Annotated in this window: 54 protein-coding genes and 1 pseudogene (1 of these 55 running past the window's edge); 25 read left to right on the forward strand and 30 right to left on the reverse strand. The window is 62.9% G+C overall.

What is annotated here, in order from left to right; all coding sequences use genetic code 11:
- Positions 1-344: 344 nt before the first annotated feature.
- Positions 345-1,061, forward strand: coding sequence for a DNA-3-methyladenine glycosylase I (locus GWE18_RS18740; protein WP_275187189.1), 717 nt, complete (start codon positions 345-347; stop codon positions 1,059-1,061).
- Positions 1,062-1,104: 43 nt separating this feature from the next.
- Here the strand turns inward: GWE18_RS18740 and GWE18_RS18745 are convergent, their stop codons facing one another.
- Complete coding sequence (locus tag GWE18_RS18745; protein ID WP_275187190.1) at positions 1,105-2,337, reverse strand: rhodanese-like domain-containing protein; 1,233 nt, start codon at positions 2,335-2,337, stop codon at positions 1,105-1,107.
- A gap of 165 nt (positions 2,338-2,502) precedes the next feature.
- Here GWE18_RS18745 and GWE18_RS18750 point away from each other — a divergent pair, with 165 nt between their 5' ends.
- Positions 2,503-3,426 carry a LysR substrate-binding domain-containing protein gene (locus GWE18_RS18750; protein WP_275187191.1) on the forward strand — a complete coding sequence of 308 codons (924 nt, stop codon included), beginning with the start codon at positions 2,503-2,505 and terminating at the stop codon, positions 3,424-3,426.
- Positions 3,427-3,580: 154 nt separating this feature from the next.
- Here GWE18_RS18750 and GWE18_RS18755 read toward each other — a convergent pair whose 3' ends face one another.
- Both GWE18_RS18755 and GWE18_RS18760 read right to left on the reverse strand, forming a co-directional pair.
- Positions 3,581-4,180, reverse strand: a complete 600-nt coding sequence (locus tag GWE18_RS18755) for a thiamine pyrophosphate-dependent enzyme (protein WP_275187192.1) — start codon at positions 4,178-4,180, stop codon at positions 3,581-3,583.
- The gene (locus GWE18_RS18760) at positions 4,177-4,743 is read right to left on the reverse strand and encodes a thiamine pyrophosphate-binding protein (protein ID WP_275187193.1); all 567 of its coding nucleotides are present in this window, start codon (positions 4,741-4,743) and stop codon (positions 4,177-4,179) included. Before GWE18_RS18760 ends, GWE18_RS18755 begins: the two co-directional genes overlap by 4 nt.
- 84 nt (positions 4,744-4,827) lie before the next feature.
- Between GWE18_RS18760 and GWE18_RS18765 the strand changes: the two genes are divergently transcribed.
- Together GWE18_RS18765 and GWE18_RS18770 are read left to right on the forward strand one after the other, a co-directional pair.
- Entirely contained in the window at positions 4,828-5,454 is a 627-nt protein-coding gene (locus tag GWE18_RS18765; RefSeq protein WP_275187194.1) for a hypothetical protein, read from the forward strand.
- Positions 5,451-6,413 (forward strand): VOC family protein, encoded by a 963-nt coding sequence (locus tag GWE18_RS18770; protein WP_275187195.1) that lies wholly within the window; start codon positions 5,451-5,453, stop codon positions 6,411-6,413. Before GWE18_RS18765 ends, GWE18_RS18770 begins: the two co-directional genes overlap by 4 nt.
- Before the next feature lie 102 nt (positions 6,414-6,515).
- Here GWE18_RS18770 and GWE18_RS18775 read toward each other — a convergent pair whose 3' ends face one another.
- Together GWE18_RS18775 and GWE18_RS18780 are read right to left on the reverse strand one after the other, a co-directional pair.
- Positions 6,516-6,650: a hypothetical protein gene (locus tag GWE18_RS18775; RefSeq protein ID WP_275187196.1), complete on the reverse strand. Its 135-nt coding sequence runs from the start codon at positions 6,648-6,650 to the stop codon at positions 6,516-6,518.
- Between the two features lie 66 nt (positions 6,651-6,716).
- Positions 6,717-6,956 (reverse strand): hypothetical protein, encoded by a 240-nt coding sequence (locus tag GWE18_RS18780; protein ID WP_275187197.1) that lies wholly within the window; start codon positions 6,954-6,956, stop codon positions 6,717-6,719.
- A gap of 540 nt (positions 6,957-7,496) precedes the next feature.
- Between GWE18_RS18780 and GWE18_RS18785 the strand changes: the two genes are divergently transcribed.
- Positions 7,497-7,724: a hypothetical protein gene (locus GWE18_RS18785; protein ID WP_057849041.1), complete on the forward strand. Its 228-nt coding sequence runs from the start codon at positions 7,497-7,499 to the stop codon at positions 7,722-7,724.
- A 114-nt stretch (positions 7,725-7,838) separates the two neighbouring features.
- Here the strand turns inward: GWE18_RS18785 and GWE18_RS18790 are convergent, their stop codons facing one another.
- Entirely contained in the window at positions 7,839-8,645 is an 807-nt protein-coding gene (locus GWE18_RS18790; RefSeq protein ID WP_275187198.1) for a transglutaminase family protein, read from the reverse strand.
- Positions 8,646-8,838: 193 nt separating this feature from the next.
- Here GWE18_RS18790 and GWE18_RS18795 point away from each other — a divergent pair, with 193 nt between their 5' ends.
- From GWE18_RS18795 to GWE18_RS18825, 7 genes are all read left to right on the forward strand, one after another.
- Positions 8,839-9,108, forward strand: a complete 270-nt coding sequence (locus GWE18_RS18795) for a hypothetical protein (protein WP_275187199.1) — start codon at positions 8,839-8,841, stop codon at positions 9,106-9,108.
- Positions 9,101-9,400, forward strand: coding sequence for a hypothetical protein (locus tag GWE18_RS18800; protein WP_275187200.1), 300 nt, complete (start codon positions 9,101-9,103; stop codon positions 9,398-9,400). The genes GWE18_RS18795 and GWE18_RS18800 overlap by 8 nt, the downstream gene beginning before the upstream one ends.
- Positions 9,401-9,484: 84 nt before the next feature.
- Positions 9,485-9,667 (forward strand): hypothetical protein, encoded by a 183-nt coding sequence (locus tag GWE18_RS18805; protein ID WP_275187201.1) that lies wholly within the window; start codon positions 9,485-9,487, stop codon positions 9,665-9,667.
- A 47-nt stretch (positions 9,668-9,714) separates the two neighbouring features.
- Positions 9,715-9,993 carry a DUF1488 domain-containing protein gene (locus GWE18_RS18810; RefSeq protein WP_275187202.1) on the forward strand — a complete coding sequence of 93 codons (279 nt, stop codon included), beginning with the start codon at positions 9,715-9,717 and terminating at the stop codon, positions 9,991-9,993.
- 122 nt (positions 9,994-10,115) lie between these two features.
- The gene (locus tag GWE18_RS18815; protein WP_275187203.1) at positions 10,116-11,591 is read left to right on the forward strand and encodes an amidase; all 1,476 of its coding nucleotides are present in this window, start codon (positions 10,116-10,118) and stop codon (positions 11,589-11,591) included.
- A gap of 219 nt (positions 11,592-11,810) precedes the next feature.
- Positions 11,811-12,866 carry a hypothetical protein gene (locus GWE18_RS18820; RefSeq protein ID WP_275187204.1) on the forward strand — a complete coding sequence of 352 codons (1,056 nt, stop codon included), beginning with the start codon at positions 11,811-11,813 and terminating at the stop codon, positions 12,864-12,866.
- Positions 12,867-12,880: 14 nt separating this feature from the next.
- Complete coding sequence (locus tag GWE18_RS18825; protein ID WP_275187205.1) at positions 12,881-13,186, forward strand: hypothetical protein; 306 nt, start codon at positions 12,881-12,883, stop codon at positions 13,184-13,186.
- A 183-nt stretch (positions 13,187-13,369) separates the two neighbouring features.
- On the opposite strand, the gene GWE18_RS18830 is transcribed toward GWE18_RS18825, so the two are convergent.
- The 7 genes from GWE18_RS18830 to GWE18_RS18860 all read right to left on the reverse strand — a co-directional run bounded on the left by GWE18_RS18830 (position 13,370) and on the right by GWE18_RS18860 (position 20,810).
- A complete protein-coding gene (locus tag GWE18_RS18830) occupies positions 13,370-14,899 on the reverse strand; it encodes an ABC transporter substrate-binding protein (RefSeq protein WP_275187206.1) in 1,530 nt (509 codons plus the stop codon).
- Positions 14,900-14,945: 46 nt separating this feature from the next.
- Positions 14,946-15,896: an oligopeptide/dipeptide ABC transporter ATP-binding protein gene (locus tag GWE18_RS18835; protein ID WP_057848971.1), complete on the reverse strand. Its 951-nt coding sequence runs from the start codon at positions 15,894-15,896 to the stop codon at positions 14,946-14,948.
- Complete coding sequence (locus GWE18_RS18840) at positions 15,893-16,873, reverse strand: ABC transporter ATP-binding protein (protein ID WP_275187207.1); 981 nt, start codon at positions 16,871-16,873, stop codon at positions 15,893-15,895. The genes GWE18_RS18835 and GWE18_RS18840 overlap by 4 nt, the downstream gene beginning before the upstream one ends.
- Positions 16,870-17,751, reverse strand: a complete 882-nt coding sequence (locus tag GWE18_RS18845; protein ID WP_275187208.1) for an ABC transporter permease — start codon at positions 17,749-17,751, stop codon at positions 16,870-16,872. Before GWE18_RS18845 ends, GWE18_RS18840 begins: the two co-directional genes overlap by 4 nt.
- On the reverse strand, positions 17,748-18,665 hold the full coding sequence (locus tag GWE18_RS18850; protein WP_275187209.1) for an ABC transporter permease: 918 nt from the start codon (positions 18,663-18,665) through the stop codon (positions 17,748-17,750). The genes GWE18_RS18845 and GWE18_RS18850 overlap by 4 nt, the downstream gene beginning before the upstream one ends.
- Before the next feature lie 328 nt (positions 18,666-18,993).
- The gene (locus GWE18_RS18855) at positions 18,994-19,662 is read right to left on the reverse strand and encodes a phosphoribosyltransferase (protein WP_342804272.1); all 669 of its coding nucleotides are present in this window, start codon (positions 19,660-19,662) and stop codon (positions 18,994-18,996) included.
- 29 nt (positions 19,663-19,691) lie between these two features.
- A complete protein-coding gene (locus tag GWE18_RS18860) occupies positions 19,692-20,810 on the reverse strand; it encodes an erythromycin esterase family protein (RefSeq protein ID WP_275187210.1) in 1,119 nt (372 codons plus the stop codon).
- Here GWE18_RS18860 and GWE18_RS18865 point away from each other — a divergent pair.
- A complete protein-coding gene (locus tag GWE18_RS18865; RefSeq protein ID WP_275187211.1) occupies positions 20,802-21,158 on the forward strand; it encodes a hypothetical protein in 357 nt (118 codons plus the stop codon). The genes GWE18_RS18860 and GWE18_RS18865 overlap by 9 nt on opposite strands.
- Positions 21,159-21,443: 285 nt before the next feature.
- Here GWE18_RS18865 and GWE18_RS18870 read toward each other — a convergent pair whose 3' ends face one another.
- From GWE18_RS18870 to GWE18_RS18880, 3 genes are all read right to left on the reverse strand, one after another.
- Positions 21,444-22,322: an SDR family oxidoreductase gene (locus GWE18_RS18870; protein WP_275187212.1), complete on the reverse strand. Its 879-nt coding sequence runs from the start codon at positions 22,320-22,322 to the stop codon at positions 21,444-21,446.
- A gap of 188 nt (positions 22,323-22,510) precedes the next feature.
- Positions 22,511-22,939, reverse strand: coding sequence for a CBS domain-containing protein (locus GWE18_RS18875; RefSeq protein ID WP_275187213.1), 429 nt, complete (start codon positions 22,937-22,939; stop codon positions 22,511-22,513).
- Between the two features lie 153 nt (positions 22,940-23,092).
- On the reverse strand, positions 23,093-24,337 hold the full coding sequence (locus GWE18_RS18880; protein ID WP_275187214.1) for an FAD-dependent oxidoreductase: 1,245 nt from the start codon (positions 24,335-24,337) through the stop codon (positions 23,093-23,095).
- A 195-nt stretch (positions 24,338-24,532) separates the two neighbouring features.
- On the opposite strand from GWE18_RS18880, the gene GWE18_RS18885 reads away from it, so the two are divergent.
- The 4 genes from GWE18_RS18885 to GWE18_RS18900 all read left to right on the forward strand — a co-directional run bounded on the left by GWE18_RS18885 (position 24,533) and on the right by GWE18_RS18900 (position 28,930).
- Positions 24,533-24,817, forward strand: a complete 285-nt coding sequence (locus GWE18_RS18885) for a hypothetical protein (protein WP_275187215.1) — start codon at positions 24,533-24,535, stop codon at positions 24,815-24,817.
- A 132-nt stretch (positions 24,818-24,949) separates the two neighbouring features.
- The gene (locus GWE18_RS18890) at positions 24,950-26,683 is read left to right on the forward strand and encodes a type I secretion system permease/ATPase (RefSeq protein ID WP_275187216.1); all 1,734 of its coding nucleotides are present in this window, start codon (positions 24,950-24,952) and stop codon (positions 26,681-26,683) included.
- Positions 26,680-28,008 (forward strand): HlyD family type I secretion periplasmic adaptor subunit, encoded by a 1,329-nt coding sequence (locus tag GWE18_RS18895; protein ID WP_275187217.1) that lies wholly within the window; start codon positions 26,680-26,682, stop codon positions 28,006-28,008. Before GWE18_RS18890 ends, GWE18_RS18895 begins: the two co-directional genes overlap by 4 nt.
- A 13-nt stretch (positions 28,009-28,021) precedes the next feature.
- Positions 28,022-28,930: a hypothetical protein gene (locus tag GWE18_RS18900; RefSeq protein WP_275187218.1), complete on the forward strand. Its 909-nt coding sequence runs from the start codon at positions 28,022-28,024 to the stop codon at positions 28,928-28,930.
- On the opposite strand, the gene GWE18_RS18905 is transcribed toward GWE18_RS18900, so the two are convergent.
- A complete protein-coding gene (locus tag GWE18_RS18905) occupies positions 28,921-29,277 on the reverse strand; it encodes a helix-turn-helix domain-containing protein (protein ID WP_275187219.1) in 357 nt (118 codons plus the stop codon). The two genes, GWE18_RS18900 and GWE18_RS18905, sit on opposite strands and share 10 nt — an antisense overlap.
- Before the next feature lie 109 nt (positions 29,278-29,386).
- On the opposite strand from GWE18_RS18905, the gene GWE18_RS18910 reads away from it, so the two are divergent.
- Together GWE18_RS18910 and GWE18_RS18915 are read left to right on the forward strand one after the other, a co-directional pair.
- A complete protein-coding gene (locus GWE18_RS18910) occupies positions 29,387-30,091 on the forward strand; it encodes a glutathione S-transferase family protein (protein ID WP_275187220.1) in 705 nt (234 codons plus the stop codon).
- A gap of 186 nt (positions 30,092-30,277) precedes the next feature.
- Positions 30,278-31,297: an alpha/beta fold hydrolase gene (locus tag GWE18_RS18915; RefSeq protein ID WP_275187221.1), complete on the forward strand. Its 1,020-nt coding sequence runs from the start codon at positions 30,278-30,280 to the stop codon at positions 31,295-31,297.
- 353 nt (positions 31,298-31,650) lie between these two features.
- Here the strand turns inward: GWE18_RS18915 and fabA are convergent.
- A pseudogene (fabA, locus tag GWE18_RS18920) lies at positions 31,651-32,167 on the reverse strand (bifunctional 3-hydroxydecanoyl-ACP dehydratase/trans-2-decenoyl-ACP isomerase).
- Between the two features lie 549 nt (positions 32,168-32,716).
- On the opposite strand from fabA, the gene GWE18_RS18925 reads away from it, so the two are divergent.
- The 3 genes from GWE18_RS18925 to GWE18_RS18935 all read left to right on the forward strand — a co-directional run bounded on the left by GWE18_RS18925 (position 32,717) and on the right by GWE18_RS18935 (position 34,334).
- On the forward strand, positions 32,717-33,430 hold the full coding sequence (locus GWE18_RS18925) for an SDR family oxidoreductase (RefSeq protein WP_275187223.1): 714 nt from the start codon (positions 32,717-32,719) through the stop codon (positions 33,428-33,430).
- A 175-nt stretch (positions 33,431-33,605) separates the two neighbouring features.
- On the forward strand, positions 33,606-33,941 hold the full coding sequence (locus GWE18_RS18930) for a type II toxin-antitoxin system HigB family toxin (RefSeq protein ID WP_275187224.1): 336 nt from the start codon (positions 33,606-33,608) through the stop codon (positions 33,939-33,941).
- Between the two features lie 9 nt (positions 33,942-33,950).
- Positions 33,951-34,334, forward strand: coding sequence for a transcriptional regulator (locus GWE18_RS18935; protein ID WP_275187225.1), 384 nt, complete (start codon positions 33,951-33,953; stop codon positions 34,332-34,334).
- Positions 34,335-34,725: 391 nt separating this feature from the next.
- Here GWE18_RS18935 and GWE18_RS18940 read toward each other — a convergent pair whose 3' ends face one another.
- Positions 34,726-38,340, reverse strand: a complete 3,615-nt coding sequence (locus GWE18_RS18940; protein WP_275187226.1) for an autotransporter domain-containing protein — start codon at positions 38,338-38,340, stop codon at positions 34,726-34,728.
- 283 nt (positions 38,341-38,623) lie between these two features.
- Here GWE18_RS18940 and GWE18_RS18945 point away from each other — a divergent pair, with 283 nt between their 5' ends.
- Entirely contained in the window at positions 38,624-40,312 is a 1,689-nt protein-coding gene (locus GWE18_RS18945) for a winged helix-turn-helix domain-containing protein (RefSeq protein ID WP_275187227.1), read from the forward strand.
- A 348-nt stretch (positions 40,313-40,660) separates the two neighbouring features.
- Here GWE18_RS18945 and GWE18_RS18950 read toward each other — a convergent pair whose 3' ends face one another.
- Positions 40,661-41,191: a hypothetical protein gene (locus GWE18_RS18950; RefSeq protein ID WP_275187228.1), complete on the reverse strand. Its 531-nt coding sequence runs from the start codon at positions 41,189-41,191 to the stop codon at positions 40,661-40,663.
- Positions 41,192-41,901: 710 nt separating this feature from the next.
- Between GWE18_RS18950 and GWE18_RS18955 the strand changes: the two genes are divergently transcribed.
- Positions 41,902-42,408, forward strand: a complete 507-nt coding sequence (locus GWE18_RS18955; protein WP_275187229.1) for a hypothetical protein — start codon at positions 41,902-41,904, stop codon at positions 42,406-42,408.
- 262 nt (positions 42,409-42,670) lie between these two features.
- Positions 42,671-43,972, forward strand: coding sequence for an integrase family protein (locus GWE18_RS18960; protein WP_275187230.1), 1,302 nt, complete (start codon positions 42,671-42,673; stop codon positions 43,970-43,972).
- Positions 43,973-44,628: 656 nt separating this feature from the next.
- Here GWE18_RS18960 and GWE18_RS18965 read toward each other — a convergent pair.
- From GWE18_RS18965 to GWE18_RS19010, 10 genes are all read right to left on the reverse strand, one after another.
- A complete protein-coding gene (locus GWE18_RS18965; RefSeq protein WP_275187231.1) occupies positions 44,629-45,651 on the reverse strand; it encodes an alcohol dehydrogenase catalytic domain-containing protein in 1,023 nt (340 codons plus the stop codon).
- Positions 45,652-45,897: 246 nt separating this feature from the next.
- The gene (locus GWE18_RS18970; RefSeq protein WP_275187232.1) at positions 45,898-46,260 is read right to left on the reverse strand and encodes a hypothetical protein; all 363 of its coding nucleotides are present in this window, start codon (positions 46,258-46,260) and stop codon (positions 45,898-45,900) included.
- 118 nt (positions 46,261-46,378) lie between these two features.
- Entirely contained in the window at positions 46,379-47,167 is a 789-nt protein-coding gene (locus tag GWE18_RS18975) for a 3-hydroxybutyrate dehydrogenase (RefSeq protein WP_275187233.1), read from the reverse strand.
- 85 nt (positions 47,168-47,252) lie between these two features.
- Positions 47,253-48,044, reverse strand: coding sequence for an acetoacetate decarboxylase (locus tag GWE18_RS18980; protein WP_275187234.1), 792 nt, complete (start codon positions 48,042-48,044; stop codon positions 47,253-47,255).
- Between the two features lie 30 nt (positions 48,045-48,074).
- Entirely contained in the window at positions 48,075-49,247 is a 1,173-nt protein-coding gene (locus GWE18_RS18985; protein ID WP_275187235.1) for a DUF3734 domain-containing protein, read from the reverse strand.
- Between the two features lie 444 nt (positions 49,248-49,691).
- Positions 49,692-49,976: a DUF3551 domain-containing protein gene (locus GWE18_RS18990; protein WP_275187236.1), complete on the reverse strand. Its 285-nt coding sequence runs from the start codon at positions 49,974-49,976 to the stop codon at positions 49,692-49,694.
- A gap of 676 nt (positions 49,977-50,652) precedes the next feature.
- Positions 50,653-51,153, reverse strand: coding sequence for a hypothetical protein (locus GWE18_RS18995; RefSeq protein ID WP_275187237.1), 501 nt, complete (start codon positions 51,151-51,153; stop codon positions 50,653-50,655).
- A 16-nt stretch (positions 51,154-51,169) separates the two neighbouring features.
- On the reverse strand, positions 51,170-54,322 hold the full coding sequence (locus GWE18_RS19000; RefSeq protein ID WP_275187238.1) for an efflux RND transporter permease subunit: 3,153 nt from the start codon (positions 54,320-54,322) through the stop codon (positions 51,170-51,172).
- A complete protein-coding gene (locus GWE18_RS19005) occupies positions 54,319-55,395 on the reverse strand; it encodes an efflux RND transporter periplasmic adaptor subunit (RefSeq protein WP_275187239.1) in 1,077 nt (358 codons plus the stop codon). Before GWE18_RS19005 ends, GWE18_RS19000 begins: the two co-directional genes overlap by 4 nt.
- Positions 55,392-56,054: the 3' portion of an efflux RND transporter periplasmic adaptor subunit gene (locus GWE18_RS19010; protein ID WP_275187240.1), read on the reverse strand. The gene runs 465 nt beyond the window's last position; only the last 663 of its 1,128 coding nucleotides appear in the window; its start codon lies off the right edge, out of view; the stop codon is at positions 55,392-55,394. Before GWE18_RS19010 ends, GWE18_RS19005 begins: the two co-directional genes overlap by 4 nt.

Here is a 56,054-nt window from a genome sequence, read left to right on the forward strand (position 1 = left end):
GCGGGTGGGTGGGCAATAATGTCACGAGATGTCAGACCCTGGTTGGCTCTATCAGCCGGAAAATGTTGAATACCGCCCCGAACCGAAATGGCTCGAAGCTGCGCGTTTCACGAAGCGCAGCCGTACGGCCTGACCGATTTTATTGAGGTGGGGATGCTTTAGGCGAAAACCAGCCAGTACGCCATCCATTCTTTGCAGATCAGCCGATCACTTCTGCGGCGGTTAACCTTTCACGCAGCATGCACCGCGACGCTGGGAATCCCGGAACGATCGGCTACACTGCGGTTTTGAGGCGTTTCGCGCCTGTTTTTCACATCAGCCGTCTTTCAAGGGGGCCGTGCACCGTGACCGCGTTCAAGACCATTCGCGCCCGCGCCGAGAAGCGCAAGGGCGGCCCCAAGGCGCTCGCCAAGCTGCTGCCAGCAAAGCCTGACCCGAAGGCGCTCGCCAAGCTCAGTGACGACCGGATCCTGGCCGAAATGACCAAGCGGGTGTTCTCGGCAGGCTTTGCCTGGAGCGTGATCGAGAACAAATGGGCAGGATTCGAGAAGGCGTTTCTCGGCTTCAAGCCGGGTCCGCTCACGCTGAAGCCGGACGAGTTCTGGGATGATCTGATGAAGGACACGCGGATCGTCCGCAACGGCGCCAAAATCATGTCGGTGCGCGCCAATGCAAGCTTCGTCCGGGAGATCGCCAAGGAGCATGGCAGTTTCGGCAAGTTCCTCGCCAATTGGCCGTCCTCGGACGAAGCCGGCCTGCTCGAATTGCTGGCCAAGCGCGGCAGCCGGCTCGGCGGCAATACGGGACAGATGATGCTGCGCTTCCTCGGCTGGGACGGGTTCGTCACCTCAGGGGACGTGGTGCTGTGCCTGCGCGATGCCGGGCTCGACATCGCTGAGACCGTCACCTCCAAGCGCGACCTCGCCAAGGTGCAGGCGCAGTTCAACGAGTGGGCCGAGGAGACCGGGCTTGCTTACGTGCAGCTCTCGCGGATTTGCGCGCTGTCGATCGGCGAGAATTACACTGCCGAGAAGCTGGCGAGCATGGGCGCAGACGATTGATGGGTATCGCTCCGCTCCACCCATCCTACGCGATCTTCCTCCATTATATGACGACGAATCCATGCGTGGCGTCGCGGCGGAGCTGTTCGACGAGGCCGTATTCCCAGTCGAGATAGGCCTGCATCGCGCTTTCCTTGACGTCGGTGCCCTCGTAGGGACGGCGATAGCGGTGTGACGGATCGGGCTTTGGAATCACCTGCGGCGGCCCGATCTCGAGTGCGCGATCATAGCCGCCTTCGAGCACATAGGTCTCCCATCCCATCTGCGCGAGCCAGGACGCGGTCATGTCGGCTCGGACGCTTCTATTGTCCGTCAGCACGATGCGTGCGCCGCGCACCGGGGCGGCCATGTCGATCTCCTGCACCAGTTGACCGCCCGCATAATGGCGGAAGCCCGCGAGATGGCCCGCGGCGTATTCCTCCTCCGAGCGCACGTCGAAACGATACAGCGTCCGATCGGCCTGCGCCTGCAGCGCCGCCATCTCCGCAAGGCCGATGTGCCGAACGCCGGCGCGATAGGAGACGTCGCGCGCATTGGCTACACCGTGTGCGATCGCGCCGATCTCGCCGCGCCTGTTCGAACCATGTTCGAGATTCTGCTTGGCCAGCGTCCAGCCGATCGTTCCGTTGCGCAGCGCCCGCACCTTGTTGGTGACGCCGGCATTGATCAGCGACTGGGTGCCGATGATCGAGCGGGTGCGGCCGGCGCAATTGACGATGATGGTGGTTTCGGGTTCCGGCGCGGCGCGGCCGGCGCGCAGCACCAGTTCTGCGCCGGGCACGCTGATCGAGCCCGGGATATTCATGGTCGCGTATTCGTCGAACCGGCGGACGTCGAGGATTTGAATGTTGGCGCCGCTCGCGATCAGGGCGCTGACTTCCTCGGCGGCCAGCGAAGGCGTGTGGCGGCGATGCTCCACCAGTTCGCCGAACGCCTTGGCATAGGAATTGACGTCCTGGAACAGTTCATAGCCGGCCTTCTTCCAGCCCTGCAGCCCGCCGTCGAGTTGGCGGACATTGCCGTAGCCCAAATCCTTCAGGTGCTCCGCCGCCACGGCAACGAGGCCCGCGCCGTCATCATAGAGAACGATCAGAACGTCCTTGCGCGGCAGACGCGCTTCGGCCTCCAGCGTAATCCGGTCGGCCGCCATGTTGGCGGCAAACAGGGGATGGCCGGCGGCGAAGACGGCCTCGTGTCTGACATCGAGCAGCGCGATTTCTTCGCGCAGCAGCAGCGCGGTGCGGACTTGTGAGGGGCTGACAGAGGGGACGGTCATGGATCGTGGATTCCGGGTGAGGATCGTTGCTCCATTAATAGCATCGAGAGCGGCGCGTCACGCCGGCCGAGGCCATTAACTCTCATGTCATCGAACATTGAACTGATTGCACCGACGTCCCGGAAACGGCGTATGATATCAGACAGATGAACAGCTAGGCACCCGATGGACCTCAAACAATTGCGCACATTCCGCGCCGTCGCCGAGCTCGGCAGCCTGAGCAAGGCAGCCGACCGGCTGCGCGCCGCGCAGCCAGCGCTCAGCCGGCATATCAAGCTGCTGGAGCACGAGCTTCGCGTCGAGCTGTTCGTCCGCAACGGGCGCGGCATGCTGTTGACCAGCGCCGGCCGGATGCTGCTCGACCGCACTACCGGCCTGATCCGTCAGGTCGAGCAGGTCAGCGACGACCTCAAATCGGCGAACGGCAATCCGTCGGGCCGCGTCATCCTCGGGCTGGTGCCGACGGTAAGCGCGGTGCTGTCCGGGCGGTTCGCCCGTCGTGTCCTCAATGAGTATCCCGACGTCTCGCTGCGCATCGTGGAGAGCTATGGCGGCCATCTGGTCGAGTGGCTGCATCGCGGCGAAATGGATCTCGCGATCATCTATGGGCCGGCGGTCGATCTGCATCTTCAGGTCCAGTCCATCGGCCGCGAGGATATCGTCGCCGTTGGGCCGCCGGGCTCGGGCTTGAACAAGCGGAAGCAGGTCGATCTCAAATGGCTGGTGAAGCAGAAGCTGATCCTGCCCAGCATCTCGCACGGTTTGCGGGCGCTCTTGGAGAAGGCGCTGGCGCGCGAGAAGCTGAAGCTCGACGCCACGATCGAGGTCGATTCCTACCGCGCCCAGATCAGCCTGATGGAGGAGGGGCTCGGCTATACGCTGCTGCCGCCCTCGGCCATCCGCACCGAAGTGGCGGCGAAGCGACTGGAGATGGCGGCCGTGAGCCCTTCTGTGTCGCGTGAACTGATCCTGGCCTCGCCGATCGCCCATCCGCCCTCGATCGCAACGACGACGATTGCGACGCTGATCGTGTCGGAGATCCAGCAGCTCTCCCGGGAGGGGCGCTGGAAGATCAACATGACGGCGTAATGCTGCCGGGCACTCCTGCCTCGTCATGGCCGGGCTAAAGCGCGAAGCGCGTCTTCGCGCAGATGTCCCGGCCATCCACGTCTTTGCAAGGTCCACCAAAGACGTGGATGCCCGGCACTAGGCCGGGCATGACGAGTTTGGTCGTAGCGCCCCCTCAATTAAACAGCGCCTCGTCTCCCAACACCGATTGCCGGAAGCGCGTCGTCAGGATGACACCGTCGGCCGGCGGCATCACGAACACCAGCGCCTCGGGATTGATCTTGATCTGCGCAAATGCCGTTCCCCTTCCCGCATGCGCGAGGCCGCGCAGCTCGGTGACTTCGGCCATCGTGCGCACGATGCGCGAGGTGCGGATGCCGCAGGCGGTTGCGATGGCGGCGAGGTCGACGCCGGAAGCCGTCGGGGTTTTCTGCATGCCGGTCTCGCCGAAGCGCTCATTGTCGAGCACGGCGATCGTGAGATTGTTCGGCGCCTCCACGCCGATTGACGCGAGCGAGCCGATGTTCATCAGCATTTCGCCGTCGCCGGTGATCACGAGCACCTTGCGTTTGTGCTGCGCCAGCGCCAGCCCAAGCCCGATCATGGCAGCGGCGCCCATGGCGCCCCAGAGCGGGAAGTTGTTGGGATGATCGCCGGCGGCGGAGACATCCCAATTCGGCGCGCCGAGGCCGGCGATGACGAGGAGATCGGCGCGGTCACGCAACAATTCGTTGACGACGTCGCGGCGATGCAGAAGCGCGTTCGGATTGGTCATTTGCGGGCAAGCTCCTTGAAATTCTTGGCGCCGAGCACGCGCTGTCCGATCAGGACCGCCACCGGTTTCCAGGTGTTGAAGGCGAGGTTCGCCGCGCCCTGCACGGTGGAGGCCACGAGATCAGGCTCATCCACCTTGTTCACGATCACGCCGATGGCCTCGAGCGAAGGGCGTGTCCCCTGCCCCATCGGGATCTGCCACGGATTGAACTCGCCCCAGTCGCCGCGCATGGTGACGATCATCAATAGCGGCATGTGGCAGATGACGGGCAGCGACAGCATGTTGATACAGTTGCCGACGCCGCTCGATTGCAACAGCAGAACACCGCGCTCGCCGCCGAGCCACGCACCGGCCAGCATTGCCACGCCTTCCTCTTCCGTCGTCAACGTCACGACGCGGGTTTCGGGATCGGCCTCGAACGAGCGGATCAGACGGCTGTGGCCGGCATCCGGCACCATGGCGACCTGGCGAATGCCGGCGTCCTTGAGCACGCGGTAGATCTCATCCGACCATGTCGGCAGCGCGGCCGGCGCCTCGCTCCGTGATTTTGCTGCTTCCGCCATCGGGCTCCATTTCCTCTGCGATTCCTGACTTGAGTTGCACGGAGAATAGATCGCGGCGGGGATTCAAGGAATTTGAATGTGGACATGGCTTCTATCGCAAAATTGAAAGGCTGGGGTGGGTGGACGCCCTGGCTGCCCACAGGGCATCCCGTGAGGCACTCGCTCGACGCCGTCATTGCGAGCGAAGCGAAGCAATCCATCGCGCCACACGCCGAGACATGGATTGCTTCGCGGAGCCTGTCATCGGGCGCGCATTCGCGCGACCGGTTGGCTCGCAATGACGTGGAGGTCGCGCGGCAAAAGACCGTCATCCCCCGCGAAGGCGGGGGATCCAGTACGCCGCGGCCTATCGGTTCAAGCATTGACGTCTCTGGAATACTGGATCACCCGCATTCGCGGGTGACGACAAGTGAGTATGGCCTCGCGATCTCGCGGCATGAACTGCCCGGCAAGTTAAGCGGAATATTTTTGCAAAGGGGACTGGACAGGTTTTTGGTGATTTGCCCGACAAGTGGTTTTGTCGCCGTCATTCCGGGGCGATGCACAGCATCGAGCCCGGAATCCATTTCACCGCAGAACGTGCTGCCCAATGGATTCCGGGCTCGCGACTTCGTCGCGCCCCGGAATGACGACGGGAGCGGCATTACTTCGGCTTGGAATCCGGCGCAAGATTTGCTTCGCTGTGGCGATTGCCAGAAGGAGCCTTCATGACCATCGACCTGACCCGCCGCACGTTGCTTCACCTCGCCGGCGCCTCCACGCTGAGCGCGGCGGCCACCGCTGCAGCGCGGGCCGAGGGCACGTCAGGCGGCGGCCCGACCTTCGCCAACCGGACGCCGATGCGGGTTGGCATGGTGACCTTGCGCGTACGCAACCTCGATCTCGTCGCCGATTACTATCGCGACGCGATCGGGCTTACCGTCATGCAGCGCACGGCAACCGGCGCCCGTCTCGGCGCGGGCGGCGTGCCGCTGCTCGATCTCTCCTTACGCGCGGGCGCCTCCGCCGAGGCGCGGAACGCGGCAGGCCTCTATCACACCGCGTTCCTGATGCCGACGCGCAAGGATCTCGCGCGCTGGCTGGTGCACGCAGCGAAGAACAAGGTTCCGCTGTCCGGCTTCGCCGATCACCTCGTCAGCGAGTCCGTCTATCTCGACGATCCCGAAGGCAACGGCATCGAAGTCTACGCCGATCGCGCGCCCGAGACCTGGAAATGGGATGGCAGCTCGGTCGCGATGGCAACCGACCAGCTCGACATCGACGACCTCCTGGCGCTGACGGATACGCGAACGACCAGCTATGCCAAGGCCCCCGATGACTTGCGCATCGGCCATATGCACCTGCGGGTCGGCGATCTCGAACAGGCGGACCGCTTCTACAGTGGCGTCATCGGTTTCGATCCGACGCGTAAGCGCAGCGGCGCGGCGTTCCTGTCCTCGGGGCGCTATCATCATCACCTCGGCCTCAACGTCTGGCAGAGTTCCGGCGCGAGCCAGCGCGACGATACGGCCACGGGGCTTGCGTGGTTTTCGCTGGAGATCGCATCGCCGGAAATCCTGCAAGCGCAGGAGCAACGTTTGCGGCAAACCGGTGCGCCGGCTGCGGCGATCGAGAACGGCATCGAGACTGCCGATCCCTGGGGCACCAAGGTGCGGCTGATCAAAGTCTGACGCGGGCAGCGATCGTCGATGGCCCCTGCCCGGCATGGTCCGATAGGCCATGCGACTGCGGGGCGGAAAATGAGATCCGTCCCCGCCAGGGGGCATCGAGCATTATTTCTTCTTGCCGGACCCCAAGGTCGGCTGCCAGCCGCCGGTCTTCTGGCTTGGCGCCGCGGCAATCACCTTGATCTTCTCCTTCTTGGGTTTCTTGACTTCCCGATTGCCCCTTTGTTCGCCTTTAGCCATGTCGATCTCCTGGGTTGAAGGTGACGCCGGAACTAATGCAGATCCGGCTTTTGGTGTCGTCGTCGACTACAGGCGAGGCGCGTCCAGGTCATATCTGACCTTCAACGTCCTGATCAGATCGAGCGTGCAGGTGCGATAGAAATTATCGCCCTCCGACGTTGGCCGACTGATGCTCGCGCTCCATCCGTAAGCATCGTCGAATACAAACATCGTCATCCCCGAAGGCCAGGGACCATGAAGCGCCCTTGCCTGCTCGACAATCATATCCTGGAGTTCGGCGGCGGTCTTGAAGGGTCTGACGCTCATGGCTTGCCTCCGGACCTATCCATTCAGGATCGCCGCTGCCACCACCAACAGAAAAAGGAAGAGCGGGACGATGACCGGCGGCACGATCCAGTCGGCCAAGCGAAATCGAGACAACGGAAGCTCCCTTCTCGGCGGGAGCGCTCGTTACTCTCAGTCACCGATGGACGCCATGGAAAACGCGGTGATGGGTGAACTCTAGGCTTAGGTGCCGCGGATAGCGAGCGCCAAAGCGCCACAGGACGCACATTTGGCCACGTGCCGCTTGCTGTGATCGATGCTGGAGCCGCGTCATAAGCGCCGACCCTTTGCCTTCGCTGGCCGCGGGATTTCCCTCGACATCGCGGCGGAAAGAGCGTCTGCTACACTGATCACCGCCCATCCAAGCCGCACGGCGAGGGGCGTCTGGGTCGATTCTGACGCGGCCCAGCTAATCTCCGGCAAGATCGGACAACATCTCTCCATCTTATGCCGCCGCCGATTCAGACCAGCCCCTCAGCCGGATCCAACGGGATCATCGCGGTGAACGCGAAAGGAATGACGATGAAAAAACCCCTACTTTCCATTGAAGAACCTGAGCCGAAGAAGGCGGTGCGGGCCGACAGGCCTCCGACCGAAGGGTTCGCGACGATTGTCGACGGCCATTTCAAGTCGCAATTTGACACGGTCGAGGCTGCGGAAGCCTCCGGCCGCAAGCTGAAGACCGCCTATCCGATGCTTCAGGTCCAGATCTACGATGCCGCCATGAAGGTGCGTACCTTGGTGAGCTAGCAAAGCTGGCTGTCGCGCCGCTATCGTCCGGGCGGAGCAAGCCCCCTACCAGCCGGCCTCCTCCATCTCAGCAACTGCGGCAGATCAAGCGGGTCGACGCGGCACGATCCCTCGTCACGCAACCTCGTCGGTCCAGACCTTGAAGCCGACCAATGTATTTGGCCCGAAGGTCTGGGTGATCGGCACATCGGAGGCGTCGCGGCCCTGTGCGATCAGGATGCGACCAATCCTCGGCACGTTGTTGCGCGGATCGAAAGTGCGCCAGTGTCCGCCGATATAGGCTTCGAACCAGCCGGCGAAATCGCCAGCGGGCCAGGGTTTCGGCGTGCCGATGTCGCTGAGATAGCCCGTGCAATAGCGCGCGGGAATGTTCATGCAGCGGCAGAACGTAACGGCGAGATGGGCGTAATCGCGGCAAACGCCCTTGCCTTCCTCGTAAGCCTCCCACGCCGTCCTGGTGGCGCGGGCGTGCTCGTATCCGAAGGCGATGTGACGGTGGACGAAATCGCAGATCGCCTGGACCCGCGCCCAGCCCGGCGCCGTCTTCTCGAATAATTGCCAGGCGATTTCCGAAAGCCGGTCGGTCTCGCAATAGCGGCTGCCAAGCAGATAGACCAGGGTATCCGCGGGCAGATCCTCGACCGCGTGCTGAAGCGCGGACGTAAACACCGGATCGGGCAGACCGCTGTCGCGAACGACACCATCGGCCGCAAGACGCACGCGGCCGGCAGGCGCAACCATGCGGCTGCACCAATTGCCGAACATGTCGCGATAGGGCGTGATCTCGACGACCGGGTCGGTGGTGAGGAAGTCCGGCACGATGACATCGGACGCACGGGTGAAGTGTGTGCCCAGCACCATGATCATCGGCGTCGGCTGCGGAAAATCGTATAGCATTTCGAATCCGACGCGAATCTTCACTCGAAAGCCCTTTCCGGCTGCTGACTGCTCGAAATGGCTACGAAATCATCCAATACAAGGCGCTGGCTGCCTTGTTCAGCCGAATGCGGCCAGTGCCGAAGAAAACGATAGCTAATTGCTGCAAAAGCGCGCACGGTGCGACGATGTCCGCAAAACATGATGTCTTCGTGCGCAGATACGCGAGGCTGCCGGCATGACCACGCGCACGCGACGGGAAACGGTTCATTTCAGGCACCCGTTCCGCATCAAGGGTGTCGACCGAGAGCTCGCGCCGGGAGCTTACGAAATCATTACCGACGAGGAGATGATCGAGGGCCTTTCGTTCCCGTGCTTTCGGCGTGTCGCTACCATGATCATGATTCCCGGCGAGCCGCCGCAACGTTCCGCGATGGAAATGATCTCGATCAGTTCGGTTGATCTGTCCGACGCGCAACGCATCGATGCGAGCGCGCCGCGTGACTGAGACCCCGATCGAGCTCGACAAACATCGCGGCATGGCAGCGCAGAAGGCAACCGATATCCGCCGCATCCTTGCCGAAGTCGAGGCCAACGCGAAGCTGCTGCGTGACAGACAGGGCGTTGTCGAAATCGAGATCCTCGCCGCGCCGGCCGCGTCGTGGCCCGAGGCGGTAGCCAAGGCGCGTTACGTGCTCAATCTGTACTCGGCCGGTCTGGCGCCGACCGACACGCATCACCGCGACCTCGTGGCCGCGGTGCTCGCGGATCTTACCCGCCTCTCGGGAGAAGAGACCTGAACAAAGCAATGTCCGGCCGCAACGACCAGCTCCTTTATCCCGCCCGTTCCGACCAGAATCGGACGGCCCAACTGAAAGCACCTGATGCAAAATCTCTCGCCTCGTCACGTCATGACGGAAGAATCGCTTCGCCTCGGGGTCGAGTCCGGCTGGTACTCGACCAAGGTCAGTGGAACCTTCGTCTCGGGCCCGCATTCTTCCGAAGCGGACTGCCTGCGCAGGATCGCAGAAATCAATCCGCCGCCGGTAACAAAAAGGAAGGGCTAGCCGGATAAGTCGATGGTAAGATCGTTCCGTTTCGGGAGGAGAGCCTGATGACGTTCGCGCGCGGCAACATCCGAGGCTATGACGACGACCGGATGGTCCTGCTGTTCTCCATGATGGACGGCGCCAGGGAAGTGCCCTGCGCCGTCAGCGCTTCGGCGATGGATGCTCTGGAACACGTGCCGCGGACGCCGGCAGACCAGCGCGAGCAACAGTTCGCGCGCCTGCGGGACCGGATCGAGGCGTGCGCCTCCCGCAAATTCCAGGCGCGGGAGTTCGAAGGCACTCCCCCCGGCATCATCGTGCGCAGCATAGATTTCCGTTCCTGAAAACGGCTCAACGGCCTTCGGGAAGGTCGCGATGAACCGATCTGCGGACCGTTGAAAAACAGTTCCGCCTTTCCCCGATCATGTTCTAAGGTCCCAGCTATTTTCGAGGGGGGACCGATTGCATGAACTTGCCGATGAGCTGGGATGAATGGGCCGTGCATGACGGCGTTGCGCTGGCGGCACGCATCGCGAAGGGCGAACTGACGGCTGCCGAACTGGCGGCGCAGGCGGCTGCGGCGATCGCCAAGGTCGATCCCCCGCTTTCAGCCGTCGTCGAAGTGTTCGAGGATGCGGTCACGGATCCCGGCACCGACGGCACCAATCTCGACGGGCCGTTTGCCGGCCTGCCCTTCCTGATGAAGGACCTCGGCCCGACATTGAAGGGCCGCCTGCAGGAAATGGGCTCGCTCTATATGCGCGGCAACCGCGCCGCGGCCGACACATTCCTGACGACGAAAATGCGCGCGGCCGGGCTCAATTTGATCGGGCGCACCACCACGCCGGAATTCGGGGTCTGCAGTTCCGCGGAGAATCCCGCCGTCTATGTCACGCGCAACCCCTGGAATACCGACTACACCACCTGCGGATCGTCGGCCGGCAGCGCCGCGATGGTCGCCGCCGGCGCAGTCCCGATCGCGCATGCGACCGACGGCGGCGGCTCGATCCGGATTCCCGCCGGCGTCAACGGCAATATCGGGCTGAAAGTGTCGCGCGGCGTGTTCTCGCTATCGCCGCATCTGTCCGATCTCAGCGGCCTGGTCTCCATCCAGGGCTGCCAGTCGCGCACGGTGCGCGACACCGCGGCCTTCATCGATGCCTGCCGCGGTCCCGCGCCGGGCGAATTCATGCCGTTCTGGAGTTCGCCGGAGCCCTATACGAGGATGATCTCGCGCGATCCCGCGCGGCTGAAAGTCGCGCTCTCGCACCAGTGGGGCGACTATCAGGCGACGCCGCATATCGCCGCCGAGCTGGAAAAGGCGGGACGTTTTCTGGAGGGCCTCGGCCATCATGTCGATTACGCGTTGCCTGACGTGAATTATCGCGACGCCTTCGCTGCGCAGACCACCTGCTACATCAGCAATTTTGCGGTCGTGATCGGCAACATGCTCGCGCCGCGGGGACTGGAGCGGCCGCCGGCCGATCTCATCGAGCCCGTCAATATCCGGATCTGGGAGGCCGGCCGGCATATCAGCTTTGCCGACCGGGCCCGCATGCAGGCGGTGTTCAACACGACCTCGCGCGGCTTCGGCGCCTTCTTCGAGGACTGGGACATCATCCTGACCCCGATTACGGCGTTGCCGACGCCGAAAGTAGGCACCACGGAATATCTCACCATCAGCGACAATCCGTCGGTGCTGGACTGGTTCGGCAACCTCTGGCGTAATTTTGCCTTCACGCCGCTCGCTAATCTCTGCGGCATCCCCGCGATCTCGCTGCCGCTCGCAGCCCACGACAACGGCCTGCCGCTCGGCATTCAGGCAATCGCCAAGCAGGCCAATGACGGGCTATTGTTGCAACTGGCCGCGCAGATCGAACGGGCGATCGGTGGCAAGTGGAATGCCGGGCAGAAGCCCGGCGTGCATGTGACGACGGGGTGAGCGGCGGTTGATCTCAACCGTCATTGCGAGCGCAAGCGAAGCAATCCATTCCGTCGCAGCAAGAAAGACCCCAAAGGCATTCCGGCATTGACGAACTCCTGTTGATTTCTCCGCCAGTGATTGCAGACTTCCGTCGCAAAGATAGAGTGATGGCGCGGACCGCGACCGATGGTGGAGCAGAACTATGGCACGCAAGCATTTGCTCGGCGGGCTGATGAAATGGGCAAGCGCGAAGAATGGCGCGACCAGTTTGAAGCAGTCCTTGAAGAGCATGTGCTGCCCACCTGCGAGGAGACCGACCTCGAGCCCGGCGACATCCTGTCGATCGTCGGCAAGGATCTCTTCATGAGCACGGTCTGGGCCTGCGCCTTCGAGGACATGCTGACGCGGGAATTCGACGACGGGAGCAATATCGTCGACGACTATCTGAAGCACCGCGGATGGAAGGAAACCGCAACTGTTCGCGCCTATATCACCGCATTGCGAAATTCCGTGGTCAGTCTCTATGAAGTAAGCGATGTCGTCCTCGACAAATCGTTCCGCGCGCGCGACCTCGTGCGCGGAGGCGACCCAGTCCTGATCAGCGAGCGATCGGCAACCCGCTCCCTCAAACAATGGGACCGCTTCGCCGGGCGTGTCATTCAAGTGGGGCAGCAGGCGCAGATCAGCGGCGCCGTATTGCCGTACGAGTACGAGACGTCGGAGGATCTCATCGAAGGCCTCCGCAGCATGGGTAAGCTAACCAGGAAGGAAAAGCAGGCACTTGCCAGGGAGATCGGAGAGGATTTCGATCCAGTTGCGATCGCCAGGCTTTCGGAGACTCAAAGGCTGCGTGCAGTGAGCGCGGTATTCACGACCTACTGGCTCCTCGACGCGATCGATCGGACCCTCCAGCCGAAAACTCCCGACTTGCGCAACACCGATGGCGATGAACTGAAGCAATGCACGGCTTGCTATCCGCTCGCCAACGGCACGGCGGAGGACGATATACGCACCGCGCTGGATTCGTGCGCCGATCTCCGGCCGGTAACCGCCACGCAATGGAATTGGGTCCGCCCAAAGACGCGCGCTGTTGCAGCGGCCGCCCGAGCCCGACCGTCGAAATCCCTGACCATCGAATCGACGTGCGACGACGGCGCGCTGTCGCTCGGTAGCCTGGAGCTGAACGGCAGAACCCTGGTGCTTTCCGTCAATTCCCTGGAGCGTTCGGAACAGGGCGTGAACTGTTGTCCGCGATACTCGGAGAGCGCGTCGGGCAGCCCGCGGTCGAGATAGAAACTATCGAGCAAATGTTAGAGTCAGGCGATGCTGATGAACCGCAGCAGATTGATCTTTCCGAGGAGGAGCGGTGCGCCATCGTCCACGAACACATGGACCGACATTATCGCGACACGCTCGATGAGCCGGTCCCGATGCTCGGAAACAAATCGCCGCGCGCCGCGGTCAAGACCAAAAGCGGACGCGCAAAAGTCGTCGACTGGCTCAAGATGATGGAAAACCGGACGGCCAAGGCCGGAGAATCCGACACTGCGATGGCGAGTTACAGCTTCGGCTGGATGTGGACGGAATTGGGCATCGACGACCTAAGACGATAGGCGCATCACCCGCCGCACTCGGTCCTTGCGTGCCGACGCTGGGGTGGAAGAGCGTCGGCTCGACGTCCAGGCGATCGCCAGCAGGCCAATGAGGGTCGCGCGGACTTGTTTGCCGCGCTTCCCCCGCGCGGAGGCGGCCCGGGCCAAGTAGCGCTGCCCGGGCCGTTGTATCAGCGCCCTGCCCTACTTCCACTTCGCCAGATAGAAGCGCGGCAGCTCGTCCGGGTACGGCGTGAAGTCGAGCTGCTTGGAGTGGCCGTAGGTCGTCACATAGGTGTGCAGCGGCGCCCAGTAGGCCTGTTCGGTGATCTTCTTGATCGCCATCGAATAAGCCTCCTTGCGCACCTCCGGGTTGATGGATGATCCGCCCTGGAGCAGCGCCTTCTGCACGTCCGCATCGCGAGCATAGTCGTCGGCGCCGCCATCGAAGAAGTTGGGCATGATGGCCGAGACGTCATTGATCGAGTAGCTGCCCCAGCTACCGAGATAGGCGCGCAGCTCGCCCGCCTTGGCGCGTTGGATCAGCGCCGCGGTCTGGAGCTGGTTGAGCTTGGCGCGGATGCCGACCGCATGCAGGTAGTTCTGAACGGATGATCCCCATTGCGGCAGCACGTAGCTTGCAAGCTCCACCTCAAAACCGTCGGGATAGCCGGCCTCCGCCAGAAGCTTCTTTGCCTTCGCGGGATCGTAGTCGTAGGCCACCGCGGCCTCGGCATCGCAGCCGAACTGCGAGGGGAAGCAGGGCGCAGACGGAACGCGGCTGCCGCCGGTGACGAGCTTGTCGGCGATCGCCTTGCGGTCGATCGCATGCCAGATCGCCTGACGCACCTTCTGCTTGGTCAGGGGATTGTCGGCGCCGGTCCGGCCGCTGGCGTCAAGCGAGAGGTAGCCGATCCGCATCGATTCTTTCCGCACGGCCTGCAAATGCGGCATCCGGTTCACGGGCTCGAGCTGATCCGGGTTCATGTTCCAGATCCAATCGGCGCGGCCGGCGAGCAATTCCGTCATCTCGGTGCCGGCATCCGGCACGAAGCGCACGCTCATCTTCTTGATCGCCGGCTTGCCCTTCGGACTGCCGGCCCAGTAATCGTCGAACCGCTCGAAGTCGATGGAGACGCCGGGCTCGACCTTGGTGATCTTGTACGGGCCTGCGCCGACCGGCGCCTTGGCGTAGCCTTCCGCGCCGACCTTCTCGCGATAGGCCTTGGGATAGATCGGCAGCACCAGCGCAAAATATTCGAGCGCCGCGGGATTCGGCCGCTTGAGCTTGACGCGCACCGAAAGATCGCCGGTCTTTTCCGCCTTGTCGATCCAGTTGTAGTTGGACGGCGTCGATACCCGGCTCGCCGGATCGGCCACGAGGTTGATGGTGTAGACAACGTCGTCGGCCGTGAACGCGCTGCCGTCGTGGAACTTGACGCCCGGCCGCAGTGTGAACTCGATCGTGGTCGGATCCGGGAGCTTCCACTCGGTTGCCAGCAGCGGCTCGAGCTTGAAGGTATCCGGATTGCGATAGACCAGCGCGTCCCAGCCCTGGTGGTGCATCACCACGCCGGTGCGCAGGTTGTTGTAGAAGGGGTCGATGTTGGGAAGCGCGTCGCGCATCACGATCCGCAGCGTATCGGCGGATTTCTGCGCCGCCGCGGGCGCCACACCGACGCCGAGCAAAGCCGCTACCAGAATTGCGCCGCCGAGCTTGTTTTGCATACGCATATCGCCCTCCATTATCAGTGTTTTGTGAAACGGCGTGAAGCACGCCTTAGGCCAGATGACACTCTACCATTCCCTGGGGAGGCCGGACCATGCGCGTTGGTGCCTCATGGCGGCAGCGTTCGACTGCGATGCGGCACCGCGGGTTGAACCGGCAACCCGGCGGAATATTGGCCGGATCCGGCATGGCGTCGCCGAGGCCGATGTCCGGCACACCCTTGCCCGGCTCCGGTGTCAGCACACTTTCCAGCAGCACCTGCGTATAGGGATGCCGGGGCTCGCGAAACAGTGCGTCGGTTTCGTTGCGCTCGACAATCCGGCCGAGATACATCACCGCGACTTCGCTCGCCACGTGCTCCACGACGGCAAGATTATGGCTGATGAAGAGATAGGTCAGCCCGAGGTCGCGGCGCAGATCGGCCAGCAAATTGAGGATCTGCGCCTGCACCGAGACGTCGAGCGCGCTGGTCGGCTCGTCGCAGATCACGATCCGCGGTTCCAGCACCAGCGCCCGCGCAATCGCCGCCCGCTGGCGTTGCCCGCCGGAGAGTTGCGCGGGCATGCGCTCGCCCATGGCGGCCGAAAGGCCTACACGCTCGAGAATGCCGCCGACCCGGCGCCCGATCTCACCGCGCGAGAATGTGCCCTGGGCTTCCAGCGGTAGTGCCACAATGTCCTTGATGCTCCGGCGCGGGTTAAGCGAGGCGAATGGATCCTGGAATACGGGCTGGATCAGCCGGGCACGCGCCTTGCGGTCGAGATCGAACAAGCGCTTGCCGTCGACCAGCACGGTCCCTGCCGTCGGCTTCAGCAGACCGAGGATCATGCGCGCGAGCGTGGATTTGCCACAGCCGGACTCGCCGACGACGCCGAGCACGCTGCCCGCCGGCACGCTGAAGGTCACGTCGTCGACCGCGACCACGCGCTTTTCCGCCGACATCAACCCGGTGTGGACGCGGAACTCACATCGCAGCTTCTCGACCTCGATCGCGGCGGTCATGCGGGTTGCAACTCCGCCCAGTCCGGCTCGAGCCGGCAAAGATAGTCGTGCGCATTGCCCGCCTGCCGCCGCGGAATCGCGTGCGCGCATGTCTCGTCGGCATGGGCGCAGCGCGAGCGGAAGGCGCAACCGGTGAAGCCTGACCCGATCGCCGGCACCACGCCGGGGATCGAACCAAGCGGCCGGTCGCGCTGCACGCGGCCCGGCACCGGCACGCAGGACAGCAGCCCGCGCGTATAGGGGTGCTGCGGCGCGCGGAACAGTTCCGCGGTCGTCGCGCGCTCCACCACCTCGCCGGCATACATCACTGAAACATGGTCGGCGACGCGCGCGACGATGCCGAGGTCATGGGTAATCAGCAGGATCGAGAGGCCGAACTCGCGCTTGAGGGTGGCGAGCAGCCGCAGGATCTGCGCCTGCACGGTGACGTCGAGCGCGGTAGTCGGCTCGTCGGCGATCAATAGTTCGGGATCGCACATCAGCGCCATCGCTATCATGACGCGCTGACGCAAGCCGCCCGAGAGCTGGTGCGGAAACTGGCCGAGCCGCATCCCGGGTGCGGTAATGCCGACGCGGCCCATCAGTTCGGCCGCGCGGTCCAGCGCCGCCGCGCGCGAGCCGCCCTTGTGGCGCGTCAGCACCTCGGCCATCTGCGAGCCGATCGTGAAGGCGGGGTTGAGGCTGGTCATCGGCTCCTGGAAGATCATCGCCATGCGATTGCCGCGCAGGCGCGCCATTTCGCGGTCCGACAGTGACGTGAGGTCAGTGCCGGCAAAGCTCATCCGTTTCGCCGAACGGTGGCCGCCGCGCGCAAGCAGGCTCATCACCGCCAGCGCCGTCACCGACTTGCCGCAACCGGATTCGCCGACCAGGCAATGGGTCTCGCCCTTCTCGACGCGGAACGAAGCGCCGCGCACCGCCGCGGTGCGGCCGCCGAACGTCACCTGAAGCTCCTCGACCTCCAAAAGCGCGCTCATCGCAGCCGCTCCGCGCCGAGCAGATTGCGCAGTCCGTCGCCGACCAGATTGATGCCGAGCACCAGAACCAGCAGCGCGACGCCGGGGATCATGATCACCCAGGGTGAAAAGAACATGTAGTCCTTGCCCTCGGCGATCATCAGTCCCCAGGACGGCAGCGGCGGCGGCACGCCGAGGCCGAGGAACGACAGAGCGGCTTCGAGCAGGATCGCCAGCGCCATCTCCAGGGTTGCCACAACGGCGAGATGACTGGCGATGTTCGGCAGGATCTCCCTGATTAGGATATGCGACGTCGAGGCGCCGGCGCACCAGGCGGCGCTGACATAGTCGTGGTTGCGAACCTGCATGGTGGTGGCGCGGGCCACGACGGCGAAGCGATCCCATAACAGCAGCCCAAGGGTCGCGACGACAAGCCCAAGGCCCGATCCCATCAGCCCGACCACCGCGAGCGCGACCAGCACGACGGGAATCGACAATCGTGTCGTGATGGCGAACAGCACGACGTCGTCGACGCGGCCGCCGAAGAAGCCGCCGAGCACGCCGAGCGTGATACCGATCAACCCTGATGTGATCACCGTCATGATGCCGATCAGGAGCGAAATGCGCGCGCCATAGACCAGCCGGGCGAGATAATCCCGGCCGAGCTGGTCGGTGCCGAGCGGGTGCCCGGCCTGGCTGCCCTCCATCCAGAACGGCGGCTTGAGGCGGTTGCCGAGATCCTGGGTGAACGGGTCCTGCGGCACCAGTGCGTTGCCGACGACCGCGGCTGCGACGACGAGCGCGACGATGGCGATCCCGATCGCAAAGCCGGCGGTGCCGATGCGCGAGCTACCTATGCTTGAAGGCTGGGGCGCCTGAATGGCAATCGGTTCGCTCATCCCGTGCGCAGCCTCGGATCGAGCAGTGCATTGAGGATGTCGGCCAGCAAAGTGAGGCCGATGTAGAACACGGCGAGCACCAGCACCACCGCCTGCACCACGGGGAAATCGTTCTTGGCGATACTCTCCCAGCCGAGATAGCCGACGCCATGCAGCGCGAACACCGTCTCGATGACGATTGAGCCGCCCAGCATGAAGCCAAGCTGGACCGCTGCAATCGACACGACGGGAATGGCGGCGTTACGCAGCGCGTGCTTGAAGATGATGCGCGCCCGCGACAGGCCCTTGGCGCGGGCGGTGCGGATATAGTCCGAGGCCATAGCCTCGATCATGCCAGAGCGTGTGAGCCGCGTCAGGGCCGGGATCGCCGTGAAGGCAAGCACGATCCCCGGCATCACGAAATGCTGCCAGGTGCCGGTGCCTGATATCGGCAGAATGCCGAGTTGCAGGCCGAGCACGATCATCAGGATCAATGCGAGCCAGAAACTCGGGACCGCCTGCCCCACCATCGTGAACATGGTGACGCTGCGATCGATCCAGGTGTTCTCGCGCAGCGCCGCCAGGATGCCGAGCGGAAGCGAGATGATCAAGGCGAGGCTTAAGCCCACAAGGCCGAGCGTGAGCGTGATCGGCAGACGCTTCTGGATCAGGTTAGCCACACTGTCCTTGAAGAAGTAGCTCTGGCCGAAATCGCCGACCATGGCGCGGCCGGTCCACGCGAAGAACTGGATGTAGAGCGGGCGATCGAGGCCATAGGCCTTGCGCACGATTTCGACGTCGGCTTGCGTTGCCGACGGGCCCGCGATCGAAACCGCGAGGTCGCCGGACAGCCGCGTCAGCAGGAATGCAAGCGTCATCACGGTGAGCGCGACCAGCACACCGAGAGCAAGACGCCGGGCAATCAGACGCAACATATATCAAAGGCTCCACTCGCGACCCGGAACGCGCGATCACAGGCCGGCAGCCATCCCCGAAGCGAGCGCAACGGTGTCATCAAACTATTGCTCCATGCAAGGGAGGCGACGAAATTTCGTGCACCGTGGGGGATCCCGGAATGTTGGCTTCGGCAAAGGACGATCGAAGCTGGGCGTTGAGGGAAGGTGGCGCGCGATCGTGTACCCGTGCCATCCCATTTGAGGCGAATGCATTGAAGCGGATGCAATGTGTATGCCAACGCACGGCAAGCGGCTTGTGGCCGCCTCGAGCGGCCGCCCCTGCCGATTTTGGTCGATTTGCGGCGAGCTATGAATGGCTCATCTGCTGCGCTTCCTTGAGCAGGCGGATCACCTCTCCGTCGGTCGTTTGGGCAAAGTCGGCGTAGTACGCACCGACGGCGTAGAACGGATCGGGGGTCAGGAGACACACGACCTCGTCACATTCCGCCGCGACTTCATCGAGACTGTCCTGCGGAGCGACCGGCACGGCGAGAATGAGGCGCCTCGGCCGGCTTTGTCGCACGCCTCGCAGCGCCGCCTTCACTGTTCCGCCGGTGGCGATGCCGTCGTCAACCACGATGACGGTGCGCCCGATGGTATCGGCGGCGGGCTGCTCGCTGCGATAGAGAAGTCGACGGCGTTCGATTTCGGCGAGTTGCCGCTTCTGTTCCGCGGCGATATAGCCCGGCGGCGGAGCGACCATGTCGACGACCTCCCAATTGAGCACGAGTTGCGGGTTCCGGCCGTCCACCACGGCACCGATGCCAAGCTCCTCATGCCCGGGCGCGCCGATCTTGCGCACCAGCAGGAGGTCGAGCGGCGCGGCGAGCGACTTTGCGACCTCGAAAGCGACGGGAACGCCACCGCGCGGCAACGCGAGAATCAACGGATTGGCGTCACGGAAGTGCGCGAGCGCCGCCGCGAGCTGGCGTCCGGCCTCGCGTCGATCGCTGAAGCTGTCCTGTCCAAACATCATGGGCGCTCCTTGCGAGCGACAGACTGCATCTAGAGCCCAAATGGATACGTTTCCGGCACGCCTTGTTCATGCCGGGCGGGCAGCGGTGTCACCGCCCGCGTCTCCTCGAACCACACATAGGCATCGAACTGTTCGGCAAGGACCGCCTGGAAATAGTGGCTGGTGAGTTCGCTTTCCGGCCGGTAAATGACGCCGATCGCCCGCTCCAGCATCGGTTGACGCAGCGCCTCGACGAGTTCGCGCCGGGCCAGCCCACGCCAGTCGGTGAGCGTTCGGGCCAATCCCGTCTTCCGGAAGGCATATTCATAGCTGTCATGGCGCGCCGGAAGCACGGTCTTGACCTGCATCGGCGCGTCCCAATCACTCGCCGCGGCAACCGTGCCGCGATCGGTACCAAAGCCGATCAGGACCGCGGCATCCCCATAGGCGGTGCGGCAAAGTTCGCCGATGTTGAACTCGCCCTGCCAGCCCATGGCAGTAGCGGCGGCATTGCCGATGTGAGAGTTGTGGGCCCAGACGATCGCCTTCGCACCGGCGTCGCGCTGAAGCAGCCCCTGCAAGGTGTCGAACATGTGCCGGTCGCGCAAATTCCAGGATTCTCGCGAGCCGCGATACATGATGCGGTAGTAATGCTCGGCTGCGCGAACGATCCGGGCGTTCTGGACCGCGTCGAAGAAGTCATCGCCGTCCTCTGCACTATAGGCCAGGCGACTGCGCAGCAGCTCGGTGAGCTGCGCCACCGCCTCGTCCTCGCAAGTATCGCGGTGGCCATACAGGACGGCGCGGCCATAAGCAGTCGGCTCGTCCAGCCACGGCGTCAGGCAGCCGTAGCGGCGGCGCGCGGCCTTGGCTGCGTCCGGATCGATGCGATCGAGATATTCAAGAACCGCGGCAATGGAAGCGCCCAGGCTGTAAACGTCGAGCCCGTGGAACGAGACGCGCCGCTCCGGCGGCAGATTGCCGTTGTGCGCCCGCAGCCAGTCGACGAATTCCACCATCTCGGCATTGCGCCACATCCAGGTCGGGAAACGCGCGAATGCCGCACCTCTCCCGGTCGCGCGCGCGTGATGCCGCACATGGCGATCGATGCGCGCCGCGTCCGGCCAGTCCGCCTCGACCGCGACGATGGAGAATCCGTGATGCTGCACCAGTTCGCGAGTAATGGCGGCGCGCGCCCGATAGAACTCCGAGCTGCCATGCGTCGCTTCCCCGAGCAGTACGATCCGGGCATCGCCGAAACGGGCGAACTGGGCGCCGAATTCACCGGCACGCTCGGGCGCCGGCAGGCTTTCGCCATGACGATGCAATATCTCGGTGAGCGATGCCTGGCTTTGTTCACGGGCTCGTTCGCTGGGCGTCAAGCCGGCCATGGCTCAGACCTCCAATGGCTCGAGCCGATCGCGGCGAAAATCGCGCATCCGATGCTGCTCGGCTCTGCCGCAGCCGCTGCCGATCCGGCTTGCCTGCTGCACCGAAACAACCCGGACTTCTGTTGAGCGTTCCGGAGATTGGTCGGAACGTATGCCGGCGGATGCGGTGTTTCATCAGCACCGCGAAACCCAGCCTCAAAAAGAGAAACCCCGCCATCCGCATTCCAGCGAGATGACGGGGCTTTCGGAGCATTCACCTTCTTATTGATTGAAGGTTACCTGCTCCTTGCCCCGATAACTCGCAGGACACGGATACGTTCCGGACGAATTCAAAAAATGGCTGTCCGGAACGAACAGGGTCGGAACCCCGGGGGCGGAAGACGTCGTGCGGAGTCCTTTCCAGTGCATGCTCTAGTGCATGCGATTCTCGACAGGTTTGCCTTTCAGGCCGTCGTGCGAGTGCTTAAGGTCGAGCGTGGGCTTTGGCTGCTCTCTCACAAAGCTCTTTACCATTTCTCCCGGGCCGCCTTTTGCAATCGTGGTTCCGCCGTCGGCAAATATCAGCGTTCCCGTCAGGAAACTCGCTTCATCCGAGGCCGCGAAGGCGAATACATTGGCCATCTCCTCGGGCGTGCCGCGCCGGCCGAGTACAGTGCCGGCAACGGTCTGCTTTTCCATTTGCGCATCCATTGGTCCCGTTTCCTTGTGCGTCCAGGCCGTGTCGATCGGGCCCGGGCACACGCAAAGCGCACGCACGCCGTACTTGCCCTGCTCGTAGGCGACGCCGCGCATGAAGGCGTGCAGAAACCCCTTGGAGCCGCCATAGGGCGCCGCCGTCGGCTCGCCCATCTCGCCGGCTTCCGAACCGGTCGAGATCACGACACCGTGCGAACGTCGAAGATGCGGCAGCGCGAACTTGGTCATCAGGAACGCGGAACGGATGTTGTTCCGGACAACATAATCGAACATCTCGACCGAATGATCCTGGCATTCCGCGATTTCAGGAAACACGCCGGCGTTGTTGATGAGAATGTCGATCTCGCCAAATGCATCCGCCGCCAGAGCGACGCAGGCCTGGGCGTCTACTTCATCAGCGAGATCGCCGAGAAAGGATTCAGCCACACCACCGCGCTCGCGGATCGCCCGGACGACATCATCCACAGGATCGTCGGGCAACCCGGCGGCCACGACTTTCGCGCCTTCTCTTGCGAATTTGTGCGCGATGGCTTCGCCGATACCGGTCCCCGCCCCCGTCACGATTGCTATCTTGCTTTCCAGCCTGCCGGCCATCGTTGCTGTCTCCGCTTGCGTTGATCCAAGCCTTGAACTCCGTCGCACAAGCGGTGTTCCACAACTACGGGTGCGGCACCGATGGCTGCCGGATGCCGCAGCTCATCAAGAGACGGCGCCCGAACCGGCAGGTCGTTCAGGCAACGCCTGATTTGACCTTGCGACTGAAGCTGCGTGGGGCAGATACTTTATCGGCGCTCCTTCGCAGTCGGCTGCGAGATGTCCTTCAGCGCGCCCTGCGCCGCTTCGTCCTCGGCGCGGCCGAGATCGGCCAGCGCGATGACCCCGACGAGCCGCTTGTCTCGGTTGAGAACAGGCAGGCGCCGCACCTGATGCTTGGCCATGACTTGCGCGGCGGCTTCGGCATCATCATCGCCGAAGCAGTAGCAGATGCCTTCGGACATCACCTCTCGAACCGTCGTGTTACCGGGCGACCGCGCTTCGGCAACCGCTCGCACCACGATATCCCGGTCGGTGACCATACCGATCAAACGATCGTTCTCGCCGACCGGCAGGGCGCCGACATTATCGCCCCTCATGCACTTTGCGGCATCACGAATGGTCATATTGGGATCCGCGATGCGTACCGTCGGCGTCATGATTTCCTGGACCTGCATGGTGGTCTCCTGATGCTAACGAACCTGCAAGATAACGCCGGCAGTTTGGGGTTGTTTCGGGGACCTTCGGGGAACCACTGAAGGCGCCGGCCGGGGCGCGGCAACGCGTCTTTCCGGCGATCCGGAGTCGAAGAGCGTTCCACTCTGGTCAGGTCAGATGTAGCGGGCTGGTGCGAACGGCGTGACGTCGTAGGGCGCGGCCGCGCCGCTGATCATGGCGGCGATGGCGGCGCCGGTCGCGGGACCGGTGGTGAAGCCGATGTGCTGGTTGCCGAAGGCGAGCCACAGCCCGGCATGCCGCGGCGCCGGACCGATCATCGGCAGGCTGTCGGGCAGCGTCGGGCGCGAGCCTCGCCATGTTTCGCCGACGGCATCGCCGAATTCGATTACGCCGCGCGCGAGCGGAACGACCTGATCGAGCTGGGCGAACGAGGAAGGCGCATCGCGGCCGGTCAGTTCGACGCCTGAGGTGACACGAATGCCCTGCTCCATCGGGGTCACGATGAAACCGCCATCGATGTCATAGATCGGACGCCGTAACGAACGTGCCGGGTTCGGCTTGAATTCGCGGTGATAGCCGCGTTCAAACGCGAGCGGCACGCGATAGCCGAGCGGCCGTAAAATTTCCGCGGACCAGGGTCCCAGTGCGACCACGACATGGCGCGCCGAAATCTCGCCGGCGGCCAGCAGCACCCGCCAGTGGTCGCCCTCAGGCACGATCGCCTTGATATCCGACTGCCTGACATCGCCGCCCGCACTCGCGAACATCCGAGCATAGGCCTTGACCACTGCGCCCGGCGAATCGACCGAGGCGGTCTGGGTGTGCAGCAGGCCCACTTTATAGAGGGGCACGATATCGGGCTCGAGCGCGGAGATGGCCTGGCGGTCGAGCAACTCGCTGGCGATGCCGTATTCGGCCAGCAGGGCCTGCTCCTGCTTCGCCACCGCGGCGGCATCGCTGCGCCACGCCTTCAGCCAGCCGGTCTCGCGGATGCGATGTCCCACTTCCGCTTTCACGATCCATTCCCGATGCAATCTTGCCGATGCGCCGATCAATCCGTGCAACGCGGCCGCCCGCGGCCTGAAACGCGATGCAGCCGAATCGGCCAGAAAGCGCGCGACCCAGTTCGCGTTCTGCACCGCCCAAAGCGGATTCCACCGCAATGCCGGGTGGCGGTTGGTCAGGTATTTCGGCAGCGCCTCCCACAGCGACGGATTGTTGAGCGGGGTGATCGAGCCGCTGCTGATGATGCCGGCATTGCCGTATGAGGTTTCGCTTCCCGGCTCGCGGCGGTCGATCAGAACGACCGACATTCCGCGCTGCCGTGCGGCGTAGGCCGTCGATACGCCGACGATGCCCGCGCCGAGCACCACGACATCCGCTTTGTCTTCCGACATCGATTTTCCAGACACTTCCCCAAGGAGATTTCACATCATGCTCGGCCCGCCGCCGACCGGCAACACTAGAAGGTTCCCCTCCCAACAAATGATCACCAAAAGGCCGCATGTGAGTCCGCAACCTTTTCGGTTGCCGTGGCTTTGTGCACCGCGACGTTCGTCGCATTCCAGCCAACCTTCATAGGAGTTGACTATATGGCTGCACTACTCGGAAACGTGCTTGGTACCGTCGATGGCCTGCTTGGAACCGCCACCGGCGTCCTTGGCGGCGCAAGCGGTAGCGCCTCTGCCAGCGCCGGCGGCACGGCGGATCTGTCGAACACGCTCGATCTCGGCGCGCTGATTGAAACCAGCCCGAGCATCGACCTCTCCGCCGGGCTCGACGGTATCGATGCCTCGGTTTCCGCACCGACCCTGGTCGGTGCCAGCGCCGACGTCGGCCAGCTCGATGCCGGCGGCCTGCTCAACGGCCTCGTCTAACTCCAATTTGAGTACAGACATTTTCGAAAACGCGCGGCGTGGGGAACGCATCCCCACGCCATGTCATGGCCGCCTGCACTGCACGAGTAGATCGCGCAGCATCATATCAACCATGGCCAAGGTGATCGCCGAATGCCTACGGGCGCGCTGACCGCTCTTGACGATTCCGTCGCGCCGGCGCGGCGGATCGATGACGTTCGCCAGGCGCTGGTCGCGCTGTGGCCGCACTTCCTCTGGGCCGGGCTGTTCTCCAGCGGCATCAACCTGCTCTATCTGAGCTCACCGCTCTATCTGATGCAGGTCTACAACCGTGTCCTGCTCAACGAGAACGTTTCCACGCTCGTCCTCCTCACCTTGATTCTCGCGATCGCGCTGCTCACCATGGCGGCGCTGGACGCGGTACGCTCCTGCATCCTGATCCGCTGCGGCATCCGCCTCGACATGGAGCTGTCGGCACGCGTGTTCGAGGCGCTGGTGGTGCGCTCGGCGCAACGCGGCGCTTCGCGCGGCGCGCAGCAATTGCGCAATCTCGACCAGTTCCGCACCTTCGTGACCGGTCCAGGCATCTATTTCGCGTTCGACCTGCCGTGGATCCCGATTTATCTCATGCTGTTGTTCTTCATCCATCCGCTGCTCGGCATCGTCGCGACCATTGGCGCCGTGCTGCTGCTCGGGCTCGCCGGCCTCAACGAGGTGATGACCCGCGAGCCGATGAAGCAGGCGGAGGCCGCCGGCAACCAGTCCTACGTGTTCACCGAAAACATCCTGCGCCACGCCGACGTGATCCGCGCGATGGGCATGCAGCCGGCGGTGGAGCGCAACTGGCAGAGCCAGCGATCATCGATGTTGGTGCAGCAGGCGCAGGCCAGCGACAAGAACGCGGTGATGACCTCCTCGATCCGCTTCTTCCGCCTGCTGCTGCAATCGCTGATGCTCGGCACCGGCGCCTGGCTTGCGATCGACCACGCCATCACGCCGGCAACCATCTTCGCCGCCAGCATCGTGATGGGCCGCGCGCTGGTCCCGGTGGAGCAGGCGGTCGGCACCTGGAAGCAGTTCATCGGCGCACGCGAGGCCTATGCGGAAGTCCGCGAGCTACTCGCCGAGATCGACCTGACGCCGCCGCACACCATCGTGCCGCGGGCGCGCAATACGATCGAGGTGCGTGAACTGCGCTGCCTGCTGCCGGCGCGCAAGGAGCCCGTCATCAGGGACCTGACGTTCGAGCTTGGCGGCGGCCAGGCGCTCGGCATCGTCGGCCCGAGCGGCTCCGGCAAAAGCACGCTGGCCCGCCTTCTGGTCGGCGCCATCGCACCGGCCGACGGACGATTGCGCTTCGGCGGGCTCGATTACAGCCATTGGGATCCGCTCGAGTTCGGCCGCCATGTCGGCTACCTGCCGCAGGACGTCGGCCTGTTCGCCGGCACCGTGCGCGAGAACATCGCCCGCTTCGGCGACGCCTCGACGGAGGAGATCATCGACGCCGCCAAGCGCGCCGGCATTCATGAGATGGTGCTCGACCTGCCGAAGCAATACGACACTCGGTTGGGTCCCGGCGGCGTCGGCCTGTCCGGCGGGCAGCGCCAGCGTCTGGCGCTGGCGCGCGCGCTGCTCGGGCGTCCGCCGCTGCTCGTGCTCGACGAGCCCAACGCCAACCTCGATGCCCCCGGCGAAGAAGCGCTGAAGGTGGCGCTGCTGCAGGCCAAGAGCGAGGGCGCGACCGTCATCGTGATCACGCACCGGACCACCATCCTCGACATCGTCGACGTCATGATGGTGCTGCGGGGCGGCATGCTCGACATGCTCGGGCCTCCGGGTGATGTCTATCACGCCTTGCAGCAGGCCGCCGCGGGGCGCGCATTATGACCGCAATCGACAATGGCCTCAGCCCGATGCGCGACCGCGCGCGCTATGCGCTGCCCGGACGGCCGGCGCTGCTCGGCGGTGGCGTGGTCGCGGCGTTCGCGGCCGCGATGACGATGTGGGGAACGCTCGCGCCGATCTCCGGCGCGGCGATCGCCAACGGCAACCTCCAGGTCGAAGGCCGCCGCCAGAGCGTGCAGCACCCCTATGGCGGCATCGTGCGCCAGCTTATGGTGCGCGACGGCGCGCGCGTCGAAAAGGGTCAGCTCCTGATCCGGCTCGACGACAGCGACCCGCGCGCCAAGCTCGACGTGCTCACCGCCGATCGCGACGCTGCATTGGCCGCCCGTGCGCGGTTAATGGCGGAACGTGACAAGAGCGATGCGCCGGATTTCGACGAAGGTCTCCGCGCGCGCAGCGAGCTATCAGCCGTGCGCCAGGCGATGGCCAACGAGACGGCGATGATGGCGGCGCGAAAACACCAGTTCGCGGCCGAGACGGCGGTGCTGCGCGGCAAGATCAAGGAACTGGAAGCGCAGATCGCGGGTACGCAGGCGCAGCTCGCCGGCACCGAGAAGCAGCGGGAGCTGCTGACGGACGAGATGAACGGCGCGCAGCATCTGTTCGCGCAGGGTTATACGCCGAAGACCCGCATCCTCGCCCTGCAGCGTGAAGACGCCAGGCTGCAGGCCGATATCGGCGCGCAGCAGGCCAGCATCGCCGGCATGCAGCAGCAGATCGCGCAGAACGATCTTGAGCTCGCCAGGGTGGAGCGCGCGCGAATGAGCGAAATCACCGACCAGTTGCGCGCGACCGAAAACAAGCTCGCCGAGCTGACGCCCAAGATCGATGCCGCCACCGACGTCATGACCCGCACGCGGATTACTGCGCCGGCGACCGGCTCCGTGGTCGGCCTCGACGTCTTCACCGAGGGCGGCGTGATCCAGCCCGGCGCGCGGCTCATGGACATCGTGCCGACCGACAATCCGCTGATCGCCGCTGCGAAGCTGAAGCTGTCCGACATCAACGACGTCGCCGTCGGCCACCGCGCCGAAGTGCAGCTCACCGGCGTCAACTATATCGAGCGCCCCCGGCTCTATGGCACCGTGCACACGGTGTCCGCCGACCGCCTGACCGACGACAAGTCTGACCAGGGCTATTATGCCGTCGAGGTCGCGCTTGATCCCAATGACGTCAAGAAGTCGCGCATCGACCTGCAGGCCGGCATGCCGGCCGAGGTGATCGTGCCGACGCGTCCGCGCACGCTATTCGAATATCTGCTCGGTCCGCTGCGCGACGAGATCACCCGCGCGTTCCGCGAACGCTGACGAGGAGGTGGCCATGGCCGAATCCGAAAAGAATGCCCGCCGCTCCGACGAAGCCGAACGCAGCCGTCATATCTCGGCAACCGAGTCCGTCGCTTTCGCCACCATGCTGCTCGGCCTTCTCAACGATGCCGACACCGTGCTGCACCGCATGGAGCACGAGGGGCAGTCACGCGCGACGGAGTCGCCCGTTCCGCAGGCGCATTCAGAGGCCGCGGCAGTAACGCCGGCCGATGCCGGGCCGGTTGCTTACGAGGACCAGCACGCCGTCACGATCGACATGCCGGCAGCGGGTCTTTCACCCGCAATTCATGCCGATGCCGTGGCGGCGGTCCCGCCGCAGGATGCAAGCGTCATCGTCGACGACACATCGTCGGCCAAAGTGCTCATCACGGAATCGTCGCCGGCACCATCGATTGTCACCGCGTCGATAGACCACGCGCCATCGGCGAGCACAAACAACACAGCTAGCGACAGCATCGCGCCACCATCGCTCGATCTCGGCGCATCCGTTCATAGTATCGCTGACACCGTCACCGGCATTGTGGACACGGCGCTTGCAACGGTATCGAGCACGATCGCGAGCCTGAGTGCCACGGCGACGCAACTGACCTCGACCGTAACTGATACCGTCAGTCATCTCACCGATGGCCTGCTCGGCACCCTCATCGGCAGCACCCATGACGCGCCAAGCACGGGCGTACTCGGGCCGCTGGTCGGAGATCTTGTCGGTCCGGCGCTCAGCCCGGCGGACGCCTCCGACACCACCTCGCATGGCGCGTCGCTGCTAGACACCACAGGCGCCATTCCGACATCGCTGCTGCATCCGATGCCGCTGCAGCTCGGCTTTCTCGGCCAGCCAACCATGGATGGCCACGAGCCGCACGACGGCGCATTCTCAGCGCTGGGTGTGCATCATTTCTGAGCAAGCTTGACCGGCGACGTGCTGGCGTGAGCCGCACCGGCCTCAACTGCTTCCCACCAGTTACCCAGGGCATCGAGCAGCGGCACGAGTTTGAGACCAGCCGAGGTCAGATCATATTCCACGCGCAGCGGATATCCCTCGAATTCAGTGCGCTCGACGATGCCGGCGTCCTCCAGCTTGCGAAGCTCAAGGGTCAACATCTTGTGCGAGATGGTGGGGTTATCCCTGCGCAGGTCACTGAAGCGTTTCGTGCCCTGCTTCAGATAGTAGATCAGCAGAGTGGGCCAGCGGCCGCTCATGATCTGCATCACCTCTTCGATGGGGCAGCGGGAGACAAGGTCTTTCATCTGATTACTCGTGGTTACCAAAAGGTGCGTAATTTACTTGGGCGCGGAGATGCTTAGGTTCCAGCCACGCTGCGCAGCGTGATCAGCAGAAATCACGGAGAACATGTGAATGGAACCGATTCTTGTTTATGGCTTCCCGGTCGGAAGCTCCATGGGCCTTGTCGCCGCTCTCGAATGGCTTGGCAAACCCTATCGCCTATGCCGGGTCGATATGCTCGGCGAGATGCGCGACGCTTCCTATGCCCGCATCAATGCCCGGCATGAAACACCGGTCCTGATCACGGATGCGGGGCGGGTGCTGACCGAGACGATGGCTATCGCCGCCTGGCTCGAGGCGAGGGACAGCGAGCGGCGCATCAGCTTCGCACCGCTTTCGCCGGAAGCAGACCGAATGCACCAGTTGATCGGCTTTGTTAACACGGGCTTCACCGGCGCCTTCTCGCCGCTATGGGCTGCGCTGGAGATGGCGAAGCCGAACCCTCAAATGCAGGCATCGCTGCGTGAGTTCGGCGCGGCGCGTGTCATCGAACGGCATGACAAGCTCGAGAGCATGATCGGGGATCAGTCTTTTCTCATTGGTGAGCACCCGACGCTGGCCGACGGCATTCTGGTCGGCGTCGCGCGATGGCTCGATTTCCATCAAGTTGCGGATCCAGCACGCTGGCCAAAACTCGCTGCTGTGCGTCGACGCATCGAGGCCGACCCTGCCGTCATTTATGCAATGGCATTGGAAGATGGCAGCATCCGTTCTGGAACGGGCGCTTGTGTCGGTCATATCCCACTTGCAGAGGTAATCGAGCGGTACGGCGGCTGAACGTCAACGCGCGTAGCAACATTGTCCTCGGTCATACTTGATCCTGTTCGCGGACATCATTTTTGAAAGCGGCGGCGCTCGGCTGTGTTCCGGTTCCAAGCGCCGCCGCCCTTTTCTCGCCGCCATCGTGATCCACGAAGCCAGCGGGGCGGATCCTGTGGGGGACAGAGTTCCCAAAGGTCCTGCGTGATCGTCCAACATTTGCTGCAACACGAGTCATCTGCATCCCGCCGCGCGTTCCTGCGCGGCATTGCGTCCTCGGCCAGCCTGCTCGCGCTCGGCGGATGCGCCGGCTTGGGCGCGACGGGTGGTCGCTACGATGCGTCGTCGCTTTCAGTGGAACCGACATTGCTGGTCGCGACCACGCGCAAGCCGGTGAACGGCGGGCGAGCGAAGCCGTGGTTCGGGCCGGAGCGGGCTTCGGCGATGACGGTCGGACGGGCGAAGCTGGCGGCGCCCGGCGACAACCGCTTCTCGCTCGCCGCAGCCGGGATCGGCGGTTGGCGTCTCGAGGGCGTCGAGCCGGTGGCCGGAGACGTCAGCAACCTTCTCGGGCAGGGCAGCGGGTCAGACGTCCTGATCTACGTCCACGGCTTCAAGAACACATTCGAGACGGCGGCGCTCGATGCCGCGCAGCTCGCCGATGGCGTCCGGTTCCGCGGCCAGACGATGGTGTTCGCCTGGCCCTCCAAGGCCGGACTGTTCGATTACGCCTATGACCGCGACAGCGCGATGTACTCGCGCGACGCCTTCGAGCGCGTGCTCCAGTCCGTCGTCACGACGCCGGGCGCCGGCCGCGTTCACATCGTCGCGCATAGCATGGGCACGATGCTAACGCTCGAAGGCCTGCGTCAGCTCTACGCGCGATATGGCGACAGCGTCGCCGACAAGATCGGAGCCGTGGTGTTCGCCTCACCGGACATCGACATGGACGTGTTCTCGTCGGCGACCCAACGCATCGGCCCGCTCACCCGCAAGATCACCGTCATCACCGCAACGAACGACCGTGCGCTGGCGCTGTCGGGGCGGCTCGCCGGTGGAATGACGCGGGTCGGCGCCGCCGAGAAGGCCGCGATCGAGCAGCTCGGGGTGCGCGTCATCGATGCGTCCGAGTCCGGCTGGGGCGTCATCAACCACGACCTGTTCCTGTCCAATGCAGAGGTGCGTCAGGTGATCCGCCGTTCGATCGACACCTCGGCGGCGTGAGCCAGGTTTTCGCAAAGGACTATTGGGCCGCCCGAAGCCGACGCGACATTGAAAGTATCGCCTCCGCCGTCTCTAGCGGACGGAGTGTGGGATCGAGATGCGTGCCTTGCAGGCTCGTAACCGGCCAGCCGCGTCGCCGCGCTTCTTCGGCTGCATGATCATAAATCCTTGAAGTTTGAATGAAGCTGGCTGGGATATGATCCCACGATCCCGCCTGCCGCAGATGTTTGGCCGTTGGCTCCCAGCTCGATGCGCGGACCAGAGGTCCTGCGACAAGAACGAAATCTGACGACATGGTCCCCCGGCGACATCGCGAACAGCCGATCTACAAGGCCAATACAGTAACAGGCATATCAGATCGCCGACGCTATCAGTCCGACTCTCATATCCTTGGCGACATAGACGCAGATACCGTCGGCAAATACGCGGCCGTTGGCAATTCCAACAGCCAGTTTGCCGCGCCTGACATGGCGCATGCTGACCTCGTATCGCACGCACTTGACGTCCGGCTTAATGTCTCCCCGGAATTTCACCTCGCCGACGCCGACCGCGTGAGCCCGACCAGCCAAGCCAGTAGCCGATGATCTGCCACATGGCGTCCAGACCCAGACATCCCGGCATCACCGGATCGCCGGCAAAGTGCCATTCGAAGAACCAGAGGTCCGGCGTGATATCCAGCTCACCGATGACATGGCCCTTGCCGAATTCGCCGCCGTCCACGCTGATCTCGATGATGCGGTCCATCATCAGCATGGGCGGCGCCGGCAACTGAGCATTGCCCGGGCCGAAATAGCCGCCCTCGCTCGATTTGAGCAGATCTTCCTTTGTGTAGGACGATTGCGGAGCATGAAAGTCGCGAGGGTTAGACAAGCCCATGTCACCTCCGAGGATGTTTAGCCGACGGCCGCTGAACGTCACACGGTCTTGTCACGGCCGCTTTGTCGACGCCAGAGCCAGGTGGCAGGCACAGGGCTCCGGCCACCGGAACAGAAGCGCCCGAGGCGCCGGCAAAGTAAGCAAAGCTCTTGACGCTATGCATTCGGCTCGATGCCGATATCGTCGCCTGGTTCAAGAGCCATACAACAATGGCGGCGAAATCGCACTGCATCGTGCAAAATCGTAAAGTGGCGCGCCACGGCCGATGAAGATGGGCACTACTGCTTCGCCGTAGCACTATGATGAAATGCTATGGAACGCGCGAGCGCGGCCCAGAGCCAGACAATATCCAAGCTGCCGCACCTTTGGGCTTCGCCCGAGGCACTCCGCTGGCTTGTGCCCGCAGGGTATTTCGCCCGAAGGGCCTGAATTCTGTCTGACTCGCCAAGCAAACTGGACTCACATTGCGGCGGGTGCGGATCGCTGGCGCCTTCTCACCGCGATGCGATGGACGCTGCGAATAGTGCTTGAGCCGGAGGCTCTATGGGCGGCGCGGGAAAGAGTCGGATTCTTGTTATTGGCGGCACGCGGGGCGTTGGACTTCTGATCGCCCGGCTGCTGCATGAACGAGGCTATGCGGTCCGTGTACTGGCGCGCGATCCTGCTGGAGTTTCAAACAAACTGGGTCCCACGTTTGAGGTGGTCGCTGGCGATCTCACGAAAGAGGACACGCTTCCTCCCGCGTTGCGAGATGTGGATCACATCATCTTCACTGCCGGCGCGCCGAGCGGACGGTATGCGCCGGAAAGCCTAGTCAGGGCGACGGACTATGACGGCGTCATCGACACGCTTGCAGCTGCGCGAAGCGCCGGTTTCCATGGCCGCTTCGTCTATCTGAACACGATCGGGATCGAGAAGCGCTCGCTGGCGGGCTTTCTGATCAACCTGCTCAAGAGGAATACGTTGGTCTGGCGCCGGCGCGTCGAAGACAAAATCCGCTCCAGCGGCTTGGACTACACGATCATACGCGTCGGCTTCCTTCTTGATCGGCCCGGCGGCGAGCATGCAATCAATGTCAGCCAGGGCGCCCTGCCGCTGGCGTTTCGCAACCATATTGCCCGCGCAGATGTCGCCGACGCGTTCGTCGAGGCGATGGAACATCCCCGCGCATCAAGGACGACTTTTGAGATTGTGTGGGGCAGTGGGCCCAGGCAGCAGAGTTGGAGCCGGCTTTTCGAGCGGCTCAGGCCAGATTGACCGGGAGCCGCATCACAAGAGAAGGAGCGGTTGCAATGACAACGGGCCGACGCGACCATTTGCGCGTACTGGCTCAGCGCGTGCGGTGGCTGATGGTCGCGAGGTCCGAATCATGGGCTCGAAAACCGAACTTTGCGGCCTCTTGTCGCTGCTGCAGGCGTAGAAACGGCGGGCTTTGGCGTTCGCAGTTTGTACCAAGGTGGCGCGCCACGGGCCGATGAAGATGGGCACTATTTTTTCGCCGTGGCGCTATGATGCAGGAGCAAAGGTCTCGCTTGAACGCTGGCACGCGATCGTAAGAGGCGCGCAATGGACATCGACTGATCAAGTCCAGAAGGCGGCTCCGAAAGCCAAAGTGCTGAACCGCGAGCGTGTGAGGTTTGAGGTCGCAGGAGGAAACTATCGCTTGGTGGCCGCCTTCGATTTTCGTCGGCAGATCGCCTTTGTGAAGTTCATCGGCACCCACGCGGAATATGATCGCATCGATGCATTGAAGGTGTCGCAGTTCTAAGGAGATCACATGGACATCCGGCCGATTCGCACAGATCAAGATCACCGCGCAGCGCTCGCAGCGATTGAGGCCTGTTGGGGCGCACCGGAGGGTACGGAGGAGGGCGACAAGCTTGATGTGCTCCTCGCGCTCGTCGAAATCTACGAGGCCAAGCGATGGCCGATCGAGATCGACGAGACCTTCGATCCTATCGACGTGCTCCGGTATGCCATAGACGAATTCGGCGATACCCAGGCCGAACTGGCAGAACTTCTGGGCTCGCGCTCGCGTGCGTCGGAGGTTCTTTCGCGTCGGCGAGCGCTCACGGTCGAGATGATTCACAAGGTCGGTGAAGCGTGGAAAATCCCGGCTGACCTTCTTGTTCGTCCTTACAAGACCGAACGAGCCGCCTGACCCGCTGGACATCGGTTCAATGACACGCGCGAGAGACATGGCTCGGGTCGGGATTGCTTTGGCGTTCGTCTTAGGGCTAGCGGATTAGCATGGCTGTCGGTCGCGTCGACGGAGGGTAGCTATCGGGCGGCGCCGACGCCTAGATGCGGCAATTTCGGCCGCCTGCCAACGATATCGTGCAAAATCGTAAACTGGCGCGCCACTCAGAATAAAACTGTGAACTCTTATATAATTGAAATTACTATATAAGTTTTGTTAGCCGCGCATGTTTGACGGCTGGTCTTTCAATTGACGCGCACGGAGACATCGCCCGCGTGCCTGCGCAGTGTTTGAACTCAAGACCCCAACCCCGATACCCCAACGACCCTGCGCCGTTCATTCCCGACTATCGTTACCACGCGTATCGCACCGTCCCGGTGCCGGCATAGGTCTGGGAGCGGCTTGCGAACTCGCCGTCGAACCTGGCGCCGACCGACCAGCTATTGGCGAGCCGCAGCTCGGCGCCGGCCGAGAGCAGCGCCGAGTTCGCCGCAGACTGCGCACCGTTGACGGTGAAGCTCGAGCCAGGCAGCGTCTGGAACACGGCGCCCATCGACGGATTGCTGGAATGGTCGTGCGCCCAGGCGGCGCGGGTGCGCAAAGTCAGCACATGGCCGCGATCGAGCGCGATCACGTTGTCGAACCAGCTACCGAGCTCGGTCCGGGTTGCCGTGGTCGAGCGTGCGTCATAGCTCAGCGCGAAGGCATTGGAGCCCGACGTCGCGCTCTCGCTGTAGGTCGGCGTGCGGAATTTCTGCACCTGCAAGGCCGCGTAAGGCGTGATGCCCAGCCACGGCGTCGGGATGCGGTAGCCGGCTTCCACCCTGCCGCCGAAGCTGTGCGCGTCGAAGCTCGCCGCGAGCTTGTCGGTGCCGGCGACGGTGACCGCGCGATCGGTGCTCATGTCGTGCCAGGCATAGGACAGCGCCGCGGAGACGTAGAGCGCGCCGAACGAATACGAGCCGTAGACACCGGTCTGGAACACGTCGCTCTTGCCGCCGCCAAGGCCTTGCGAGAGACCCCAGCTTGTGCCGCCGCCGGCGAGCGCAAAGCCAACCAGCGTATTGGCCGACACGCGATAATCCGCGCCGCCGGCGAAGCCGAAGCTCTGGGCCGTGGTGGTGTTGGTCCCGAGCGCCGCGTCGCCGCTGGCCCGGTTGTAGCCGCCGTAGCCTTGCCCCCACAGGCCCCAGCGCTGGCCGGTATTGGCCACCGCATCCCTTGGCGTCACCGCGGCATAAGCGTTGGCAACCTCCGACGACAGCGGCTTGTCGCCGGCGCCGAAGCTGCGCGCATAACCGAGCGTGCCGGGATTGCTGCCCGGCGTGCCGCCGAACGGGTTGAGCAGCAGCGTGAGGAACGACGTCGTCATCTGCGTGCCGCTGGTCGCGGCGCCGGTGGCGGGCTGGCCCGACACCTGGTTGAGCGCATTGGTAAGCTGCGCGCCGGTCATGTTGAGCAGCGCATCGAACGCCGCCGGCGGCGTCGCGCCGCTCTCGACCGCCTTGTTGATGCCGCCTGCAACATTGACCTCGTTGCCGCGCGCGCTGGCCGGAATCTGGATGGTGCCGGGATCGAGCACGAGAAAGACGTTGTTCGCGTCGTAGGTCAGATGCGGGTTGCGCGCGCCGGGCGCGAAGCTGCTGCCCGTGATGCCGGCGAATTGCGTACCACCGAAGCCGCTGGTCGCATTGAGAATGGTGTAGGTCTGCGCGCGGAAGCTGCCGGGCAAGGCAATTGCCTGCACCGTCGCGCCGGTCAAGGTCGCCGTGCCGGTGACATTGGTGCGGTCGGCCGCGGTCGGCGAGACCTCTACCGTGTAGAAGCCGCCGGCATTGAAGGTCAGATTGCCGTTGACCGTGAGCGTGCCAATCGAGTTGCCGGGCGCCAGCGCGCCGCCGCTTGCAATCGTCGTTGCCCCGATAATGCCGGTGCCGCCCAGCGTGCCGCCGTTGTTCACGGTGACGCCGCTCGACGAAATGATCGAGCCGTTCACCGCCAGGGTTCCGCCGTCTACGGTCGTCGCGCCGGTATAGGCATTGGTGCCCGAAAGCGTCAGCGTGCCGGTACCGGTCTTGACTAGCGAACCGCTGGTGCCGCCGCCCGTGCCGCCGTCCGCAATGACTCCGCTGACAGTTGTGGACAGATTGTTGCCGCCGACGGTGAGCGTTTTGTCGCCGAGGCGATAGCTGCCTGCGCCCTCGATCGAGCCGGCGACCGTTCCCGATGCCGTCAGGCCGGAGATATCGAACGAGCTGCCGGCGTTGGTGATGAAGCGTGCGCTGCAGCCACTGGCAGTGTCCCAAAATCGGGTGCTGCCGCCGGCAGTGTTGATGACGGTGGCACTGCCAGCCGTGCTGGTGCCGTTGAAATCCAGGACGCTGCTGTCATTGGTGATGGTGGCATTCTCGGCGGAACTGGTGTCGCTGAAGGCGACGTTGCCCCCGTTGTTGGTGATTGTGGCGGTGCCGGCCTTGCTGCTGTTGAAGAAACCGATGCTGCCGAAGTTGTTGGCGATGCTGGCGCCACCGGCCGTGCTGGTGTTGTAGAAATTCATGCTAAAGCCGTTGGTGATGGTGGCGCTGCCGGCCGTGCTGGTGCCGGCGAATAACAGGGTGTTGTTGTTGGTGATCGACGCGCTGCCGGCCGTGCTGGTGCCGTTGAAGTTCACGCTCGCGGTGTTGTTGATCGTGGCGTTGGCGGCGGTGCTGGTGTCGGTGAAATTCATGACGTTGTTGTTTGTGATGGCGGCACCGCCGGCAGTGCTGGTGTTTAGGAAGTTCAGGTAGGCATTGTTGCTGATGGTGGCGCTGCCCGCCGTGCTGGTGGCATTGAAGGACAGGTCGCCGGCGTTGGTGATGCTGGCGCTGCCAGCGGTGCTGGTGTCATTGAAGAACAGACGATAGTTGGTGGTGATCGTGGCGCTGGCAGCGGTGCTGGTGTTGTTGAAATTCAGGGTGCCGTTGCTGGTAACGGATGCACTGGCGGCCGTACTGTTGTTGAAATCCAGCGTGCCACCGAAGTTGGTGGTGATGGTGGCGCTGCCGGCCGTGCTCGTGTCCCTGAAATTCAGCGCGCCCCCGCCGTTGTTGGTGATGGTGGCGCTACCAGCGGTGCTGGTGTTGTTGAAGTACAGCGTGCCACCGAAGTTATTGGCGATGGTGGCGCTGCCCGCCGTGCTGGTGTTGAAGAAAACCAGCCCGCTGCCGTTGTTCATCGTGATGTTGGCGCTGCCGGCCGTGCTGGTGTCGTAGAAGTACGCGAAGGAGTTATTGGTAATGGCGGCGCTGCCGGCCGTGCTCGTGTTCCGGAAAATCAGGTTCCAGTTGTTGGCGATGGTGGCGTTGCCCGCCGTGCTGGCGTCGCTGAAATCCAGGCCGCCGTCGTTGGCGATGGTGGCGCTGCCGGCAGTGCTGGTGTCTCGGAAGATCAGAATGTTATTGTTGCCGATGGTGGCGCTGCCCGCCGTGCTGGTGCCGTAGAATTGCAGGTTGTAGTTGTTGGTGATGGCGGCGCTGCCGGCCGAACTGGCCTGGAAGAAACTCAGGAAGAAGTTGTTGGCGATGGTGGCGCTGCCCGCCGTGCTGGCGTCGCTGAAATCCAGGCCGCCGCCGTTGGCGATGGTGGCGCTGCCGGCAGTGCTGGTGTTTCGGAAGGTCAGAGTGCCATTGTTGCCGATGGTGGCGCTGCCGCCGTTGACGACGATGCCGGCGCCGGTGAACGTGAGAGTCCGGGATGCGTTCGTGAAGCTGTAGGCCGACGCCCCAGGGTCGAAGGTCCAGCCGCCGAGTGTCGTATTGGCCGAGAACGACAGGGCGGTAGTCCCGGAGGTGTCGAAGTACGCGGTGCCGGTCGGCACCGTAGCCGTGTCCCAGTTGGCGCCGGTGTTGAAGTTGCCGCTGCCGGGCGCGTTCAGCCAGGTGGCGTCCTGCGCCGCCGCCGGCAGCGCGCAAATGAGGCCGGTCATGGCCCCAGTCATGGCCGACGACGCCAGCAAGGCGGCGTGCAACCGGCGAACCACAGCACCCCGGCCCGCAGGGTTCAGCACAGACACCTTCGATTTCACCCGGAATTCCCCCAGCGCCGCCCGTCAGCGGCGTCGCCAACATGGCACCGGGGCACCGCGCTGTCCTGACCAGGCGGCGGTTACTTTCTGAAGTTTTTCTGATATTTGCCGTTCTATCGCCGCAACTTGGGAAATTCTTGATATTTCCCGTTCCTATCGGCGCAGCTTGGGAGACGAGGGGGTCGTGCTGCGGTTTGCCGGTTTTGAACTCGATCACCAGCGCGCCGAGCTGCGCGGGCCGGATGGCGAATCGGTCAGGCTGCGGCCGAAGCCGTTCGCCATGCTGCAGGTGCTTGCCGCCAATGCCGGCCAAATCCTCAGCAAACAGGAGCTGATGGAGGCGGTCTGGCCGGACATCCATGTCGGCGAGGACAGCCTGTTTCAGTGCATTCGCGAGATTCGCACCGCGCTGGGCGACGAGGACCGCAAGATCGTCAAGCTGGTGTCCGGCCGCGGCTATCTCTTCGACGCCGAGGTGTCGACCAAGGCGCTAGCCACGCCGCCGCAAATTCCGTTTACAGACGTTGCTGTCGCACCGGCCGCCGCGCCGGCAAAAACCTGGCGGCCGTTCGGTCTGAGCGCCCCGATGGCGCTCGCCGCCGTCGCGGTGCTTGGCGCGGCGCTCGGGCTGGCCATCGCGGCGCCGATGTTCGGGCCGGACACGTTCAAACAAAGACCGCCGGCCATCGCCGTCATGCCGGTCACCGGCGCCGATGCGGACGCTGTCCCGACGGCGGCGGCTGTCACGATCCGCCTCGCCGACGGCCTGGCGAAGATCGACAATATACGTGTGATCCGCGTGGCGACGCCCGAAGCGGGCAGCGCGTCGCCGCAGGCCGCCTCGGCGCGCGCGGCGCAAGCGGACTTCGTATTGAGCGGCGAATTGCAGAAGGCCGGCGCGGCATGGGAACTGCACGCCCGCCTCACCCGCACGGCGACCCAGGAAGTGATCTGGTCGGCGCCGGTTTCGGTCGCGATCGGCGAGACGGACTTGGGCCTACAACAATCGCGGCTCGCGGCGGGCCTCGGCCATCTGCTGGCGCGGCGCCTCAATGAGCTGGTGCAGGCCGGCGCGCAGCCGGCGGCGACCGACGGCGCGGCAAAGGTCGTGGTCGAGCAAGCCACCGCTCAGATCAACCAAACCAGCAAAGAGCGTCTTGCGGCGGCGCAGACGATGCTGGAAAAAGCGCTCGGCGATCATCCCGACAGTGTCGACATTCAAGTCGCGCTTGCCGCGCTGCAACTCCGCGGCATTCAGATGGTCTGGTACAGCCCTGCGGACAGCACAGCGGCGGAGATAAAAGCCAAATCGATGCTGGAACGCGCGCTGCGCACCAAGCCCGATTCCATTCCGGTACTCGAAGCCTATTGCCGCTTCCTCAACGCGACGAATTATTTCACCGAGAGCCTGGTGGCCTGCGCGCGGACGCTGAGCTTCGATCCATGGAACGGATTGGCGCTGTACCACATCGGTCTCGCGCAACTTCAACTCGGGCGTTTCGAGGACGCATTGGCAACGTTCAAGCAAGCCGACCGTTTCGACACGCCACAGGTGTCGCGCTGGACCTGGAAGCTTGGCGCAGGGATGACCTACCTGCTGATGGACCGCAGCGAAGACGCGTTACCATGGCTGCAAAGGTCGATCGCGATCACGCCCGCATCAGGACGCACCTATATGCTCCTGTCGGCCGCTTACCAGGGTCTTGGCCAGCCAGCCGAGGCAAAAGCGGCGATGGACAAGGCTCTTGTGTTGCGGCCCGGTTCGAACCTCGTCAACGTCGCGCTCCCGCCGAAAAACGCCAGCCCGACATTTCTTGCGGCGAGCGAATGGATCGGGCGAGCGTATGTCGCGGCCGGGTTGCCGGAGCGGTAATTTAAACATCCGCCAATAAGATCGACGGCTGCTTTCCCGTCGAAGCGGGGCTGGACTGCTTCGCGTCACGTCGCACTTATTTGGCGCAGAGCACGCATGCTGGCAATTTGGCGCGCCGCGGCCGATGAAGATGGGCACTACTCGTTTGCTGTTCCCCTATGATGCCGCAGGCCGCAACGCGTCCCAATCGGCAAAGCTGCGATATCCTGCGACTTTGCACTACGCCTCGCGGGCGGCTGCATTCCCGATTTCGCCGAGTGGTCCGGTTACCCTTCGACCGCGGCCCTGTCGATCACCCCGACATCGACGTGATGTGCCAGAAGCGGACCCGGCCGACATCCGATCCACTTAACGGCTGCGCTCGGCAGCCCTTTGCCGAGCCTCGTCTGCGCTCATCTGCAATGCTTCGCGCTGCATTCCGGGGAGGTTCTGGAACACGGCCGCGGTTTCCTTCCTATCGGCGTTGCTTCGATTGAATGCGCGCTTGTTGAGCGTCGCCGCGATATGCTCCTCGAACATTGGGGCGCGGAGACTTCCCTGCGTACGGCTCATTGCGGAGTCACTGTTTGTGCTTTTGCCGCAATCCGCAACGACGCGGCTTTCCTTGGGCGTGATCGAAGTGATGATGGCCTCGCACTCCAACAGGGGCGCCCAGCTTGCATATTTCATATTCAGTTTGACGCCCTTCGCCGAGCGACCGGCGCCCCAGATCTTTATCATCTCTCCTGGCCCGTCGCGTCTCGGAAGGGTGGTCTTTGCGTCCACCAACATGGTTTGGACCTGATCCTTGGAATAGGGGAAGACCGTCGGGTCAGAGCTGAGATTACAGCCACCCACGACTAACGTGCCCGCGAGAATAAAGACGAGCTTTGCGCTCATTTGCCGCTCCCGAATTTCAATTGTCCGATGTTGTTTAGACGAAGAAGTTTGAAAATAACTTGCGTGACTTACTCAAATGCGATCTGACACGTCGACCTATGATCCACGATTACTATGCGGGCATGCCGCCGCTTCAGCTGCGGCCCGCGCCGACGCAAAGCGGGCCGGGGTAAGCTTGATTGGATCGGGCAAGGCATCACGCCGCGGGCGCTCAAAGCCTTCGCCAGCCAGGTCCGCAGGCGCATGTGGATTGAACAGGGCAAGCTCAACCATAAACGTCGGCTTTGGGTCAAACTGCGAAAGGCTCGCAACGAGCACAAGCGGTCCGGTTTTGCTCAGAGACCCGACTCCCGAGCAGACATGCCGGACGGGCTGCAATGTGCCAGGAGCCGCCATCGCACGTTTGGTCATCACCAAGGCGGCCGCCTACAGCATCATCAAAAAGGCCCAAGAAGCATACCAAGCGTCGCGGGACGGGGTTCAGCACGCATCCGATGAGGTTGAGCAGGGCTTAATAGGCCGCTGACATTTTCTTCATTTGTGTTAGCCGGTGTTTGGCATCTTTGCCGTAGCTTGCCTTGATGGCGTGGTGCGGCGGGCGGCGCCGGTGTCGCGCCGATCGCGTTTGGCGACCTCGGTGGCATTCGCGAGATTTGCAACGAGGGAAATTGGCGATGAGGCGGAACATCCTTTTTGCGCTGTTGCCCACGATGCTTGTCGCGGCCTGTTCCCAGGGCGCGGTCTACCCGGTTCCGCTCGATCGGGCGCGACAGATCCTGTGCACGACGGACCTGCCGCCGGTCTTTGGCAGCTACGCGCCGGACGTTGAGATTCAGGCGAACAAGCCGTCCGAGGTCACCTGGATTGTCCGCAAGAACGGATACGAGCTCATGCGATACATCGCGACACTCAGCGTGGCAGGGGAAGGTCGAACCCGCGTCGGATTGGAGCTCAAGGGTGCGAAAGGCGGGCCGGCCGAGGACGTCGAGCGGCGCCTTGCCGAGAACTCGAGCATCAAGAATCTCTATTTGATGGCGATGGAAGAGCGGATCGCCTCGGCCATCGAAGGTCGCCCCCTTGACATGACAAAGAGCTATCCGGCGCTCCGCGCTGCCACGGTCGCCAATGTGGGCAACATCCGCAAGTCGTTGGATGAGGCGGTCAAAGCCTCGGAGGAGCTGGAGCGAGCTCATCTCCAAAGCCTCAAGCGCAGATGAGGGGCAGGTCGGATGGGAACTGCCGGAATGTTTACGTGGCGCGCCCGAAGAGATTCGAACTCCTGACCCCCAGATTCGTAGTATGAATTCGGAGCTTGTCGACCGCACTCGCCGACACGTCGCCATACTCTCGCCCTCGCAATAAGATACTGATCGATCATGGATTTTCGCGCCGTGGCGTAGCCTGGCGTAACGCGACCTCGATGATTCTCATCGAGGACTTCCCCAGACTAAACCCAGACTAAAAATGGTGAAGGCACCCATGGCCGATCAGCGCGAGATTCTCACCGACAAGAGCATTGCGCGTCTGTGCCCGGGGGAGAAGCAATACAAGGTGCGCGATAGTGAGCTACCGGGATTTTTCGTGCTCGTCGGCAAGCGCCGGAAGACTTTCATGGCGCAGGGTGAGTTCTGGCGTGATGGCGTTCGTGAATTCGCAGTCCAGGTCAAGCTCGGCGATTTTGGTGAGATGACCACGCGTCAAGCGCGAGGCAAGGCCAAGGAAGCACTCGGGTCGATAGCCAAAGGCCAACGTCCTGGTGAAGCTCCGACGATCAAGCCAGGCTCAATAACGCTTCGGCAGGCCTGGGAGCGCTATCGGGATGCGCATATGAAACGTAAGGGTCGAAACTCAGGGACGGTTGAAAACTATCGAGATCACATGGAGCGGCTGTTTAAGGACTGGCTCGACAATCCACTTGCTCGGCTTGGCCGACAGCCGAATTTTGTTGTTGAACGCCACGACAAGATTACGAAGGAAAACGGCCCCTACATTGCCAATGGGGCTATGCGCAGTCTGCGAGCAGTCTACAACCATGCCCTGAAAAGCAATACCGAACTGCCTGCCGCGAATCCGGTCTCCGCTATCGATTGGAACAAGGAGCATCGACGCAACACGGGGATGGGACCAAACGACATCAGCGGTTGGCTTAAGGAGCTTTACGCACTGGACAACCCGTTAAGGCGGGAATTTCACCTTTTGACAGTTCTCAGTGGATCACGACCAGCAGCGCTTAAAAAGGTCCGCATGGAGCACATCGGTCTACGAGAAAGGCTCATCCATATCCCGAAGCCCAAGGGTGGCGAGGAGAAGGCATTCGACATCCCACTATCGCGGCCGATGATCCGCTGCATCATCCGCGCAATCAGGTGGGGGCGGATCATGTATCCCGAGCAAGGGAAATCGTGGTTGTTTCCAGCCGACAGTGAATCAGGACATCTCGTGGAGCACAAGGAAGAGCGAAATGTCCTTTCCAAATGGGGTAACGATCTGCGGCAGAGCTATCGCACGCTCGCGCAAGCGGCAGGTGTTTCAGAGCTCGACATTCATCTGTTGATGAACCATTCGCTTCCCGGTGTGAACGCCGGGTACATCACGCGTGATCGTTTGTTAAGGGATCACCTGCGTCAACGGCAGCAAGGAATATCAGAGTTGGTTGTCCATGGCCTCGAAGTGAAGCGTGATCTTTCGCTAGCGCGATGGCTCGGAAGTGCGAAGGTCGAGGAGACTGCCGATCAGGCAGAACCAGGAGCCAGATCTGAGACGATGTCGATGGCTGCGTAGAGTGCAAGCTGTGGATTGTCGTTGTCCTTGGCCGGCAAGTGCTCTTCGTCGCGAGATCCGTCCTCCAACCCCGCGCTCAGAACCTACGGTTTGCGCGGTGACTGGGGGTAACACTGCGGAATTGGCCACGACAATCATTGTCGCGCTACTCATTGTTTTGCTGTCGGTTTGAACGATCGGATACAGAGGAGAACAGTGCTGCGGCGGAGAGAGTGTCAGTCAATCCCCATTGAAAGATCAAGCATTTTCGACCGTCCTGAACCAAAACCCACCGCTTGAGCTACGGCCGGAAGTGGGTACCGTCTGCCGAACACGCGCCGTTTGCAGCCAAGAACTCCCCTTCATATGCCGCTGGCTTGGTCAATACTTCGACCTTGTCTCAAACCGATCGCACCTCGTTCCAAATTCTGGCCACCCTTCAATTTCCGTTGGCTGTCCATGGCATGTAGCCATCGCGCTTTCGCAAGGAGACGTAGCCGTGAGGGACGCCGAGCTCTCACCGGACCGGTTCAAGATTTCTGATGAACTTGAACGCTCAAGGTCTGGGGCTACTGTAAGCGAGGATAAGATGGCAATCAGCGCCGAACGGAGCACGCGAATCGCCTTGTTGCCCGCCAAAAAGCTTAGACTCATCGTCGTGCTGACCAATCGTCACGTCAGCCCGGTAGGATCAGCGCGCGTCCCCGCCGCCCCTTCTTCACGTGATCGAAGGCCTGGGCAGCTCCGGCCAGGGATTCCCGAACGGCAATGGGCAGTCCAACGCGCCGCTGCTCAACCAGTTCGCGCAACTCCTGCAGGGCGGGTGTCTCGGGCTTGAAGACAGTCCAGGCATAGCGTCCGTTCTTCGGTAAGGCGGCGCGATGGCGACGCTTGTCGGAAAGCGTCTTCAGGGCACCGCGCAGCCAGCCGACCTCGTCGAAATTTGCGAGCAGCGGATGCACCGTGGTCGCATGGCCGAGCGCGCCGTCGCGCAGAGTGCCGATGAGCGCCAGATCATCGTCCCAGGCGGCGAAGTTGAGCGTGGCGTCGAACGTCCGTGACAGCGTCGCGAACGGCTTGCTGTTGTCCACCACCTCGAGCGCGCCAGCCTCCTGGCAGGCGGCGAAGTCTGGCGGCCGCGCTATCGCCGTCACGCTTGCCCCCCATGCGGACATCATCTGGAGGGCCAAGGTCCCGAGACCGCCGGCCGCGCCATGGATGAGTACCTGTTTTCCCGCAGCATTCTGCCGGGTCAGTCCAGCGCCCCGCACCGCAAGCCACATGGTCACGAAGCTGTACGGAAGTGCCGCCAGCGCCTGGAGGTCCTGCCCCGCGCGCGCCAGCAGTACATGCGTGGCCTTGACCAGCACGTGGCTCGCGTGGCTCCCCTCGGCCGATGGCGGCTTCACGCCATAGACCCGATCGCCGATCTTGAACGCGTCGACATTGTCGCCGAGAGCGGTCACCGTGCCGGCGACATCATTGCCGAGCACCATGGGAAACCGACCTGCCCCCACAAGCGACAGCAATCGCCGACCATAGCCTTGCGCGCGCCGTACATCGATGGGATTTACCGACGCCGCCGCGACGGCAACCTCGATCTCGCCGGCGGCCGGCTTGCGCCGGAGGACCTGTCGGACCTCGAAGCTGCTACTCGGCCCGAGGCAAACCAGGGTGGCACCTGTCGCATTCGTCACCATCTTGCCGCCTTCCCAAAACTTCTGGACACTCTAACCGCACCATCAATTGGCCAAACGCTCCGGCTGCGGCGCTAGTCCTGCACTTCGAACTTGAGGCATAGCGCTCAAGCGCAGTACGCAGAGCCGCGGTCCGTTCGCCGGCGCGGACGCACACGACCTGTCCCAGCCGGGGTCGGCGTTCGAACGCCAGGTCGACGATGGTGCACACCGTCGCGTTTTCAAGGGATTAAATCCCGTGATCGCGTCCTAGTTGTTTCGTTGCGCGGTCCAATATCCCGAACAGCGCCCACCTCCTGCGCGGCCGCTCCAGGTCCCGCGGCCGCCGTCTCGCGTCAGCTTCCCCGACCCTGATGCGTATTTGTCGTGGACCGTCACCGACGCGCGAACCGCGCCCGATCTTCCGACATGACCGCTGAACTTCACCAGATTGGGATGCGTCACAACGCCATCGTTTATATTCACTGAGAAATTGTAGGTCGGATCGCAGCTTCCGCGTTGTGTAACGAAGGTAAGATTCCAGGGACCGTCGTAAGAGGTTCGGGCTTCGGCAGCCGTCGCCAGGGTAAGGCAGGCACAGCTAATGACAGTCGCGATCAGTCGCTTGTTCATGATCTTCTCTCCAGAGGAATTGGTTGATGTTCAGTAGGCAGCAGTCGTAGGTGTTGGGTATTGTTGTCTTCTTGGTCTATCGCTGCGTTTCAAGAGCCGGTGTGCATTTCGGCGGGCCCTACGCGGCCGTCCAGCCGCCGTCGATAGAGAGGTTGGCGCCCGTGATCTGCGCGGCGCCTTCGCCACAAAGGAACAGCGCCAGCGAAGCCACCTGTTCGACCGTGACGAATTCCTTCGTCGGCTGGGCCGCGAGCAGGACGTCGTTGATCACCTGATCCCTGTCCATGTTGCGCGCCTTCATCGTGTTCGGGATCTGCTTCTCTACCAGCGGCGTCCAGACGTAGCCGGGGCTGATGCAGTTACAGGTGATTTTCGACCTGGCCAGTTCCAGCGCCACCGTCTTGGTGAGACCCGCGATGCCGTGCTTGGCCGCGACGTAGGCCGACTTGAAGGGGGAAGCGACCTGCGAATGCGCCGAGGCCGTGGTGATGATACGGCCCCAGCCGCGCCGCTTCATGCCGGGCACGGCTGCACGGATTGTGTGGAAGGCGGAGGACAGGTTGATCGCAATGATCGCATTCCACTTGTCGATCGGAAACTCCTCGATAGGGGCGACGTGCTGGACGCCGGCATTGTTCACGAGGACATCCACGCTGCCGAAGGTCTTCTCCCCGAGCGCGACGAGCTCGGCGATTTCGTTCGGCTTGGCCATGTCCGCGGGCGAATAGACGGCTTTCACCCCGAAATCGCTCTCGACGGCAGATCGCTCCTTCTCAACATCGGCCGGCGCACCCATTCCATTGAGCACGATGTTGGCACCTGCGCCTGCGAAGGCACGCGCATACGCGAGACCGATGCCGCTCGTCGAGCCGGTCACGACCGCGACTTTACCTTTCAGAATACCCATTTCGCTTTTCCTTGTTGATCTGTGACGGTCTTAAGGCTCGTCGCCGGAGGTGTTCTGGACTCGCGCAGCGGATCGCGGTCGTCCATCATGTGACCAGCGCTCTCTCGTAGCTCCGGAGCGGGCGTCGGATCGGCTGTTGCAGATAGTCGTGAACGACCTTACCCAGCCCGAGAGTAAGATCTGCGCGCATGTGAACCGCGGACACGATCTCGAGAACCGGCAAATCGGCCACGGGAGCCAAGGCGTGAGGCGTCAGGGAGAGTGCCGCGGGTCCGGTCCACGCCCCTTTCAAGACAACTTGCTCAAGGTGATACTCGACGAGCTCACAGATCCGCGGACTGCCGTCGACGTGCGGAATGATCTTGAGAAGGAAGTTCGGCTCCTCGAGAGCGGCCTTGACTTGCGCCAGGTCGGCTTCGCGGTGCTTGTATCCCATCGTGCCGGTTGCAACCCGCAACGGACCGTAGTCCAGAGTACCAATGAGGGTGTCGACCTCGGTTTGCAACGTCGGCTGGCCGAGCTTTTTCGGAAAGCCCCAGAGCTCCCGGCCGCCGGCGATCGGCCCCTCATCGTTCAGGAACATGCAGTGGGTATAACCGCCCCTGCGACCGCGGAACGATACCGGGATGACTTGGCCGCTCTCGGTGTAGTCGCCAAAACCACTGGAATCCGGCATGCGGATGAATTCGTACTTGACCAGCGCCTCGCGTTCATCAAATTCGAGCGGAGCCGGAACAACTGATCGCAGCTTCGCCGGATCGGTGCGATAGGTAATGATCAGGTATTCGCGGTTCGCGAAGCGATACGGCCCCGGCGGATAGGCCGGACTGGTGAGCGGCATCGCAAACGCCCGCCTCGCGACTTCATTCTCGTGCATTTCATTTCTCCTGCGACTGACCGGCTTGGCCTACTCGCGACCATCCTGCTCAAGGTCGAACGTGGAGACGCCATCCGCAGTTGTCGGACGGGCCAGCACCTCGGGGTGACGAAGGGTGCGTAATGCGTCGTGATAACCGGCGCGCCAATGATCCTGCATCGAGAGGCGGGAAAACTCGTAGTCCTTGGAGTGGCCTTCGTAGTCCCGCGCGCGATAGATCAGATGGACGAGGCTGTGCACGTTGTGAGAGGCAGCCGTCCTGAGCAGCCTGACGTCCTCTTGCTCGCGCAGATCTTCAGGCAGCCTGCTCAAGAGAGCTGCCAGCTCTCGCTGCAACCGGTGCAGGCTCTTGAACTGGTCCGTGCTCGCTCGCGTGCGGCTCGAGTATTGGATCTCCTTTTGACGCGTAACGACGTCGGCCAAATTGCGCGGAATCTGGCCGCGCGCGCTCCAGAGATCGACCTGAAACACAAGCGTGTCCTGACGGGCGCCACACTCGATCACATATTGCAACGGTGTGTTTGATACCAGGCCGCCATCCCAATAGTGTTCGCCATCGATTTCGACCGCCGGAAAGCCCGGCGGTAGCGCCCCACTCGCCAGGATGTGCTCGGACCGAATCGTATGCGTGGCAGTGTCGAAATAGACCAGATTGCCGGTCCTCACATTGACGGCACCTGCGCTGAACCGCGTCATGCCGGCGTTGATACGATCGAAATCGACGAGGCGCTCCAGTGTCGTCTTCAGCGCGCCCGTGTCGTAGATGCTCGTGGCGGCAAGCGTTCCACCCGCTTGTAGCCATGGCGCCAGTGGCCGCGCAGAAAAAAATCCGCTTGCGCCAAACACCGCAGCAAAGCTCGCATTCATCTGATTGAGAAAATTACGGGTGTGGTCACTGTTCATCGAATCGGTGAACGGCGTGTCTGACCAATGCCATGGCGCGTCCAACGTCACCTGCGTCCAAAACTCGCGAAGCCGCTCCACCCGTGAATTGGGGGGATTGCCCGCGATAATTGCAGCGTTAATCGCTCCAATCGAAATGCCGGCAATCCAATCGGGATGGATGTTGGCTTCGGCCAAGGCCTCGTAGACGCCTCCCTGGTAAGCCCCCAGAGCGCCTCCGCCCTGTAAGAGCAACGCTATGCAATCGAACGGCGGACGCCGGTCGACGGTCGTGAGGTGTGATCGAGGCTGAAAGTTCATGGTTCTGTGCTCTTGATTTGCGATTGCCCACGCCCGCGTTTCTGTCCGGAACGCGGTCGTAGCGGGGGTTCATGACCTGAATTAGTAAAATATACCGTATAGTTTATTAACTGCGCTGTCAAGCGAGCGCGTTCACAAGCTGGTGCTGCAACTGATTGAGGCTCCTACGTTCGTCGTTGGATTTTGGCGAGCCACACGCGCACTCGGAACCAAATGCGGAGCCCAATCACCGCCTGGACGCAGCGGTCAAGAGCATCCCTCGCGCGTCTGCCGTTCGCCCGAGGCACATGACCACGGCCGATTCTTTGTTGCAGTAGCCTGACATCGATGAAGTCGTCGGCGTGCCGGCGCAACTCTCCGCGACCATGGCCGGTTGAAAGGCAATTGACGGTTCGCACGCAAAAGTTCTGGCGCAAAAACAGACCAGACGCGGTCCGTTGGCGGTTAATCCGCTCGTTGACGACGCGTATGGCCGTGGCGCTTCGGCGCGCGAGCGTAGGAGGCGCTCGCCTCGGACAGCAGAGGATTTCGAACGCAGCTGCCGCCGCGACCGGAAATCATGGCGACGCACTGCTCCACCGTTTCGAAGCCGCACTGTCGCATGCCTGACGAATAGTCTTCTCGGCAGTATTCGTACTCTCTTGCGGCGACCGGCTCTGCAGCGCTCAAGAGCGTCGCGCCGGCCAGTGTCGCCGCGGCAATCGTGCTGAAGGCGATAGTCTTGTTCATGTTGCTCTCCGTGCTTTTGAGTCTCGGCCATAACCCGCCGGATCCGAACGCGCTTGTCTCACGTGCTTCTGGTGACTTTTTCGGCCTAAGGAACGTGAACCATGGGCCCGTAATAGGCGCCCCAGTGGCCCCACACATCGCGATCAGCGCGATTGGGCAGATCCCTAGCGCGACTATGGCAGCAGGCTTTCCCGTACGTACTATGCGCGCCCATCGGGGTACGCGCGTTAGCGTTCGCCGTGAGACGCTGTGAAGTCACTTGGCTGTCCCAAGCCACAGCGGGTGTCGTTAGTAAAGCTGCGGTTATCAGTGCAGCCGACAGAAGATTGAGCTTCATGATTCAGTTTCTCTACCGGTTACGGAATGCGGCAACGTCTTCGAAATTGCCGCGACTCATCATTAATACACTATACGGTATAGTTTATCTATAACCCCGACCGAGCAGAGTCGGTCAAGGAAGAATGATTCACATCCCCGTGTTGCACGTCGTCCGACAAGCCGCACGCCGAAGTGCTGCTCGAGGAAGGAAATCTGGCGTGCGACCGCAGCCTTCCGCTCGCGGGCAACGGCTGAGAATGAGCCGGTCTCCGTTACGCGCACCAGCGAAGCCAAGGCGCTTACAATATCCATCGCAGTGTTCGCAGGATGAGGTCCGTCCGGCCCGAGTTCGCGATGCCTAGTTGCAGACCAGAATGCGCCTGTACCGCTTGTAGACGTAGTAGCAGTCGCTATCGGAATACCCATAGTTCGATCGGCCATAGCCATAGCCGGCATAGGCTCCAGCGGCGTGGGCAGCACCGTATCCGTATCGCCGCCCGCCATCGCCATAGCTTCCGAAACGGCTGTAGCTGACCGAAGCAGAGCGAGCCTGGACCGAGCGTGCAACCGCCGGTCCGCCGCGACCCGCGGCACGGACGCCGCCAAGCGCCCTGACATCGCCGCGAGGACCAGGGCCGGCGCCCAGGCGAGGAGCCGGACCGCCGAAGCCGGCACGGGGCGCACCGCCTGGCCCCATGGGAGGATGACCTCCGAACGCCGGAGGACCGCCGGCGGCGATCGGCGGAGGACCGCCGGGCCCCATCGGAGGAGGACCAGGGAATTGCGCAAATCCCGCAGTCGGCACCAGCGAAATCGTTGCGAGCGTCACGGACAGCTTCAAGATTGTCGTCCAGGTCATCATGGTTTCCTTCGTTCTAGATTTGCGTTTCGAGGACAGGCACCGGCGCGTTCTGCGCGAAAGTCGAGTTCGACGAATGGGTGTCGTGCACCGGGTCAACGGACTCAGGCGTTGGCCGGCCCTCGCCGTGATCAGGATGGATCCGGAACCACGCTACGTACAGCGCCGGCATGAACAAGAGCGTCAGCAGCGTGCCAACGATGATGCCGCCCATCATCGCGTAGGCCATCGGCCCCCAGAAGATCTCGCGTGCAATCGGAATCAGCGCGAGACTTGCCGCAGCCGCGGTCAGGACGATCGGCCGCATGCGTTGCTCGGTCGCTTCCACAACGGCCTCCCAGGCCGGGCGTCCCTCCTTCCTCAGATCCTCAATCTGCACAATCAGGATCACCGAGTTTCGGACCAGGATGCCGATCAGCGCCAGCACGCCAAGAATGGCAACGAAGCCCAGAGGTGCGCCGCTCGGCAGCATGGCCATGACGACACCGATCACGGCGAGCGGCGCGACCGCGAACACCAGGAACAAGCGATGGAAGCTCTGCAGCTGAACCATCAGGATCGTGGCCATGACGAAGAGCATCAGCGGAACGACGGCCATGATCGGCGCCTGGCTCTTGGCGCTCTCCTCCACCGAGCCGCCGATTGCCACCGAATATCCGGCCGGCAACTCCTTCTCGAACTCCGCCAGCTTCGGCGCGAGCTGGTCCACGATCGTCTTCGGCTGGACGTCACCGACGATGCCCGCTTTCAGCGTGATTGTGGGAATCCGCGCGCGCCGCCAGATCGTCGGCTGCTCGATTTCGTAGCGCAGATTGGCCACGGCCCCGAGCGGCACCGATTGACCGCCGAGCCCGGTCAATTGCAGGTCCCGCAGCGTATCGATCGAGGCGCGCTCCGACGCGGTAGCCCGTCCCGTGACATTCACGAGGTAGATGCTGTCGCGAACCTGGGTGATTGGCATGCCCTCAAGCACGGAGTTTAAGGTCGTCGAGATGTCTTCCGACGTCACGCCGAGCTGTCGCGCCTTGTCCTGGAGAACGTCGACCTTGACGACGCGCGCAGGCTCCATCCAGTCGAACACGACGTTGCCGAGATCGGGGCTGCTCCGGACGATGCCGGCGAGCTTCTGCGCGAGATCCCTCACCTTCGCAATGTCGGGTCCGCTCACGCGGTATTGCACGGGACGTCCCACCGGCGGGCCGACCTCGAGTAACTTGACGTAGGTGTCGGTCCCGGGAAACGTGTTCTTCAAATAGGTCTCGAACTGTGCCTTGACGCGGTCGCGCGCCTTGATTCCGCCTTTGGTCATGACCACCATCTGGCCGAACCATGTATTCGCAGTCTGCACGTCGAATGACAGCACGAAACGTGGTGCGCCGATGCCGACATAGGTCGACCAATGTTCGACCGAATCATTGCCCTGCAGCTGTTCGCGCTCGAAGCGCGCCATCTGCGCATTGGTGTCGGCAATCGAGGCGTTCTGTGGCAGATTCCAGTCGATTACCAGCTCATCGCGGTCCGACGAGGGGAAGAACTGCTGCTGCACGAACTGCATTCCGAACACGGCAAGGAGGAAGGCTGCAACCGTCACCGAGATGGTGATCCATCGGTGATGCATGCAGACGAGGAGCAGATTCGAGAACATCTGCGCCAACCGGCCCTTTTTCCCGTGATGGCCTTTCATTTTGGCGGGCAGGATGGTGACGCCGAGCAGCGGCGTGAACAGGACCGCGACGATCCACGACACGATCAAAGACACCGCAATCACAACGAACAGTGTATAGGTGAACTCGCCGGCATTGCTGCTGTTGAGGCCGATCGGGATGAAGCCGGCGATCGTGACCAGTGTGCCCGTCAGCATGGGCAAAGCGGTCGACGTATAGACGTGGGTCGCCGCCTTCTCCAGGGGATCGCCGGCCTCCAGCCTGGCTACCATCATTTCGACGGCAATCATCGCGTCATCGACCAGAAGGCCCAGCGCGATGATCAATGCACCCAGTGAAATTCTCTGCAATGAAATGTCGGCATAGGCCATCACCACGAAGGTAATGGCGAGAACCAGCGGGATCGCAATTGCGACGACAAGCCCGGCGCGCATGCCTAAGCTGAGAAAGCTGATGGCGAGAACGATGACCACGGCCTCAAACAGCGCGTGGGTGAAGCCCGACACGGCATGCTCGACGACGACGGGCTGATCCGCGATCAGATGCACTCCGAAACCGACCGGCAGATCGGCGATGACCTTTGACATTTCCTCCTTCAGCGCCTCGCCGAAGTGAAGGAGGTTTGCGCCAGACTTCATGCCGATGGCAAGCGCGATCGCGGGCTGGCCGTTGTACCTGAACAAGGTCTTGGCCGGATCGACATAGCCGCGCGTGATGGTCGCGACATCAGTCAACGGAAAGAAGCGGTCGTTGATTCGAAGATTGACCGCCTTCAGGCTTGCCTCCGACGTGAATTGGCCGTTCACGCGCACGCTGATGCGCTCGGGACCCTCCTGAAATACCCCGGACGGAGTGACCGCGTTTTGTCCCTGCAGGGAAGCCATGATCGAGCGGACATCAAGGCCAAGGGCTGCGACCTTCCGTGTGAAGAATTCGAGATAGATCACTTCGTCCTGCGCGCCCAAAATGTCGACCTTACCCACATTCGGTACGGTCAATGCCTTGGCGCGGATGTCCTCGACATGATCGCGCAGCTGACGCTGGGTCAGGCCGTCGCTGGTGAAGGCGTAGATATTGCCGAACACATCGCCAAAGCGATCATTGAAGCCAGGCCCGATTACCCCTTGCGGAAAGCTGCCTTTGATATCCGCGATCATGTTGCGGACCCGGAGCCAGGTCGGCTTGACGTCAGCCGCCTTTGTCGTGTCGCGCAGATAGACGAATACGGTGGTCTCGCCGGCAACCGTCACGCTCTTGGTGTAGTCGAGCGATTCCAGCTCCTCGAGCTTCTTCTCGATCCTGTCGGTGACCTGGCGCGTCATCTCTTCGGGCGATGCGCCCGGCCACTGGGCCTGAATCACCATGGTCTTGATGGTGAAGTCGGGATCTTCCTGACGACCAAGCTGAAGGTACGCAAAGAGGCCTGCCGCCATGAAGGCGATCATGAAATACCAGACGAGCGAACGATGTTCGAGCGCCCAGTCGGAAAGGTTGAACGACTTCATGGCTTCTGATCCTGTTCGATACGGACTTGCTGTCCTTGCTTGAGGCTGTGGATTCCGGCAGTCACAATGCGCGCGCCAGGGAGAAGCCCGCCGGTGACGCGGGCGCCCGCCTGGTCCGTGGCAAGATCGACCTTGTGCAGCGACACCGTGTTCGCCCGCTGATCGACAACCCAGGCGAAATAGGCGCCGTCCCTGGCGAGCACCGCCGATGTAGGCAGCCGCAAGATCGGGTTTTGCTCGTTGCCGAACTTCGCCGTGACGGTCGCGCCGAGTCGGAAGGTTTCAGGCGGATTGTTCAGCGCGATGCGGACCCGCCGCAGGCGCGTTACCGGGTCGGCCTGCGGCGCGATCTCGCGAATCTTGCCTTCGACCTGAACCGCGGGGAGCAGCTGTAAGCCGACGGTGAATGGCAAGTCAATTTCAAGCGGCACCGGGAAATCCTCCCCGATATCGACCACCGCCTCCCTGATGTCGGGCCTCGCAACTGTCACGACATTTTGGCCAGGAGAGACCACCTGTCCGACCTCTGCGCCCACCGCCGTGACGACACCAGCGAAATCGGCCTTGAGTTGCGCGTAGCCAAGTTGCTCAAGGGCCTTGGTCAGGTTTGCCTGTGCATGCGCCACCGATGCGTCGGCACCCGCACGCGCCTGCTCCGCATTGTCCAGCGTCTGCCTTGTCGTCGCGTCGCTTGTGATGAGGGTTCGCTGCCGCTCCTCCGTTGCCCTTGCGGTCGCCAGCTGCGCCTCGGCCTTTGCAAGCTCAGCCTTCGCCAAGCGCACGGCGAGTTCAAGAGCTGTCGCATCGATGATGCCGACGGTTTGCCCTTGATTAACGAGGTCCCCAACGTAGACGGGACGTGCAGTCAGACGTCCCAACACGCGGAAGGCAAGATTGGTCTTGTACCGCGGTTCAACAACGCCCACCGCGACGGTGCCGTCCAAGCCACTCGGCTCAAGCACCATCGACAGCACGGGCCGCACTGGCTCGGGCGCCTTCGCCTCCTGCTGACATCCAGCCAATGCCAGTGCCGACGCAAACGTGCCGGCTGCAATCATGGCGCGCCTCTTCATGACCGGTCTCCCTCATACGTCACGGCCTGGCCAACGCTCAGCAGCTTTCCACCATCGATCACGACGCGCTCGCCGGGCTTGAGACCCTCCCTGATCAGCACCTCGCGGGCTTCATAACCGCCGATCATCACCGGCTTGAGAGCAGCCGTTTTGGTCGCCGGATCGACGGTCCAGACCGCGGGCTTCGACCCCGCCGCCATCAATGCACTCGAGGGCAATGCGATCTGCTGCTCGGCTTTCGCCTTGACGGTTCCTGCGACGGCGCTTCCAAGCGTCATCGCTGCCGGTGGATCCTGGATCGCCACCTTGACGCGGATCGTCGAGCTCTTCGCGTCAATCGCCGGCGAGACTTCCCTGACATACCCGTTCGCCGTCACGCCTGCGTCGGAGACAAGCGCCAGCGATACGTGGCCGCCGTCGAGATCGCCGAAGAAGATGGATTCGTAGACATCAAAGACGGCATCCCGTTCCCCGTGCTGCGCCAAGGAGAAAACGGGTTGCGCGGCCTGCACCACCTGACCGACTTCCAGATTTCGCGCGGTGATGACGCCTGCCGCTTCGGCGCGCAACGCAGTATAGCCAAGGGCTTCCTTTGACGTTCCGAGTTGCGCTTTTGCCGCTTCAAGCACACCTTCCGTAGTTCGCAATCCTTCCTGCGC

It is taken from the genome of Bradyrhizobium sp. CSA112 (genome assembly GCF_029051645.1).
GTDB lineage: Bacteria > Pseudomonadota > Alphaproteobacteria > Rhizobiales > Xanthobacteraceae > Bradyrhizobium.

Excerpts from the sequence above, each read along its gene's own strand:
- GWE18_RS18865 (WP_275187211.1), top strand. The coding sequence starts at position 20,802 with ATGCTGCACCAGTTCGCGAGTAATGGCGGCGCGCGCCCGATAGAACTC.
- GWE18_RS18880 (WP_275187214.1), bottom strand. The coding sequence starts at position 24,337 with ATGTCGGAAGACAAAGCGGATGTCGTGGTGCTCGGCGCGGGCATCGTC.
- GWE18_RS18780 (WP_275187197.1), bottom strand. The coding sequence starts at position 6,956 with ATGAGCGTCAGACCCTTCAAGACCGCCGCCGAACTCCAGGATATGATT.
- GWE18_RS19000 (WP_275187238.1), bottom strand. The coding sequence starts at position 54,322 with ATGAAGTCGTTCAACCTTTCCGACTGGGCGCTCGAACATCGTTCGCTC.
- GWE18_RS18830 (WP_275187206.1), bottom strand. The coding sequence starts at position 14,899 with ATGCGTATGCAAAACAAGCTCGGCGGCGCAATTCTGGTAGCGGCTTTG.
- GWE18_RS18885 (WP_275187215.1), top strand. The coding sequence starts at position 24,533 with ATGGCTGCACTACTCGGAAACGTGCTTGGTACCGTCGATGGCCTGCTT.
- GWE18_RS18825 (WP_275187205.1), top strand. The coding sequence starts at position 12,881 with ATGTTAGAGTCAGGCGATGCTGATGAACCGCAGCAGATTGATCTTTCC.
- GWE18_RS18990 (WP_275187236.1), bottom strand. The coding sequence starts at position 49,976 with ATGAACAAGACTATCGCCTTCAGCACGATTGCCGCGGCGACACTGGCC.
- GWE18_RS18900 (WP_275187218.1), top strand. The coding sequence starts at position 28,022 with ATGGCCGAATCCGAAAAGAATGCCCGCCGCTCCGACGAAGCCGAACGC.
- GWE18_RS18835 (WP_057848971.1), bottom strand. The coding sequence starts at position 15,896 with ATGACCGCCGCGATCGAGGTCGAGAAGCTGCGATGTGAGTTCCGCGTC.
- GWE18_RS18845 (WP_275187208.1), bottom strand. The coding sequence starts at position 17,751 with ATGAGCGAACCGATTGCCATTCAGGCGCCCCAGCCTTCAAGCATAGGT.
- GWE18_RS18840 (WP_275187207.1), bottom strand. The coding sequence starts at position 16,873 with ATGAGCGCGCTTTTGGAGGTCGAGGAGCTTCAGGTGACGTTCGGCGGC.
- GWE18_RS18965 (WP_275187231.1), bottom strand. The coding sequence starts at position 45,651 with ATGGTGACGAATGCGACAGGTGCCACCCTGGTTTGCCTCGGGCCGAGT.
- GWE18_RS19005 (WP_275187239.1), bottom strand. The coding sequence starts at position 55,395 with ATGAAGAGGCGCGCCATGATTGCAGCCGGCACGTTTGCGTCGGCACTG.
- GWE18_RS18925 (WP_275187223.1), top strand. The coding sequence starts at position 32,717 with ATGGGCGGCGCGGGAAAGAGTCGGATTCTTGTTATTGGCGGCACGCGG.
- GWE18_RS18905 (WP_275187219.1), bottom strand. The coding sequence starts at position 29,277 with ATGAAAGACCTTGTCTCCCGCTGCCCCATCGAAGAGGTGATGCAGATC.
- GWE18_RS18985 (WP_275187235.1), bottom strand. The coding sequence starts at position 49,247 with ATGAACTTTCAGCCTCGATCACACCTCACGACCGTCGACCGGCGTCCG.
- GWE18_RS18810 (WP_275187202.1), top strand. The coding sequence starts at position 9,715 with ATGACGTTCGCGCGCGGCAACATCCGAGGCTATGACGACGACCGGATG.
- GWE18_RS18765 (WP_275187194.1), top strand. The coding sequence starts at position 4,828 with ATGGCTTCTATCGCAAAATTGAAAGGCTGGGGTGGGTGGACGCCCTGG.
- GWE18_RS18820 (WP_275187204.1), top strand. The coding sequence starts at position 11,811 with ATGGGCAAGCGCGAAGAATGGCGCGACCAGTTTGAAGCAGTCCTTGAA.
- GWE18_RS18760 (WP_275187193.1), bottom strand. The coding sequence starts at position 4,743 with ATGGCGGAAGCAGCAAAATCACGGAGCGAGGCGCCGGCCGCGCTGCCG.
- GWE18_RS18870 (WP_275187212.1), bottom strand. The coding sequence starts at position 22,322 with ATGGCCGGCAGGCTGGAAAGCAAGATAGCAATCGTGACGGGGGCGGGG.
- GWE18_RS18960 (WP_275187230.1), top strand. The coding sequence starts at position 42,671 with ATGGCCGATCAGCGCGAGATTCTCACCGACAAGAGCATTGCGCGTCTG.
- GWE18_RS18940 (WP_275187226.1), bottom strand. The coding sequence starts at position 38,340 with ATGACCGGCCTCATTTGCGCGCTGCCGGCGGCGGCGCAGGACGCCACC.
- GWE18_RS18745 (WP_275187190.1), bottom strand. The coding sequence starts at position 2,337 with ATGACCGTCCCCTCTGTCAGCCCCTCACAAGTCCGCACCGCGCTGCTG.
- GWE18_RS18910 (WP_275187220.1), top strand. The coding sequence starts at position 29,387 with ATGGAACCGATTCTTGTTTATGGCTTCCCGGTCGGAAGCTCCATGGGC.
- GWE18_RS18995 (WP_275187237.1), bottom strand. The coding sequence starts at position 51,153 with ATGACCTGGACGACAATCTTGAAGCTGTCCGTGACGCTCGCAACGATT.
- GWE18_RS18970 (WP_275187232.1), bottom strand. The coding sequence starts at position 46,260 with ATGAACAAGCGACTGATCGCGACTGTCATTAGCTGTGCCTGCCTTACC.
- GWE18_RS18855 (WP_342804272.1), bottom strand. The coding sequence starts at position 19,662 with ATGATGTTTGGACAGGACAGCTTCAGCGATCGACGCGAGGCCGGACGC.
- GWE18_RS18950 (WP_275187228.1), bottom strand. The coding sequence starts at position 41,191 with ATGAGCGCAAAGCTCGTCTTTATTCTCGCGGGCACGTTAGTCGTGGGT.
- GWE18_RS18785 (WP_057849041.1), top strand. The coding sequence starts at position 7,497 with ATGAAAAAACCCCTACTTTCCATTGAAGAACCTGAGCCGAAGAAGGCG.
- GWE18_RS18750 (WP_275187191.1), top strand. The coding sequence starts at position 2,503 with ATGGACCTCAAACAATTGCGCACATTCCGCGCCGTCGCCGAGCTCGGC.
- GWE18_RS18775 (WP_275187196.1), bottom strand. The coding sequence starts at position 6,650 with ATGGCTAAAGGCGAACAAAGGGGCAATCGGGAAGTCAAGAAACCCAAG.
- GWE18_RS18895 (WP_275187217.1), top strand. The coding sequence starts at position 26,680 with ATGACCGCAATCGACAATGGCCTCAGCCCGATGCGCGACCGCGCGCGC.
- GWE18_RS18770 (WP_275187195.1), top strand. The coding sequence starts at position 5,451 with ATGACCATCGACCTGACCCGCCGCACGTTGCTTCACCTCGCCGGCGCC.
- GWE18_RS18755 (WP_275187192.1), bottom strand. The coding sequence starts at position 4,180 with ATGACCAATCCGAACGCGCTTCTGCATCGCCGCGACGTCGTCAACGAA.
- GWE18_RS18850 (WP_275187209.1), bottom strand. The coding sequence starts at position 18,665 with ATGTTGCGTCTGATTGCCCGGCGTCTTGCTCTCGGTGTGCTGGTCGCG.
- GWE18_RS18875 (WP_275187213.1), bottom strand. The coding sequence starts at position 22,939 with ATGCAGGTCCAGGAAATCATGACGCCGACGGTACGCATCGCGGATCCC.
- GWE18_RS18890 (WP_275187216.1), top strand. The coding sequence starts at position 24,950 with ATGCCTACGGGCGCGCTGACCGCTCTTGACGATTCCGTCGCGCCGGCG.
- GWE18_RS18795 (WP_275187199.1), top strand. The coding sequence starts at position 8,839 with ATGACCACGCGCACGCGACGGGAAACGGTTCATTTCAGGCACCCGTTC.
- GWE18_RS18935 (WP_275187225.1), top strand. The coding sequence starts at position 33,951 with ATGGACATCCGGCCGATTCGCACAGATCAAGATCACCGCGCAGCGCTC.
- GWE18_RS18955 (WP_275187229.1), top strand. The coding sequence starts at position 41,902 with ATGCTTGTCGCGGCCTGTTCCCAGGGCGCGGTCTACCCGGTTCCGCTC.
- GWE18_RS18815 (WP_275187203.1), top strand. The coding sequence starts at position 10,116 with ATGAACTTGCCGATGAGCTGGGATGAATGGGCCGTGCATGACGGCGTT.
- GWE18_RS18980 (WP_275187234.1), bottom strand. The coding sequence starts at position 48,044 with ATGCACGAGAATGAAGTCGCGAGGCGGGCGTTTGCGATGCCGCTCACC.
- GWE18_RS18975 (WP_275187233.1), bottom strand. The coding sequence starts at position 47,167 with ATGGGTATTCTGAAAGGTAAAGTCGCGGTCGTGACCGGCTCGACGAGC.
- GWE18_RS18805 (WP_275187201.1), top strand. The coding sequence starts at position 9,485 with ATGCAAAATCTCTCGCCTCGTCACGTCATGACGGAAGAATCGCTTCGC.